Origin of the sequence: Streptomyces bluensis (assembly GCF_014650715.1) — a bacterium.
GTDB classification, from domain to species: Bacteria; Actinomycetota; Actinomycetes; order Streptomycetales; family Streptomycetaceae; genus Streptomyces; species Streptomyces bluensis.
The window spans coordinates 57672-114179 of record NZ_BMVM01000015.1; the positions used below are offsets into that span (position 1 = coordinate 57672).

General features: G+C 68.2%; 57 protein-coding genes, 1 tRNA gene, 1 other RNA gene and 6 pseudogenes (2 of these 65 running past the window's edge). 43 read left to right on the forward strand and 22 right to left on the reverse strand.

Annotated elements, in window-relative coordinates; all coding sequences use genetic code 11:
- The 14 genes from IE262_RS29660 to IE262_RS29725 form a co-directional block, all read left to right on the forward strand.
- A protein-coding gene (locus IE262_RS29660; protein ID WP_189877980.1) for a hypothetical protein crosses the window boundary here: on the forward strand, positions 1-24 show its final stretch. It extends 252 nt beyond the left edge of the window; only the last 24 of its 276 coding nucleotides appear in the window; its start codon lies beyond the left edge, outside the window; the stop codon is at positions 22-24.
- The gene (locus IE262_RS29665) at positions 21-215 is read left to right on the forward strand and encodes a hypothetical protein (protein ID WP_189877982.1); all 195 of its coding nucleotides are present in this window, start codon (positions 21-23) and stop codon (positions 213-215) included. Before IE262_RS29660 ends, IE262_RS29665 begins: the two co-directional genes overlap by 4 nt.
- Positions 216-229: 14 nt before the next feature.
- Positions 230-703: a hypothetical protein gene (locus tag IE262_RS29670; RefSeq protein WP_189877984.1), complete on the forward strand. Its 474-nt coding sequence runs from the start codon at positions 230-232 to the stop codon at positions 701-703.
- A gap of 16 nt (positions 704-719) precedes the next feature.
- Entirely contained in the window at positions 720-1010 is a 291-nt protein-coding gene (locus IE262_RS29675; protein ID WP_189877986.1) for a hypothetical protein, read from the forward strand.
- Between the two features lie 201 nt (positions 1011-1211).
- Complete coding sequence (locus IE262_RS29680) at positions 1212-1862, forward strand: DNA methylase (protein ID WP_189877988.1); 651 nt, start codon at positions 1212-1214, stop codon at positions 1860-1862.
- On the forward strand, positions 1859-2488 hold the full coding sequence (locus tag IE262_RS29685; RefSeq protein ID WP_189877990.1) for a DNA cytosine methyltransferase: 630 nt from the start codon (positions 1859-1861) through the stop codon (positions 2486-2488). Before IE262_RS29680 ends, IE262_RS29685 begins: the two co-directional genes overlap by 4 nt.
- Complete coding sequence (locus IE262_RS29690) at positions 2485-3363, forward strand: bifunctional DNA primase/polymerase (RefSeq protein WP_189877991.1); 879 nt, start codon at positions 2485-2487, stop codon at positions 3361-3363. The genes IE262_RS29685 and IE262_RS29690 overlap by 4 nt, the downstream gene beginning before the upstream one ends.
- On the forward strand, positions 3360-3683 hold the full coding sequence (locus IE262_RS29695; RefSeq protein WP_229877577.1) for a hypothetical protein: 324 nt from the start codon (positions 3360-3362) through the stop codon (positions 3681-3683). The genes IE262_RS29690 and IE262_RS29695 overlap by 4 nt, the downstream gene beginning before the upstream one ends.
- Positions 3680-5242, forward strand: a complete 1563-nt coding sequence (locus IE262_RS29700; protein WP_373305175.1) for a YfjI family protein — start codon at positions 3680-3682, stop codon at positions 5240-5242. Before IE262_RS29695 ends, IE262_RS29700 begins: the two co-directional genes overlap by 4 nt.
- Before the next feature lie 341 nt (positions 5243-5583).
- Positions 5584-5811, forward strand: coding sequence for a helix-turn-helix domain-containing protein (locus IE262_RS29705; protein ID WP_189877992.1), 228 nt, complete (start codon positions 5584-5586; stop codon positions 5809-5811).
- A gap of 85 nt (positions 5812-5896) precedes the next feature.
- Positions 5897-7183 (forward strand): tyrosine-type recombinase/integrase, encoded by a 1287-nt coding sequence (locus tag IE262_RS29710; RefSeq protein ID WP_189877993.1) that lies wholly within the window; start codon positions 5897-5899, stop codon positions 7181-7183.
- A gap of 414 nt (positions 7184-7597) precedes the next feature.
- On the forward strand, positions 7598-8308 hold the full coding sequence (locus tag IE262_RS39755; protein ID WP_229877578.1) for a hypothetical protein: 711 nt from the start codon (positions 7598-7600) through the stop codon (positions 8306-8308).
- Between the two features lie 310 nt (positions 8309-8618).
- Positions 8619-10484: an AAA family ATPase gene (locus tag IE262_RS29720; RefSeq protein WP_189877994.1), complete on the forward strand. Its 1866-nt coding sequence runs from the start codon at positions 8619-8621 to the stop codon at positions 10482-10484.
- A gap of 276 nt (positions 10485-10760) precedes the next feature.
- Complete coding sequence (locus IE262_RS29725) at positions 10761-11609, forward strand: hypothetical protein (protein ID WP_189877996.1); 849 nt, start codon at positions 10761-10763, stop codon at positions 11607-11609.
- 216 nt (positions 11610-11825) lie between these two features.
- Here IE262_RS29725 and IE262_RS29730 read toward each other — a convergent pair whose 3' ends face one another.
- Both IE262_RS29730 and IE262_RS29735 read right to left on the reverse strand, forming a co-directional pair.
- Entirely contained in the window at positions 11826-12014 is a 189-nt protein-coding gene (locus tag IE262_RS29730) for an AbrB/MazE/SpoVT family DNA-binding domain-containing protein (RefSeq protein WP_189877998.1), read from the reverse strand.
- 100 nt (positions 12015-12114) lie between these two features.
- Positions 12115-12954, reverse strand: coding sequence for an Eco29kI family restriction endonuclease (locus IE262_RS29735; protein ID WP_189878000.1), 840 nt, complete (start codon positions 12952-12954; stop codon positions 12115-12117).
- 116 nt (positions 12955-13070) lie between these two features.
- Between IE262_RS29735 and IE262_RS29740 the strand changes: the two genes are divergently transcribed.
- The 4 genes and pseudogenes from IE262_RS29740 to ligA all read left to right on the forward strand — a co-directional run.
- A complete protein-coding gene (locus IE262_RS29740) occupies positions 13071-14390 on the forward strand; it encodes a DNA cytosine methyltransferase (RefSeq protein ID WP_189878002.1) in 1320 nt (439 codons plus the stop codon).
- A 314-nt stretch (positions 14391-14704) separates the two neighbouring features.
- Complete coding sequence (locus tag IE262_RS29745; protein ID WP_189878149.1) at positions 14705-15205, forward strand: very short patch repair endonuclease; 501 nt, start codon at positions 14705-14707, stop codon at positions 15203-15205.
- Between the two features lie 34 nt (positions 15206-15239).
- A pseudogene (locus tag IE262_RS29750) lies at positions 15240-15423 on the forward strand (methionine synthase); the annotation flags it as partial.
- A gap of 15 nt (positions 15424-15438) precedes the next feature.
- Positions 15439-17079: pseudogene (ligA, locus tag IE262_RS29755) on the forward strand (NAD-dependent DNA ligase LigA); the annotation flags it as partial.
- 917 nt (positions 17080-17996) lie between these two features.
- Here the strand turns inward: ligA and IE262_RS29760 are convergent.
- The 4 genes and pseudogenes from IE262_RS29760 to IE262_RS29775 all read right to left on the reverse strand — a co-directional run.
- A pseudogene (locus IE262_RS29760) lies at positions 17997-19223 on the reverse strand (tyrosine-type recombinase/integrase); the annotation flags it as partial.
- An 11-nt stretch (positions 19224-19234) separates the two neighbouring features.
- Positions 19235-19534: a helix-turn-helix domain-containing protein gene (locus IE262_RS29765; protein ID WP_189878007.1), complete on the reverse strand. Its 300-nt coding sequence runs from the start codon at positions 19532-19534 to the stop codon at positions 19235-19237.
- A 217-nt stretch (positions 19535-19751) separates the two neighbouring features.
- A pseudogene (locus IE262_RS29770) lies at positions 19752-20024 on the reverse strand (helix-turn-helix domain-containing protein); the annotation flags it as partial.
- A gap of 125 nt (positions 20025-20149) precedes the next feature.
- The gene (locus IE262_RS29775) at positions 20150-20665 is read right to left on the reverse strand and encodes a helix-turn-helix domain-containing protein (RefSeq protein ID WP_189878009.1); all 516 of its coding nucleotides are present in this window, start codon (positions 20663-20665) and stop codon (positions 20150-20152) included.
- Between the two features lie 293 nt (positions 20666-20958).
- Here IE262_RS29775 and IE262_RS29780 point away from each other — a divergent pair.
- The 5 genes and pseudogenes from IE262_RS29780 to IE262_RS29800 all read left to right on the forward strand — a co-directional run bounded on the left by IE262_RS29780 (position 20959) and on the right by IE262_RS29800 (position 26698).
- A pseudogene (locus IE262_RS29780) lies at positions 20959-22480 on the forward strand (DnaB-like helicase N-terminal domain-containing protein).
- Between the two features lie 188 nt (positions 22481-22668).
- Positions 22669-23838 (forward strand): DUF2637 domain-containing protein, encoded by a 1170-nt coding sequence (locus IE262_RS29785; RefSeq protein WP_308432808.1) that lies wholly within the window; start codon positions 22669-22671, stop codon positions 23836-23838.
- A 323-nt stretch (positions 23839-24161) separates the two neighbouring features.
- The gene (locus tag IE262_RS29790) at positions 24162-24563 is read left to right on the forward strand and encodes a plasmid mobilization protein (protein ID WP_189878011.1); all 402 of its coding nucleotides are present in this window, start codon (positions 24162-24164) and stop codon (positions 24561-24563) included.
- A 4-nt stretch (positions 24564-24567) separates the two neighbouring features.
- Complete coding sequence (locus IE262_RS29795) at positions 24568-26244, forward strand: relaxase family protein (protein ID WP_189878013.1); 1677 nt, start codon at positions 24568-24570, stop codon at positions 26242-26244.
- 64 nt (positions 26245-26308) lie between these two features.
- Complete coding sequence (locus IE262_RS29800) at positions 26309-26698, forward strand: hypothetical protein (RefSeq protein ID WP_189878015.1); 390 nt, start codon at positions 26309-26311, stop codon at positions 26696-26698.
- 68 nt (positions 26699-26766) lie between these two features.
- Here the strand turns inward: IE262_RS29800 and IE262_RS29805 are convergent, their stop codons facing one another.
- The 3 genes from IE262_RS29805 to IE262_RS29815 form a co-directional block, all read right to left on the reverse strand.
- On the reverse strand, positions 26767-27468 hold the full coding sequence (locus IE262_RS29805; protein WP_189878017.1) for a hypothetical protein: 702 nt from the start codon (positions 27466-27468) through the stop codon (positions 26767-26769).
- A gap of 91 nt (positions 27469-27559) precedes the next feature.
- The gene (locus IE262_RS29810) at positions 27560-27859 is read right to left on the reverse strand and encodes a hypothetical protein (protein WP_189878019.1); all 300 of its coding nucleotides are present in this window, start codon (positions 27857-27859) and stop codon (positions 27560-27562) included.
- A gap of 249 nt (positions 27860-28108) precedes the next feature.
- Positions 28109-28900: an SPDY domain-containing protein gene (locus IE262_RS29815; RefSeq protein ID WP_373305176.1), complete on the reverse strand. Its 792-nt coding sequence runs from the start codon at positions 28898-28900 to the stop codon at positions 28109-28111.
- An 832-nt stretch (positions 28901-29732) separates the two neighbouring features.
- Here IE262_RS29815 and IE262_RS29820 point away from each other — a divergent pair.
- Positions 29733-30611, forward strand: coding sequence for a GNAT family N-acetyltransferase (locus IE262_RS29820; protein WP_189878021.1), 879 nt, complete (start codon positions 29733-29735; stop codon positions 30609-30611).
- A 73-nt stretch (positions 30612-30684) separates the two neighbouring features.
- On the forward strand, positions 30685-31863 hold the full coding sequence (locus IE262_RS29825) for a hypothetical protein (protein WP_189878023.1): 1179 nt from the start codon (positions 30685-30687) through the stop codon (positions 31861-31863).
- A gap of 164 nt (positions 31864-32027) precedes the next feature.
- On the opposite strand, the gene IE262_RS29830 is transcribed toward IE262_RS29825, so the two are convergent.
- From IE262_RS29830 to IE262_RS29845, 4 genes are all read right to left on the reverse strand, one after another.
- Positions 32028-32990, reverse strand: coding sequence for a hypothetical protein (locus tag IE262_RS29830; protein WP_189878025.1), 963 nt, complete (start codon positions 32988-32990; stop codon positions 32028-32030).
- Positions 32991-33007: 17 nt separating this feature from the next.
- A complete protein-coding gene (locus IE262_RS29835; RefSeq protein ID WP_189878027.1) occupies positions 33008-34009 on the reverse strand; it encodes a zinc-dependent alcohol dehydrogenase in 1002 nt (333 codons plus the stop codon).
- Positions 34006-34815, reverse strand: coding sequence for an HAD family hydrolase (locus IE262_RS29840; RefSeq protein WP_189878029.1), 810 nt, complete (start codon positions 34813-34815; stop codon positions 34006-34008). The genes IE262_RS29835 and IE262_RS29840 overlap by 4 nt, the downstream gene beginning before the upstream one ends.
- Positions 34816-34995: 180 nt before the next feature.
- On the reverse strand, positions 34996-35193 hold the full coding sequence (locus IE262_RS29845; RefSeq protein ID WP_189878030.1) for a hypothetical protein: 198 nt from the start codon (positions 35191-35193) through the stop codon (positions 34996-34998).
- 211 nt (positions 35194-35404) lie between these two features.
- On the opposite strand from IE262_RS29845, the pseudogene IE262_RS29850 reads away from it, so the two are divergent.
- A pseudogene (locus IE262_RS29850) lies at positions 35405-36446 on the forward strand (P-loop nucleotide/nucleoside kinase family protein).
- Positions 36443-36952: a guanylate kinase gene (locus IE262_RS29855; RefSeq protein WP_308432809.1), complete on the forward strand. Its 510-nt coding sequence runs from the start codon at positions 36443-36445 to the stop codon at positions 36950-36952. The pseudogene IE262_RS29850 and the gene IE262_RS29855 overlap by 4 nt, the downstream one beginning before the upstream one ends.
- An 88-nt stretch (positions 36953-37040) precedes the next feature.
- On the opposite strand, the gene IE262_RS29860 is transcribed toward IE262_RS29855, so the two are convergent.
- Positions 37041-37898 (reverse strand): NAD(P)-dependent oxidoreductase, encoded by an 858-nt coding sequence (locus IE262_RS29860; protein ID WP_189878032.1) that lies wholly within the window; start codon positions 37896-37898, stop codon positions 37041-37043.
- On the reverse strand, positions 37895-38569 hold the full coding sequence (locus IE262_RS29865) for an HAD family hydrolase (RefSeq protein WP_189878034.1): 675 nt from the start codon (positions 38567-38569) through the stop codon (positions 37895-37897). The genes IE262_RS29860 and IE262_RS29865 overlap by 4 nt, the downstream gene beginning before the upstream one ends.
- Positions 38570-39434: 865 nt before the next feature.
- Here IE262_RS29865 and IE262_RS29870 point away from each other — a divergent pair.
- Positions 39435-39821 carry a hypothetical protein gene (locus IE262_RS29870; RefSeq protein ID WP_189878036.1) on the forward strand — a complete coding sequence of 129 codons (387 nt, stop codon included), beginning with the start codon at positions 39435-39437 and terminating at the stop codon, positions 39819-39821.
- Between the two features lie 28 nt (positions 39822-39849).
- A complete protein-coding gene (locus IE262_RS29875) occupies positions 39850-40338 on the forward strand; it encodes a hypothetical protein (protein WP_189878038.1) in 489 nt (162 codons plus the stop codon).
- A gap of 91 nt (positions 40339-40429) precedes the next feature.
- Here the strand turns inward: IE262_RS29875 and IE262_RS29880 are convergent, their stop codons facing one another.
- Positions 40430-41131: a restriction endonuclease gene (locus tag IE262_RS29880; protein WP_229877579.1), complete on the reverse strand. Its 702-nt coding sequence runs from the start codon at positions 41129-41131 to the stop codon at positions 40430-40432.
- Between the two features lie 656 nt (positions 41132-41787).
- On the opposite strand from IE262_RS29880, the gene IE262_RS29885 reads away from it, so the two are divergent.
- Positions 41788-43050 (forward strand): competence protein CoiA family protein, encoded by a 1263-nt coding sequence (locus IE262_RS29885; RefSeq protein ID WP_229877580.1) that lies wholly within the window; start codon positions 41788-41790, stop codon positions 43048-43050.
- Positions 43051-43379: 329 nt separating this feature from the next.
- On the opposite strand, the gene IE262_RS29890 is transcribed toward IE262_RS29885, so the two are convergent.
- The 5 genes from IE262_RS29890 to IE262_RS29910 all read right to left on the reverse strand — a co-directional run bounded on the left by IE262_RS29890 (position 43380) and on the right by IE262_RS29910 (position 46838).
- Positions 43380-43883: a hypothetical protein gene (locus IE262_RS29890; protein ID WP_189878041.1), complete on the reverse strand. Its 504-nt coding sequence runs from the start codon at positions 43881-43883 to the stop codon at positions 43380-43382.
- A 286-nt stretch (positions 43884-44169) separates the two neighbouring features.
- The gene (locus tag IE262_RS29895) at positions 44170-44751 is read right to left on the reverse strand and encodes a pYEATS domain-containing protein (RefSeq protein ID WP_189878043.1); all 582 of its coding nucleotides are present in this window, start codon (positions 44749-44751) and stop codon (positions 44170-44172) included.
- A 480-nt stretch (positions 44752-45231) separates the two neighbouring features.
- On the reverse strand, positions 45232-45615 hold the full coding sequence (locus IE262_RS29900; RefSeq protein WP_189878045.1) for a hypothetical protein: 384 nt from the start codon (positions 45613-45615) through the stop codon (positions 45232-45234).
- Positions 45616-45952: 337 nt separating this feature from the next.
- Positions 45953-46384, reverse strand: coding sequence for an ATP-binding protein (locus IE262_RS29905; protein ID WP_189878047.1), 432 nt, complete (start codon positions 46382-46384; stop codon positions 45953-45955).
- 46 nt (positions 46385-46430) lie between these two features.
- A complete protein-coding gene (locus IE262_RS29910) occupies positions 46431-46838 on the reverse strand; it encodes an NUDIX hydrolase (protein ID WP_189878159.1) in 408 nt (135 codons plus the stop codon).
- 107 nt (positions 46839-46945) lie between these two features.
- Here IE262_RS29910 and IE262_RS29915 point away from each other — a divergent pair, with 107 nt between their 5' ends.
- The 11 genes from IE262_RS29915 to IE262_RS29965 all read left to right on the forward strand — a co-directional run bounded on the left by IE262_RS29915 (position 46946) and on the right by IE262_RS29965 (position 54175).
- Positions 46946-47734 carry a GntR family transcriptional regulator gene (locus IE262_RS29915; RefSeq protein WP_189878049.1) on the forward strand — a complete coding sequence of 263 codons (789 nt, stop codon included), beginning with the start codon at positions 46946-46948 and terminating at the stop codon, positions 47732-47734.
- Between the two features lie 164 nt (positions 47735-47898).
- The gene (locus tag IE262_RS29920; protein WP_189878161.1) at positions 47899-48255 is read left to right on the forward strand and encodes an SCO3933 family regulatory protein; all 357 of its coding nucleotides are present in this window, start codon (positions 47899-47901) and stop codon (positions 48253-48255) included.
- Positions 48255-49631: an FtsK/SpoIIIE domain-containing protein gene (locus tag IE262_RS29925; protein ID WP_189878051.1), complete on the forward strand. Its 1377-nt coding sequence runs from the start codon at positions 48255-48257 to the stop codon at positions 49629-49631. The genes IE262_RS29920 and IE262_RS29925 overlap by 1 nt, the downstream gene beginning before the upstream one ends.
- A gap of 88 nt (positions 49632-49719) precedes the next feature.
- Entirely contained in the window at positions 49720-50376 is a 657-nt protein-coding gene (locus IE262_RS29930) for a DUF2637 domain-containing protein (RefSeq protein ID WP_189878053.1), read from the forward strand.
- A gap of 3 nt (positions 50377-50379) precedes the next feature.
- On the forward strand, positions 50380-50565 hold the full coding sequence (locus IE262_RS29935; RefSeq protein ID WP_189878177.1) for a hypothetical protein: 186 nt from the start codon (positions 50380-50382) through the stop codon (positions 50563-50565).
- A 2-nt stretch (positions 50566-50567) separates the two neighbouring features.
- Positions 50568-50759, forward strand: a complete 192-nt coding sequence (locus IE262_RS29940; protein ID WP_189878055.1) for a mobile element transfer protein — start codon at positions 50568-50570, stop codon at positions 50757-50759.
- A 16-nt stretch (positions 50760-50775) separates the two neighbouring features.
- Positions 50776-50970, forward strand: a complete 195-nt coding sequence (locus tag IE262_RS29945) for a hypothetical protein (protein WP_147998878.1) — start codon at positions 50776-50778, stop codon at positions 50968-50970.
- 25 nt (positions 50971-50995) lie between these two features.
- Positions 50996-51238, forward strand: coding sequence for a SpdD protein (locus tag IE262_RS29950; protein WP_189878057.1), 243 nt, complete (start codon positions 50996-50998; stop codon positions 51236-51238).
- A 139-nt stretch (positions 51239-51377) separates the two neighbouring features.
- On the forward strand, positions 51378-52685 hold the full coding sequence (locus IE262_RS29955) for a replication initiator (protein WP_229877581.1): 1308 nt from the start codon (positions 51378-51380) through the stop codon (positions 52683-52685).
- Positions 52678-52911, forward strand: a complete 234-nt coding sequence (locus IE262_RS29960) for an excisionase family DNA-binding protein (RefSeq protein WP_189878059.1) — start codon at positions 52678-52680, stop codon at positions 52909-52911. Before IE262_RS29955 ends, IE262_RS29960 begins: the two co-directional genes overlap by 8 nt.
- A 13-nt stretch (positions 52912-52924) precedes the next feature.
- Positions 52925-54175, forward strand: coding sequence for a tyrosine-type recombinase/integrase (locus IE262_RS29965; RefSeq protein ID WP_189878061.1), 1251 nt, complete (start codon positions 52925-52927; stop codon positions 54173-54175).
- Positions 54176-54254: 79 nt separating this feature from the next.
- Here IE262_RS29965 and IE262_RS29970 read toward each other — a convergent pair.
- Positions 54255-54342 (reverse strand) — tRNA-Ser (locus IE262_RS29970).
- 95 nt (positions 54343-54437) lie between these two features.
- Here IE262_RS29970 and ffs point away from each other — a divergent pair.
- Positions 54438-54534, forward strand: an RNA gene (gene ffs / locus IE262_RS29975) — signal recognition particle sRNA small type.
- Positions 54535-54596: 62 nt separating this feature from the next.
- Positions 54597-56508: the 5' portion of a DNA polymerase III subunit gamma and tau gene (locus IE262_RS29980; RefSeq protein WP_189878063.1), read on the forward strand. It continues 590 nt past the right edge of the window; the window shows 1912 of its 2502 coding nt (coding positions 1-1912); the start codon lies at positions 54597-54599; its stop codon lies off the right edge, out of view.

Sequence of the window (56508 nt, forward strand, 5' to 3'; positions counted from 1 at the left end):
CCCCGCCCGGAAGGATTCCGATGATCTTCGACATCTCCGCCGTGCTGCTGTTCGGCGCCGCCTCCGCCCTCGCCGTCAAGACCAAGTCCGCCGGTGCCGGGGCCGCCATCGTGCTGTTCCTGTTCGGGTTCTTCGCCGCCGGAACCGGCGCGTACGAGCCCATCCGCGACCTGGTCAAGGCGTTCGCCGACGCGGCCAACTCCCTCGGCAACTGACAGGAGACCCCGTCATGAACGAACACGTCCCCGCCCTGCGGTCGCACGCGTCGGCCGTCTCCGGGTACGACCCGGCATCGCTGGAGTTGTACGCGCCCGACGCGGCGGCCGTCGAACTGGCCGCCGAACGCGGCCCGGTCGTCTGGGTGCCCGACGCCTACGGCCGCATGGTCCCCATGCCCAAGCACCTCGCCCCGCCTCCGATGCCCATGCCGGAGCCGCGCGACCTGACCCCGCTGCCGCTGCTTGACCCCATCGCACAGCGCTTCGTCGGCGCCGGGATCGGCGGCGGCGCCCTCGCGGCGGGCGTCGGTTGGGGCGTGGGCGAGGTCATCAACGCCGCCGCCGGGTTCACCTCCGGCGCCGCGATGTGGATCGCCCTCGCCGTCCTCGCCTGGCGTATGCCCGTGCGCGCCATCAGCGGCGGGCGCGGCAGCACGGTCAACATCCGCAAGGCCGTGATCAAGCGCAGCACCTTCAACGGCTGACAGGAGGCCAACCACCGTGTCCCGACTGCGCATTCAGGTCGCCCACTGGCCCCGCCGGTCCCTGATCCTGACCGACACACCCCGTCCCGACTGTCGCGACTGCGAGGGCGTTGGCGGCTTCGAGCACCCCTACGGCGACGAGAACGGCGAGTACGCCGGAGACGAGTGGGAGCCCTGCGGCTGCTGGAACGAGACCCGCCGCTGGTTCCTGCTGCCCCTGCCGCGTCGGCCCCGGTGGCTGCGTCGCCGCGACAGCGGCCGTGACCCGTGGGGGCCCGGCGGCTACAGCAACGAACCGCCCTTCTAGCTCTGCCCGTGGGCGGCGGCACTCCCGGACAAGGACAGCCCGCCGCCCACGGTCTCCAACCCCGACGTTGCAGAACAGGAGACCTACAGCATGACCCAACCGCGCGTATTCGGCGAGGGCCCCTTGGCCCCTGCCACCCGATCGGGGCGAGTGTCCCGGCCGCGTCTGCTGGATCTGTTCTCGTGTGCCGGTGGTGCCGGCATGGGCTACCACCGAGCCGGGTTCGCCGTGGACGGCTGCGACATCGCCGACCGCCCGAACTATCCCTTCCCGTACCACCGGGGCGACGCCCTCACCTACCTCGCCCTCCTGATCGCGTCGGGCGAGATCCACCGGTACGCGTTCGTCCACGCCTCTCCGCCGTGCCAGCACGGATGCGCGCTGACCGTGGGCACCAACGCCTCACAGGGATGGGGCCGTACCCACGTGGACCTGGTGGCGCCCGTCCGCGACCTCTTGGACGCGACCGGTCTGCCGTACGTCATCGAGCAACCCAACGGCCGCGCCGCGATCCGCAAGGACCTGACGCTGTGCGGTGAGATGTTCGGTCTCGGGGTCATCCGTCACCGCAACTTCGAGTTGGGCGGCTGGAACACCGCAGGGCCGGCGCACGTCCCGCACCGGGGCCGCGTCCGCGGCTACCGCCACGGCCGCTTCTACGACGGCCCCTACGTGGCCGTGTACGGCAACGGAGGCGGCAAGCCGTCCGTCCCGGAACTCCAGACAGCCATGGGCATGACGTGGACGGACGTGCGGGAGGAACTGACGGAGGCGATCCCGCCCGCCTACACCGAGTGGATCGGTCGCGCCTACCTCGCCGACCAGGTCCCCACGCTGGGGGTGGCTGCGTGAGCGCGCGCGTGCTGCCGCTGCGGCGACCGAACGGGCTGCGTGTGCTGGATCTCTGCTGCGGCGCCGGCGGCCTGTCCATGGGCTACTACCTCGCCGGGTTCGACGTCGTGGGCGTCGACAACCGCCCGCAGCCCAACTACCCCTTCACCTTCCACCAAGCCGACGCCCTCACCTTCCCGCTGGACGGGTTCGACCTGGTCCACGCGTCGTGGCCGTGCCAGCACTTCGCCAAGGTCACCGCATGGCGCGGAAGCCGGGCGGACCACCCCAACCTCCTCACGCCCGGCCGTGCACGCCTGGAAGCCTCCGGGCTGCCGTGGGTCATCGAGAACGTCCCCGAAGCGCCCCTGAGGCCGGACTACCTGCTGTGCGGCACCCAGTTCGGGCTCAGCGTCCGCCGTCACCGCGCGTTCGAGACGTCGTGGGGCGGCGGCGGTGACCTGGTCCCGCCCTGCTGGCACCACAAGGGACTGCTGGCGTTCGAGCACAAGAACGAGCGCGCCTACGCGGACGCCATGGGCTGCACCTGGATGTCCAACCTCGAAGCCCGGCAGGCCGTACCGCCCGCCTACACCGAGTGGATCGCCACCCAGTACCTCGTCCTGCAAGGGAGGGCCGCCGCATGACCACCACACCCACCCCCCTGGATGCCGCGCTCGCCCTCGCGGCGGCCGGCGTCCCGGTCCTGCCCCTGCGGGCGGGGAAGGTTCCGTTCGGTAACTGCCGTGCCTGCAAGGACGGTGCCTGCGGCGGCCGGCCCAACATGAAGAGCGCAGGCCCCTGCCGGTGCCTCGCGCCGTGCCACGCGTGGGCCGCCGCGAGCACCGACCCACACGTCCTCACCTCGCCCGTGTGGGCGCCGGTGTGGCGTGAGGCGGTGGCAGTCGCCTACCACCCCGGCGGGGCCGGACTGACGGTGGTCGACCTGGACAACGCGGCGGCCGTTGCATGGGCCCGCGAGACGCTGCCCCCGACGCGAACCGTGCCGACGACGCGGGGCGAGCACTGGATCTACCAGGGCGCCATGACGTCGTCGAACTCGGTTCGCCCTGGTGTCGACATCAAGTCGCTTACCCAGTACGCCCGTTGGCTCGGGCCCGGGACCGGCCGCATGGCTCTTCTTCCGGCGGCCGTCCGCGCCTTGGTGGTGAAGGAAGACACCACCCCCCGGCGGGGCGGGGTGGCCTCTTCTCTCCCCCCGCGCGCCACATGGGACCGGACGGTGGCCACCGGGTGCCGTCACACCGAGCGCTATGTCCGCACCGGCCTGGAACGCGGCCTCGCCCAGGTACGCGCCCGCACTGAATCCGGCGCCGGATCACAGGCGTTCGGCGTCGCCCGGTTCCTCGCCGCACAGCACACCGCGTGCCCGGGACCGTGCGGCCTCGCGTCGATCGGCGAGGAGATCGTGTCCGCCGCCGTCTCCGTGGGCGTCCCGGAGGCTTACGCGCGCCGCGCGGTCGCCAACGGCCTTGAGACGGCTGTGGAGCGCGCGGCATGAACAAATCATCCCGAACCCCCGCGAACGGCCCTCAGGGCGCCGTACAGCGCCCGCCGCGGCGGACCGTGGGCGAACCGAAGGTCGCCGCCCGCAAGGGCGTCCTTTCTGCCGTTGGTTCTGACCCGCAGACGGTCACGGTCACCGGCATCACCCCGGGCCTTCAGATCCAGTGTGAGGGCGTACCCGTCGCGGACTGGCTCTGTGCCTGCGGGCACCATGAACGCGCCCGGGGCCGCGCCGCCGTCATCAAGCTCACCGCCCGCGTTCGCGTCGGCGTCTGCCCCCACACCACCACCGCCGAAGGGAGGGCCGCCTCATGACTCCACAGCCTGTGGACAGCCCCGACCTGTGGGCCGGACTGCCCACCCTGGAACCACCGCCCGGCGAGGACGACACGGCACCGGACGTGTGGGAGGACCCCATTCCCCTCACCGGCCGCCGTGAGCGTCCACCGTTCCCTGCCCACGTTCTCCCCACCTGGTTGGGGGAGTTCGTGACGGCCGTCGCCGAGGAGACGCAGACCCCCGTGGACCTCGCCGGATCGATCGCCCTCGCCGTGCTCGCCACGGCGGCCGGCGGCCGGTCCGTGGTCCACGTACGCGGCAACTGGCGCGAGCCCACCAACCTCTATACCGTCGTGGCGCTCCCGCCCGCCAACCGCAAGTCCGCCGTGTTCGCGCTGCTGACCAACCCTCTGTATGAGGCGGAGAAACAGCTCAAGACCGCGATGAAGCCCGTGATCGTGGAAGCGGAACTGACGGCGCGGTTGGCCAAGGAAGCGGCCGACAAAGCCGCCGCCAAAGCCGCGTCCGCCGACGGCGACAAGCGCGATGAGATGGTGGCCACCGCCGTCGGCCTCGCGCAGACCGCCGACACGCTCACCGTCCCGGCCGAACCGGTGCTGTTGGCGGACGACTCGACACCCGAGACGGTCACCTCGCTCATGGCCGAACAGGGCGGCCGGCTGTCGGTGATGAGCGCGGAGGGCGGCATCTTCGACATCATCGCCGGCCGCTACTCCGGCGCCCCCAACATGGAAGTCTTCCTCAAGGGGCACGCCGGGGACCGGCTGAGGGTCAACCGGCAGACCCGCCGCGAGTACATCGACGCCCCCGCGCTGACCATCGGCCTCGCCGTACAGCCGGACGTGCTGAGGGACATCGGGAAGGTGAAGGGGTTCGAGGGACGCGGACTACTGGCCCGCTTCCTGTACTCCCTGCCGGTGTCCACGGTCGGTGAACGCGAGATCATCACCGCCCCGGTCCCCGAACAGACGGCCGCCACCTACACCGCCCGGGTCATCGACCTCGCCCTGTCCCTGGCTGAGTGGACTGACCCGGCCGTCATCCAGCTCACCCCGGAAGCGGACGCGGCGCTGATCGCCTATCAGAAGCGCATCGAACCGCAGCTCAAGGCACGCGGCGGCAAGCTGGGCCACATCTCCAACTGGGCGGGAAAGCTTGCCGGGGCGACGGCCCGCATGGCCGCGCTGTTGCACCTCGCCGAACACGGCGGCAATGGCTACGCCCACCCTGTCACCGTCGACACCATGCGCGCGGCGATTGAGCTGGGGGAGTACTACACCGCCCACGCCCTCGCCGTGTTCGACGTCATGGGCGCCGACCCGGTCCTGTCCCGCGCCCGCAGCGTGCTGGAAGCGCTGCGGGACAACGGATGGGAGGACGTCAGCCGGCGGGATGTCTTCAGCGTCCTGTCCCGCAGCGAGGTCCCCACGGTCGCCGACCTCGAACCCGCGCTCGCCCTGCTGGAAGACCACGGATACCTGCGGTCCTACCAGCCCGAGCGCACCGGCAAGCGCGGACGCCCACCGGCACCCCGCCTACAGGTCCACCCCACCCTGCGCCACGGCGGCCGGTGAGACCTGCCCGCGCACACAACCCCTCCCGCACAAACCGCAAAATCGCAGAAAACTCCGGACACCCCCGCTGACCTGCGACGGGACCACCGGTCCCACCCGGCCGGGGGGCCCGTCGCACAATCCCGCGATATTCCGCAAAAACCGAGCACCACCCCACCTGCCGGGACCGGCCGACGGCCGCCCGTGATTTTTGCGGAATATCGCGGGTTTCTGCGGAGCACCACCCGCCGACACCCGCACATCACAACACCGCAGGTCAGTGGCCCTCCCCGGGGTTTCTGCGGATATTGCGGTTTGTGCGGCGGCAACTGCCCATGAACTCAGCCCCACAGGAGTGAGCCGTGGACGAACCCACCACCTTCCCCCTCGCCCCCGCCGAAGACCCGACCCTGGTTCTCCTCACCGTCGAGGAAGCCGCCCGCCGACTCCGCGTCGGCCGCACCACGTGCTACGGGCTCATCCGCTCAGGAGAGCTGGAGTCCATCGACATCGGCCGTCTCCGCCGCGTCCCCGCCGACGCGCCGGCCGCGTACCTCGCCCGTCGACGCGCGGCCCGACGAGCCGCTTGACGCCGCCCGGGGCGGCGGCACTCCCGGACAGGACAGCCCGCCGCCCCGGTCTCCATCCCGACACCAAGAAACAGGAGCGCTGCCTGTGGCAGAGAAAAAGAAGGGCACCCGCCGCGCCAACGGCGAATCGGCCATCTACTTCGGGGCGGACGGTCGTTGGCACGCGCGCGTCCCGATGGGCTACAAGGACAACGGGGAGCCGTACCGCCGACACCTGACGCGTAAGACGCGCGACGACCTGGTTGAAGAAGTCAAAAAGCTGGAGAAGCAGCGCGACGCGGGTTCGGCACAACAGCCGGGCAAAGCATGGACGGTTGAGAAGTGGCTGTGGCACTGGGTTGAGAACATCGCCAAGCCGACCGTCAGCGAGAACACATACGACGGCTACGAGGTCGCCGTTCGCGTGCACCTCGTTCCTGGTGTCGGCAAGCACCGCCTTGACCGCTTGCAGCCCGAACACCTGGAAAGCCTGTACCGCCGCATGCAGGCGAACGGGGAGCGCAAGGCCGGTACGGCTCACCAGGCCCACCGCACCGCCCGAACCGCGCTGGGGGAGGCCGTACGGCGCGGCTACGCGGCGAAGAATGCCGCCGCATTGGCGAAGCCGCCACGGATGGAAGAGGACGAATCCGAGGTAGAGCCCTACTCCGTGAAAGAGGTTCAGTGCCTGTTGCTCGAAGCCAACAGGCGCCGGAACAGCGCGCGTTGGATGCTGGCGTTGGCGCTCGGACTGCGGCAGGGCGAGACGCTCGGACTGCGCTGGTCTGACGTCGACCTGGACAACGAGTACCTGAAACTGCGCCGGAACCGTCTGCGCCCCAGGTACAAGCACGGGTGCCCGGAAGCCGCACCGTGCGGCCGGGCGAAGGCGGGGTACTGCCCGGACAGGGTGCAGGTCCGGCGTGAGACCAAGAACACCAAGTCCCGCGCCGGCCGCCGCGCCGTGCCCCTGCCCGGTCCGCTGGTCGCCATGCTCCGGGCCCATGCCGAGACACAAGAGCGGGAGCGCAAGGCAGCCGGCGACCTGTGGGTCGAGTCGGATTATGTGTTCACCAAGCCGTTGGGTGGCCCCCTCAGTCCGAACACGGACTACCACGACTGGAAGCGGCTACTGGAAGACGCGGGGGTCCGGAACGCTCGGCTGCACGACGCCCGGCACACGGCCGCCACCGTGCTCATGCTGCTCGGAGTCCCAGACCGTGTCATCGATCAGATCATGGGGTGGGAGCCGGGGACCTCCGCGAGCATGCGGGCGAGGTACCTGCATGTGCCGGACGCCATGCTCAAGGAGGTGGCCCGGAAGATCGCGGATGCCATCTGGGGACCCCCGGAAACGTCGCCTGGGGACAAAAACCAGGACAACGACGGCTGAGTGGACAACGAAGCGGCCCCGCTGTGATCAGCGGGGCCGCTTCGTTTCGCCTGTTCAGGCGGCTGCGGAGGATACGAGATTCGAACTCGTGAGGGGTTGCCCCCAACACGCTTTCCAAATGTTCGTCTGGGGGTTCGGGGTGGGCCGGGGGCGTTCTGACCTGCGGCGGAGCGGTTCGCTGGATGGGCGGTGGACGGCGCTGGACGGGGGTGAATGCAACCAGAACTGCAACCATGCGTCGACGAGGACGGCGCGGGTTCGGGTGGTCGCCATCGACCAGGTCGGCATTGGCCAGCACCGCAGGCAGGGTCTCGCTCATTTACGTTGCGGGCAGTCATTCAGGCAAGCTGCAGGGCGTTCGCAGAGGTCGAAAATGCGGAGCGCGCCGGGTGGTCGGGCCATCACTATGGCTCCGTGGATGATGCGCTTGTGGACGACGTGGACGCCGCCGGGGATGACCCGTTTGATCTGACCCGTCTGCCTCCGCGCCGGTCGGAGTGGAACAGCATCGCTGTTCTCGGAGGTGCCCACGAGGACGATCTCGACCTGGCTCTCGGTTACCTGGAGGCGGGTGCCATCCTGGCGAGCCACTGGATCCGGACGGGCACGAACGACGCTCTGCCCGTGCCGATCTACTACCAGTACCGGCATGCCATCGAACTCGCCTTGAAGTGGAACATCCGGTCGGCCGCGACTTGTCTGCGCCGCGACGGAGTGTCGGTGCCGCCCGACGAGCTCGACAACTTCCTGACGAGGTCCCACGTGATCGCGCACCTGGCGGACCGATTGAACCAGTACCTCGGCCGGCTGATGCCGGCCCCGAACGACCGGATCGATCCGCCCACTCAAGACACCCTGGACTGGCTCCACCAGCTCGACGAGAACGGGCAGACCTTTCGGTACAGCACGGTGAAGGGCGGCAAGGGGCAGGGGTTGGTGCGGGCGCGGCCGAACCAGCAGAGGGTCGACTTCGACGCGGACGTCCGGCGTCTCCACGCTGCCGCCTGGATGCTGTTCGCAGGCTTGTCCGGTGTCCTTGACGCACACGCGGAGAACCAAGCCGAGTACTACGCCGAATGCGAGGCCGAGTACTACGCCGAGATGCGGCAGGACATGGAGTGCTGAGCGCCCCAGCTGTCTCTGCTCCGGTGGTCAGCTCCGGCAACACCATCCGCGCAGCCGGGTCCTCGGCGAGGCGATCACGTCCGTGCAAAGGATCCCGGAAAGTGCGGGCGATGCGGAAGGCGGTGGCTCTCTTCCTGAGAGAGGCCCCACCCACTGCCGACGACTGTCCCTGGGCGGGACCAAGACCTGTGGCGGATGTCTCGTGTACCCAATTATGAAAAGAAACTGACCTCACATCACCTCTGACGCTAGCGTCACAGTTGTCCCTGTGGGCCCCGCAGGCCCGTACCTTTGCATCCCCAGGACGCTCGTGAAGATCAAGCGCGTATGTATCGAGAACTTCTGTTGCCTGCGCTCGCTGGATGTCTCCTTCGACGCCATCACTTCCCTCATCGGCCCCACGGGCGTCGGTAAGTCCACCGTGCTGCGTGCCCTTGACTGGTTCTTCAACGGAGACAAGGGAGGAGTGCTCGGGGAAGAGGACGTTCACTCGGCGGCGGAAGGCAAGCGAATCCGTGTGGAAGTGGAGTTCGACGGACTGACGGCGTTCGACCGCGCCGCGTTGGGGTACTACGCGCCCGACGGAGTTGACTCCGTACGGATCTGGCGCACATGGGAGGACGGGGACGACCGGATCACCGGAAAGGCTTTGGCATACCCGCCGTTCGACGAGATCAGGCGGCTTGAGGGAAAACGCGAGAAGCACAACGCGTACAAGGCGCTGAGGGCAAGCGACCCTGGGCTGGATCTGCCTGCTGCTAAGGGATCGGACGATGCAGAGGCCGCCATGCGTGTCTGGGAGTCGCAGAACCGCGATCGGCTCGCCGAAACGGATGTCGAGGGCACTCAGTTCTTTGGGTTCGCTGGCCAAGGGCTGCTCGCCAAGCTGATCGACTTCGTGTTCATCTCCGCCGACCTGCGCGCGTATGAGGAGGCGGACGACGGCAAGGCCACGGCGGTGGGCAGGATTCTTGAGCACGCGGTCGACCGTTCTGAGGCCGATGCGCGGTTCACCGCGATCGAGGACGACGCGCAGACAGCTCGTGAGAAGGTGCACAAGGAGGTCTACGGGCCGGTGCTCAAGAAGCTGTCCGGCTCGCTATCCGACGAGGTCGCCAAATTCAGCACGGGGCGGCACATCGTCGTGAAACCTGTGGCGCAGGTCCCGAAGCCGGCCAAGACAACGTTCGCGGTCAGCATCAAGGACGGGGCAGCCATGACCTTGGTGCGTCGCCAGGGCCACGGCTTCCAGCGAGCGCTGATCATCGCTGCACTGAAGTACCTCGCGGAAACTCGGCGACCCGAGGACGGGACCCGGTCGCTGTGTCTGGCGATCGAGGAGCCGGAGCTCTTCCAGCACCCTGCGCAGACAAGGGTCTTCGCACAGGTTCTGCGCGGCCTTGTCGCCTCGGCGGCGGACCGAACTCAGGTGATGTATGCAACTCACAGCCCGGTGTTCATCGACCCTCGCAACTACGAGCAGATCCGTCGGCTGGCCAGGGTGGGCAGCGGGGAACATCCCGATGTCAGGGTGCGGCAGCTCTCCGAACTGGATCTCGTTCAGTCTCTCAACGGTCGAGTGTCGGAGAAGTCCATCCGGCGTCATGCGACAACGCGCTACGTGAAGGACCTGGCAGAGGGGCTGTTCGTCTCGGCCGCTGTGCTCGTTGAAGGAGAGGCAGACGAGGCGGTCATCCTCGGTTTCGCCGAGCAGCAGGGCCTGAGTCTCGGCGCGAACGGCATCAGCGTGATCAATGTGGAAGGCAAGGACAACCTCATCCTCGCCCACGCCATCCTGAGTGGATTCGGTGTGAGGTGCTACGTGGTCTTCGACGGCGACACGGGGCCCAAAGCGCTGGCCGGGAAGGCAGAGGCAGTCCGTGTGGCAGGCGAGAAGAACATCAATATCCTTGGCTACCTGGGTGCTTCGGCGAACGCTCGGCCAGCCACCGCGTGCGAAGCGACTCATACCGTCTTCGAGGATGACTTGGAGGCGTATCTCGCCGAGCACTGGCCGGCGTGGACTGAGCGTCGTAAGGAACTGGCCAAACAGGGCGATGGCTATGTCGCCGACTGTAAGCATGCTCCGACGTACGCCGAGGCCGCCCGTACCGCCAGGGGAGAGCCGAAACTCCTGTACGCGCTGCTGGAGAACGTGATGGCGCTGGCCAGATAGCCGACGACGCGGGCCATGTCGGCCAGCACCTCGTCACGAGGGGCGCCTAGATTGCCCACGCCCCCCTCCGGCGTGCGGGGGTCCCAGCCTGACAGGTGCAGAGCAAACGAGAAGAGCTTTTCCAACTATATGTGCCACCGTGGGCCTTACCGCCGAAGACTGGCTTTGTTCGGTTTCCCGGCGAAAGGAAGCATCGTGGTAATCAATTCGGATCGCGTGGTCTCAAACAGCGCCCAAGTCTGCGAGAAACAGCCCGATACCGGTGCGCCGCACCCTTTGCCCCAGGCGTCAGAGCGGGCCGCGTCCCTGCTGCGGGCGCATGACGCATGGGCTCTGCCGGTCGAGGTCCTGGGGGATGCCCTGGGTGCGACGTTCTCCGAGGAGGAACTGATCGACGACCACCAGGCATGGCTCATCGCCCTCCGCGGCCAGACCGTTGTCGTCACTCTCCCCGGACTGCCGGAGGAAGCGAAGAACCGCCACATCCGGCGGCTCTTCTCCGAGCACATCAGTCACGGATGGGCCGCCATCACAGTGAACTCGGCGGAAGGGGTGACCTTCGCCGAGACTTTGCTGGAGGAGGTCGACCCGGAGGACGGTCCGGCAGACGATCCACCCGACGTGCGCTCGAAGCAGAGCAAGGACGTGCGCGACCTCTACGAAGGATCCGCCTACGCGCCACTGCACGGCTGGCGCAGCGACGAGGAGGTGATCGCGGCACTGCGCACGCTGATCACCGATGCACTCGCCGGCACGGCCGAGGACATGCCGGAGGAGGCATACCCGCTTCCCGACGGAGTAGGTGCCACGGTCGCGATCGGCTACGACGACCAGGGAGCACTGCACCCCCTGGTCTGGGTCCGCACGGATATCCCCAGCGGGCTGCGAGCGGACCTATGGGGGTACTGCGCCGCGCTGTCCGCCAGCCTCGACCGCGTGGATGCCGAGCCCGACGAGAACGGCATCTTTTACGTGGGAATGGAACGCTCGCCGGTGACCAGCCCGGGTGTGGCGCTGCTCGCGGCGGTCACTGTTCAGCGGATGGGCCGACGCCCTGAGGACTGCTCCTTCCCCCTCCTCGCGCCCCCCGCTCAGACAGAGGAGGCACCGCCGCTGGCTGCGTGATGAGGAGGGAACGCCGCCCGACAGCCAGAGATACGGTCCGCCTGAGTCCAGGCCCGCTGGCCGCTATCCCTCCCGTCGTCTGCCAAAGCCTCCTGTACCCGGCCCCAGCACCGGGTACAGGGGGGCGACGCGGCGGGGCGGTTCGCTGGACAGACGGTGGATGGCGCCGGACGGGGTGTATCCAACCAAAACTGCGACCACGCGGGGGCAGGCAGGTCACAGCGTGCCGTTCTCCAAAAGGTCGCGGATCGCGTCGTCCTTCCGACGGACAACGATTCGCCCGTCCCCGTCGCTGTACACCACGACGGCGGCCCCTGGTGACAGCCCAGCCTCCGCGAGTACCCCCAAGGGGATTTGGACGGTGCCGGCTTCGGAGACGGTGGTCTCGGCTGGTTCCCTGATCATTCGTTCAGTGTGTCATCAGGTGTTCCGCGACGTGCGCTGCCTACAGGCGAGAATGATGGGCTCCCCTTTCCGAGAGGGGGCTGTGCTCTATCCCATCTGTTCAGGCGTCCAGCGTCGGTGGGTCGACTTCGATGTTCCCTGCTGGCTCTGACTCAGGCACGGTGCTAACGGGCTGGCCGTCGCGGTAATACCGCCACGCGCTTCGATATGTATTGGGGCTGTCGTCGTACATGATCACGTAGCCCATAAGGGCGGTGACCTGCCACTTGGCCGGTATCTCCGCAGAGACCAGCTGAAAGACCTCGTCGGCCGTCATTCCAGCCGCTGGCACGTGGACACGTCGGGTCTTGAACTCCGCCGCCTTCCCATATCGAAAGTTGTACGGAAGGCCGGCCTTGATCGTCTCCAGGAGTGCGTGCAGCGTCGTCTCGCCAGCCTGAAGACCCTCGATCGGACGGTCCAGATCGATGGGGTACACGACGTCGAAGTGATTCCGCTTCAGGACGGTACTGTCCCGCTGGCGGCCGGGGTCCTTATTGCCGAAGCCGTTGTTGTTCCAGGGGATGTTGCCCATGCCCTTGTGGTGGCTGATGAGCAGTTGTTCGGGGGCGAGCGCGGAAAAGTCCTCCGCCACGTACAGGCACGAGAAGGCCATCTCAGCCAGGGAGATGTTGCGACGCCCAGAGATCTTGCGGAGGTGGTTGCGAAGGCGGGCGGGCAGCGACTTGTCGGCCTTGCCGACGTAGACGAACTCGCCGTTCAGGTAGAGCTGGTAGACCCCGGGCTTCTCCTTGAGCCGTGCGATGTTCTCCTCGGCGAGTGGAGCCCTGTCCAGCCCCTCGAGTGCTGCGGCCAACTGGTCACCGAGCGCCTTGGTGATGCTCAGGGTGAAGTCCTTGTGGTACTGCGTCCCGTCGTCGGAGCCCACCACCGGCGTCATCCGTCCCCCTTCTTGGTCGACATGATCTCGGAAACCCTATCGGTGACCTGTACACGTGGACGAACTTTCAGCTCGGAACCGCTTGAAGATCCACAACTCCGCGGTATGCTTTCGGAATGGCTGAACTGCAAGAAGGACCAGAGAAGGACCGCACGGGTGTCGAGCTCTTCGCTGGCGCTGGTGGTCTGGCCATGGCCGTCCACCGCGCCGGGTTCCGTCCCCTGCTCTTCAACGAGTTCGCCAAGCGGGCCTGCGAGACCCTGGAGGCCAACGTGGCCCAGCGACTGCCCGACGGGCAGAAGCCGACCCGTGTCCCCGGGCCCGGTGAAAAGGTGCCGCTCGTCGCTGGCGATGTCCAAGAACTCGACATGGACTACCTGGCGGGCAAGGTCGACGTGCTCGCCGGCGGTCCACCCTGTCAGCCCTTCAGCCTCGGCGGTGTCGCCAAGGGCGACGAGGACAAGCGGAACATGTTTCCGCAGATGTTCAAGGCCGTCCGTCAGATCCAGCCGAAGGCCGTGATCTGCGAGAACGTGCGCGGTTTGCTCAGGCCCTCCTTCAAGCGCTACTTCGACTACATCCAGCGTGAGCTGGAGTTGCCCTTCGAGGAGAGAGCCGAAGGCACCGACTGGGAGCAGCACTACCAATACCTGCTGGAGCGGCGCGAGACAGAGCCGGACGACCCCAAGAAGCGGTACGACATCGTCATGATGCCGGTAAATGCCGCCGACTATGGGGTGCCTCAGATCCGTCACCGCGTGATCATCGTCGCGTTCCGGCGCGACCTGGATGTCGACCGCGAGCTGTTCAAGGAGCTCGTGAAACCGACGCACTCTGAGACAGCCCTCCTCCGTTCCATGGAGGAGGACGGGGACTACTGGAAGCGCCACCCCAACGTCCCAGACCATGTGAAGGAGCGCGTCATCGCCCGTCTCCCGAAGACCATGCCGATAGACGACGGGCTGCTCCCCTGGTACACCCTGCGCGACGCGATCGCCGGTATCGGCGACAACAAGCCCCTGCCGGACGTTCCAGACGAGTGGCTGGATCGCACAGAGCACTTCCTTGGCGGGTTCACAGAACACATCGGCTGGCCTGGGGCCCGCATTTACGACGGGCACACCCCTAATGAACTTGACCGCCCGGCGAAGACCGTCAAGGCCGGCGTGCACGGCGTGCCCGGCGGAGAGTCGGTCATGCTCCTCGACGAGTTGGTAGCCGATAAGGCCGCCCCGGGTGGCGTCCGGTACAAGCACAGGTACATGACGGTCCGCGAAACCGCCCGCGTCATGACCTTCCCTGACACGTGGGAACTCAAGGGCCCGCGAGGGGAGAAGATGCGCCAGCTCGGTAACGCCGTACCCGTCGCTCTTGGTGAGGTCTTCGCCAAGGCGGTCGCGACCGTCCTGGATGACGCGGAGGAGCGTCAGAGGTGACCCGGCAGTCTGGTAAGGCTCAGAGCGGATGGAAGCACGAATCGCCGCCGGATCGGGCATGGAAGGGGCGACCTGGCAGGACTCGGGACGCCATCGCGGCGGAACAGGACCGGGCCGCTGGCGGTCGTCACAAGCGTTCCGTGGATCTTGGCGGGGGGCGGTTCGCCCGAGCCTCGGTGGAGCTGAAGGTACTACCTGACACACGACGCATTCGCGCGTACCTACGCTGGTCCGACGGCGGTAAGTCTCCTGCCCGCTACCTCGGACAGGTCGAGCATCCAACCCGGGCCGCGAATCTCGCCGAGGGCTGGAAGATGGCTTGGGAGAAGGGCCTTCTCACTGAGGAGCCACCGACGGAGGGCTCGTGGGCTTCCTCGCCAGCAGTACGCGCCGCGATGCGAGCCAATCGCAGCAAGGACACCCGGCCCGAGCTGCGGCTCCGGTCCTTGCTGCACAAGCAGGGCCTTCGCTATCGCGTGGCGGCGCGGCCACTGCCCGAACTGCGACGAACCGCCGACGTACTCTTCCCCAAGCCGAAGGTCGCAGTCTTCGTCGATGGCTGCTACTGGCACGGGTGCCCCGAGCACCTTCGGGAGTCACGCAAGAACGCCGAGTTCTGGCGCAGTAAAATCGAGGGCAACCAGGCCAGGGACGCGGAGACGGATCGTCTCCTGCGAGAGGCTGGCTGGACAGTTGTGCGCGTCTGGGAGCACGAGGATCCTGACGCGGCAGCCGCGCGGGTGATAAGCACTGTGCGAGGCCAGTCAACAGATCAGCATGAATCGGAACACACCGTGCCCGGTGTGACTAGATAGAGCAGATCATCGGTTCTCGGATTAAGTTGTCAGACCCTGCCGTAGCGTCATGGGTGTCAGGACGCTGTGGCGCAGGCTGAGGCAACCGGGGCTCCTCGCGGAAGCCGTCACGGTCACCCCGGTGCGCGGCCTCGCAGGGCCTTCCCCGTGCGTACGCGCGACAGGCACTCGCGCACTGCGTCTGGGCGGCGAGGTCCCTCGGGGACAACCCAGAGTGACGGGAGGACAACACGGTGGCCGACGACAGGCAAGCGGAGACGATGGGGCCCACGGAGGCACGGGAGCAGCACGCGCAGCTCGCTGAGCAGATTGAGGAGCACCGCTTCCGGTACTACGTGAGGGACGCCCCCGTCATCAGCGACGCGGAGTTCGACCGGCTCCTGCGCTCCCTGGAGGCACTGGAGGAGCGGTGTCCGGAGCTGCGGACGCCCGACTCGCCGACCCAGAAGGTCGAGGGCGCGTACGCCACGGAGTTCACGGCGGTCCAGCACCGCGAGTGGATGCTCTCGCTGGACAACGCCTTCGACGAGCTGGAGCTGGCCGCCTGGGCGGAGCGCGTGCACAAGGACGTGGGCGCCTCCGCGTACCACTTCCTGTGCGAGCTGAAGGTCGACGGCCTCGCCGTCAACCTCACGTACGAAAACGGCCGGCTCACGCGCGCTGCGACCCGCGGCGACGGCCGTACGGGCGAGGACGTCACGCCTAACGTGCGCACCATCGCGGAGATCCCGGAGCGGCTGTCCGGCGACGGCGTGCCCACGCTCGTGGAGATCCGCGGCGAGGTCTACTTCCCGATGGAGAAGTTCGAGGAGCTCAACGCCCGCCTGGTCGCGGCCGGCGAGAAGCCCTTCGCCAACCCGCGCAACGCGGCAGCCGGTTCGCTGCGCCAGAAGGACCCGCGTGTCACGGCCACCCGCCCGCTGCACATGGTCGTCCACGGCATCGGTGCCCTGGAGGGCTTCACCGTCCTGACCCGCCTCTCCCAAGCGTACGACCTGCTCAAGTCCTGGGGGCTGCCCACCTCCCGGTACAACAAGGTGGTCGACGGCCTCGACGGCGTACGGGAGTTCATCGCGTACTACGGCGAGAACCGCCACGCGGTGGAGCACGAGATCGACGGGGTGGTGGTCAAGCTCGACGAGATCCCGCTCCAGGGCCGGCTCGGCTCCACGCTCCGCGCTCCTCGCTGGGCGATCGCCTGCAAGTACGCGCCGGAAGAGCTCAACACTAAGCTCGTCGACATGTCCAAATCCGACAGCACGTCGGGGGCCGGGGGTGGGGCGTCTGTGGCGGTGGGTAGGATCCCGCGCATGGCTCCCAGCCCCGATGGCGCGACATCTCCGCACTTCAACCCTTTGGGTATTGACTTGCTCAGCCGTAATCTCCGAGAGGAGATGAACGGGCGCCCACGCGTACCCCTGGATCAGGTTAAGCTATTCCCCGGTGCAGGGCTGTATGCGCTTTACTATAAGGGCGATCTTGAAATCTACAAGGGTCTAAAGGGTGCCGATGTTCCCATTTACGTGGGGAAGGCTTCGGCTGGCGATAGCAGCTACGGAGATTCGCCAAATCTAGCCGAACCCAAACTGTTCGGACGAATAGCCGACCACAGAAGAAGTATCAACGAAGCAGTCAATCTCGACGCCTCGCATTTCGATGTCAGATATCTGACGCTCGATGACATCTGGATTGTCCTGGGGGAGCGAGCCCTTCTGCGCACCTACAGCCCTGTTCTCTGGAACACCGTGATGACTGGTTTTGGAGGAAACCCGCCGGGTAAAGGGCGGAGGAACGCTCGCTCGGTCTGGGATTCGATCCATCCGGGGCGGAAACGAGCGGCAGGACTTCTCTGCAATCGCAGTTACAGCGGTGCTGAAATGGAGAAGCTCATCTCGGAAGGGATCGACATTTCACTGATGCCGACGAGCGAGCGGCGTGACAAGGAGTTGAAGGAATTTCGCAACCGCCCTGCGAAAACCATTTGGCAGGAAGCGAAAGGTCCTGGGAAGGGCGCTAAGTCCCTCCTTGTCTTCCGGGAGGATGTGTTCCTGGAGGAAAATAGTCGATTTGGGGTCGACCTAACTGCTGTTGAGTGGGAACTGGCCGACATGCCGGAGCAGACGACAGCAGAAATAGCCGCGCTCGACGCTCCCGAGGGATGAGCATAGAGGAATGGCGGAGTGCGCAGAGCCGGGCGACGGATACTTCTCGCCCGGCTCCGCAACGTCGCAGTTCGTTACTGCACGTGGGTGTCCCCGTACTTCTCGGGGTTCCTGGCCCTATCCACAGCCTGTGCACAAGCATCGGCGAACGCCGCGGTCACAGCCTCGCGGTCCGTGCCACGGACCTGAGCCTCGACCTCCTGGCCAGGCCGGCGGGTGGTGTGCCAGCGCACTGGTAGATCCGTGTAGAGATCGGTTTCGAACTCCCAGGCTGGCGTGGACCATTGCTCCTCACTGCCTATGTTGAGCCGTTCGCCGCCGGGCAGGAACATGGCGTGGGCGTGGTGGACAATCCGTCGGTCCGGCATGCGGTCGCGGATGGCTTGCACGCCGCCAGGGCCCTCGTGCTCCCACTGCGGCCGGTCCCACTTCTCTACATGCGCAGGCTTGTCAGGGTGATCGGCGCCCCACTGGGAGGCCACGGCCTGGGCATGCTCGTTGTGCAGGAACGGAACATACCGCTCGCCGAGACAGGCCACGTACACATCCGGCTCTGCTGGTACGGGGCCCTGACTCAAACCCGGCACGGGACCTCCAGGTGTCGACGGGAACTGGTGCGGTGTTGAGCCCCAGATCAGGGCGCCGACCTTTGCTGCCGTCTGCTGGAGCACCTGGCCGGTGAGGTGCTGGTAGCGGCGATGCATCCGGGCGGACTTGCCGGGCTCCCAGCCCATGATCCTGTCGACGACCGCTTCGGGGACGCCGAGGATGAGAAGCACCGTGGCGGCGGTGTGACGGGCGTCGTGGAGGCGCCCGTCGCGGACGTTCGCCGCCTTCAACAGGTCCTTCCACCTGTGGAAGTCCGTGTTGGGATTGAGCGGCTCGCCGATCGGCGAGGTGAACACGTACCCCTTCTCCTCCCACAGGTCACGGGCGAGCATCCGCTCGCGGTCCTGTTCCTCCTTGTGCCGACGCAGCAGCTTCAGCAGCTCCTCGGGCATGCCGATCGGACGCTTGCCGGCGCGGGTCTTGGTGTCCTTCGTTTCACGCCGGATATTGATCTTCTGCGGGCAGTAGCCGGGCTTGCTCCGTCCGCACTTGTCGCCGCAGCCGTGCTTGTAGCGGGGCCGCAGGCGCCCTCGGCGCACGAGGATTACTCCGTTCTCGAAGTCGACGTCCTCCCACTTCAGGCCAAGAACCTCGCCCTGGCGCAGGCCGAGCGCGAGTGCGATGACCCAGCGGGCGGTGTTGCGGTGCTTGCCTGCCTCGAGAAGGAGGCGCTGGACCTCCTCGACCGTGTACGGCTCGACCTCCTCCTCTTCGACCTTGGGGGCCTTGGCGATGGAGGCCGGGTTGATGGTGAGGTGGCGTCGGCGCACGGCCTCGTTGAGCGCGGTGCGGATCGTGCGGTGCGACTGGTGGGCGGTGCCGGCGGCGCTGCCGTTGGCCTGCATCTTCCGGTAGAAGCGCTCCAGGTGCTCGGGCTCCAGTTTCTCCAGGCGGTGGGCGCCCAGACCGGGGATGAGGTGGTGGTAGACCGCCACACGGTACCCGTCGATGGTGTTCTCGCTGACGCTGGGCGCGGCGATGTTCTCGACCCAGTGGGTCAGCCAAGTCGCAACCGTCCAGGTCTGACCGGCCTTGCGGACGCCAGTGGAGTCGCGCTGCTTCTCCAACTCGCGCACGAGTTTGGTGACCTCGGGACGAGTCTTGCGGCTGACGTGGCGGCGGTCAGGGGTGCCGTCGTCCTTGACGCCGACGGTGACATAGCCGTGCCAGCGGCCGTCCTTCCCGAGGAAGATCGAGGAGGCGCCGTTGGGCTGGCGGGATGTGCTGGGCTTCTTGGGCTTTGCCATGCGTGCCTGCCTCAGGCCGCAGCGTCGAAGTCCGTGGCCCGGTAGCGGCGGGCTAGGAAGTCGCCGAGTGCCTCAGCGGGTATGCGGCGCAGGCTGCCGATCTTGGCGGAACGTATCTCCCCGGAGGAGACGTACTCGTACATCTTCGTCCGGCCGATGCCGAGCCGGCGGGCGGCCTCCTCGACGGTGAGCCCGACGAGGGTGGGGTCGCCGGGTTCGTCACCTCTCTCGGCCATCAGGGCGCGCAGGGCGTCCTCGGGGACGCCGAGCAGCTGAGCGATCTGGGTGACGGGCAGGGGGAACTGAGGCAAGAGGGCTCCTCACACCGGTCGCGGACGGAGCGCCAACTCCGAGCGGATCGGTCGTGGTGGTGGGTGGTTGGGTGGCTGCGCAGACGCGCGTGAGGATGTGCCGCAGGGGAGGGCCTCGGTGTTCGCAGCACCGAGGCGCCAGCGGCAGGCGGCTATTCGTCAGCCGTGTTGGGGTCTTTGGCCGCCGGAAAGTAGTCGCCGAGCCAGCGGATCAGTCGGCCGCGGACGCGGCCATGCCGCTGGGGCGCTGCGGGTTCCGGGCCGGGCGCTCTTCGTGCATGCGGATGATCTCGGCGAGGTGATCGTCCGAGAAGCGGTAGGCGCGTCCGACGCGGGTGAACGGGATGAGCCGTCGGCGGGCGCGATCCTTCACCCACCAGGCGGAGCAACCGAGGACGGTGGCGACTTCCTCGGCGAGGTAGAGGCGCGGGAAGGCGGCCTCGGCGTGCGGAGTCGGTGCGGCGGCAGGGGGTATTGCGGGTTGGGGCAAGGGGTGAGTCCTCTTCTGGCAGGCGTGGGTGCGGCAACACCGGCCTGCCGGTCGATCGCTGGGGATGAGGGTGAGATGCCCGTACTGGGGGTTTGCGGGTCCAGGACGGGAATAAGAGCCGGCGCCTACACCTCGTCATCGGCATCGGCATCGCGATGCTCGCCGGGCGGCGGTCCGTACGTCTCCAGCAGATGCTTGGTGGACGCCTCGGCCATGGCATTGGAGACCATCACGTCTGCCTCCTCACGGATATCCGGGTGATCAGCGAGGTACGCGTCGAGGTGGTCGCGCGCCTTGGTGTAGGCGGCGTTGGCCCGCTGGGTCTCGCGGAACGAGTCCACGACTGCGTCGATGAGTTCCATGGCACGGGCCTGGGCGGCGAGCTGCGGGGGTCCTACCAGGTTGCGCAGGTCGATGCCGAAGACCTCGGCGAAGCCGATGGCCTCGTCGAGGTTGATGCGGCGTTTGCCGTTCTCGATGCGCCAGACCGCGGACGGGTTCATCTCGAAGCCGGCCTCGTTCAGGCGGTCGGACAGGGCGTTGGTGCTCCAGCCGCGTGCCTCGCGCTCCAGCTTGATGCGCACCGCGACGTTGCCCTCGCCGCTGAGCAGGACGCCCTTCTGCTGCCCTTCATCAGACATAACCACCTCCTTCCGTTCGTAGCAGTCTCCTGCCAATCGCAGTGACCCCATAACAGTAGCATGCGTTCTGCGAGATGCAGAGCACTTTTGCTATCTGCAATTCGTGTGGCATACTGGTGGTCCCACCCCGCCAACCCGAAGGAGTCCGCGCAACCGCACGTCACATGAAAGAAGCCCCCGGCGATGCCGGGGGCTCAAGCGCAAACCTCTCAACCGCCATCCCTAGCGATCGACCCGCGGAGTCCGGGATTGCCGTCCCATATGGCCCGCGAGCAGAGGAGCTGGTAGCCAGTATGACCGATCCCCAACCGAATACGCCATCCCGCTTCGCTGAAGGCCCCGAGCCGGGGCTGGGCGTCGCGGAGCCTCCGTACAACGTGGACGCCGAGCGTGCGGTGCTCGGCGCCTGCATGCACAACGGCGACATCATCGACGAGGTCCGGCCGATTCTGGGCGAGGGCGCCTTCTACCGGCCCGCGCACGAGACGATCTGGCGTGCGCTGCTTGCCCAGCACCGCGAGGACAAGCCGACCGACCCGATCGTCCTGACCGAGCTGCTCCAGCAGCAAGGGGACCTGCAGCGCGTCGGTGGCCGCCCCTACCTGCACCAGCTCGCCGACGTGCACTACGGCACCGGCAGCGCGGAGCATCACGCGGAGATCATCCGCGAGAAGGCCAACCTCCGCCGCCTGCTGGCCTCCGCGATACGCACCGTCCAGCGCGCCCAGGAGCCGGGCGCCGACCCCGAGGCATACGCAGCGAGGTCGAAGCGGAGATGCGGGCCGAGCGCGAGCGGGCCCTCGCCTCGGGCCAGGGGCGGCTGAACCGCTTCGCCACCGATGGGTGGTCCTTCGTCAAGGAGACCGGCGCGGACGCCGAGCCCTTGTGGGGCACCCGCGAGAAGGCCGTCTGGGCGCCGGGCGAGAGCCTGATGATCGTCGGCGCTCCGGGCGTCGGCAAGACCACCCTGGCCCACCAGGTGGTCTTCGCCCGCCTCGGCCTGTCGGAGACGGTCCTGGAGATGCCGGTCGCCCCCAGCAGGCGGGTGCTCTACCTGGCCATGGACCGGCCCCGGCAGATCGCCAGGGCCATGAACCGCCGCGTCTTCTCCACCGACGAGAAGATCCTGCGCGAGCGGCTCGTGGTCTGGGAGGGCCCGCTGCCCGCCACCCTCGACAAGGAGCCCGACCTCCTCGCCGACCTCGCCGCCGCCCACCGGGCCGACACCATCGTGATCGACAGCCTCAAGGACGCGGTCAGCACGATGGTCGACGACAGCCTCGCGGTCGCCTTCCACAACGCCCGCATGCGCGCCCTGCGAGGCGGCGTGGAGATCATGGAACTGCACCACCAGCGCAAGGCCACCGCCGACGCCCCACGCGGCCAACGCCCCGCCCTGGACCAGGTCTACGGCTCCACCTGGATCACCGCCGGCGCGGGCAGCGTCCTGTTCATCACCGGACGGGCAGGCGACCCCGCCGTCACCCTGCACCACCTAAGACCCCCACCGGGGAGATCGGCCCGCTCGACGTCACCCATGACCACGTGCGCGGCACCACCACCGTCGACCCCAGCAAGGACCCCGCCGTCCTGCTGCGCAACGCCCCCAGCGGGCTGACCGCCCGCGACCTGGCGGCCATCCTGATCCGCGGCGGCGACCCGGAACGCGCCGATGTGGAGAAGGCGCGGCGCCACCTCGCCCGCCTCGTCGACAGCGGCCTGGCCACCAAGGCCGACGGCATCGCCGGAGGAGCCGGAGGCGGACAGCAGACCCGCTACTACGCCTCCGCACGCCACCTCACCGCCGTCGGCTGACCCGCACCGGTACCCGCGGAAAGCGATCACGCGACCGTACACGCGGCCCTGGCGCGAACGCCTCGCCGTGAACCGCTCACAGCGTCCACGCTCACCGCAAAACCGCAGGTCAAGCGATCACGCGAGCGTCCACGCCGTACACGCGCCCAAGCGATCACGCGCGGGGCCCCCTTTAGAAGGGGGCCCGCGTGAACGCCCCCTCCGTGAACGCCTCCTCACCCCGGCACCGCAAGCCCCACCGCACCGCCCTGGAGCCCTCCGCCTTGCACTCCCCCACCCCCGATAACCCTGGCCGACGTACCCGGCAGCCGCGCCGGCATCGCCCTGCTCCCGCTCGCCCCGGCCGCCGAGCACTCGCACCTGCCGGGGGTCGTCGCCTGCGCCGCAACGGACGCATCACCCTCGTCATCGGCCTGGTGGCCGTCGTCCTCATGGCCTTCCGGGTCTCGTGGAACGCGCTGTCCGACATAGCCCGCGCCATCGGCGCCGACCCCACCGCCGCTCTGCTCTACCCAATCGTCGTCGACGGGCTGATGGCCCTCGCGCTGGTCGCCACGCTCACGCTGACAGGTAACGACCGGAAGTTCGCACTGCGGGTCTTGGCCACCTACACGATCGCCAGCCTCCTGCTGAACTACGTCCACGGCCTCATTCCGGCCCTGCACACCACGTCGCAGTGGGGCCGACTGGCCGACTGGGAACCTGCGAACTGGGCCCTCGTACTGCTGGCGACCTCGCTCCCGGTCGGGTCGATCTACTTCGGGTCGGACCTCGTAGCGAAGGTGCTGCACCACAACCCCGAGTCGGCTGACTCTGCCGACGTAGCCCCTGCCGAGTCGGCTACTCAGGTAGCTGACGAGCAGGCCGGACGGTCGAGGTATGACCAGGAGGAATCGGCCCCCCAACAGCCGACCGAGTCGACCCCTGTGAAGGCCGCCGAGGCACCCATAACGAGGCCGACCGAGGCCGACGAGTCGGCCCCCGCTACCCGACCGCCCCGCCCGGCCGCCGCAGTGGAGTCGACCGGATCCGCCCCGCGTCGGTCGACCGGTCGGGTGCGCGCCACCGCCAAGTCGACCGCCGGAAGTACCCGCACCGACGCCGAAATCCTCGACGAAGCCCGACTCCTGACCGCCGACTGGAGCGACGACCGGCTGACCGCCGAGCGTCTGCGCAGCGAACTACGGATCGGCCAGCAGCGCGCCCGCGCCCTGCGCGACCAGCTGCAGGCCGAGCGCACCGGCCAGGCCGAGCCCATGGCGTACGACGGCTTCGAGGCCGAGTCTCTCGAGGGACTCGACGAAGTCGCCTCCCAGCGGCAGACGAACCTCGACGCAGCCCCCGTCGGCTCCGCCTGACCCCCGCAAGCGCACCGATCGCCGCACCCCCTCCGGCTCACGCCGTGTCCCGGGCAGACAAACGCGGACATGGGTGCCGCCCACAGCGAAGCCCCCGGAACCAACACCCCACGGAGAACCGACCCATGCACGACCCGAACCACGAACCCTCCACCCCGCAGAAGGAGATAGCCACGGGCCTGAACAGCGCAGCAAGTTGTCCGGTAAGGACTCCTTACCCGGCCCCCGCCCCGGGGGAGGCGGAGGCAACCGGCGCAGGGGCGCCGGAGTCGGCCGGCCCAGGGGGGCCGACCGGGACAGGGGGTACCGAGTCGTCTCCGAACGTGCCGCTCCAGTCTGCGTCACGTCGCCGTCTGCGTGACAAGCGGCTGCGCGAGCACCGCGTCCATCCCCGCTACAACGACGACGAGTTCGACCTCGTCCAGAAAGCCGCTGCCCTGAGCCGCATGAAGCCCGGCGGCTACGTCGCCGAGTGCGCGCTCGCCGCCGCCCGCGCCGACGACCTCACCGCGGCCGTCGCCGACTACCGCGCCATGGTGAAGGCGCTGATGGCCGCCAACGGGCAGCTAGGCAAGATCGGCAGCAACCTCAACCAGCTCGCTCGCCACCTCAACCAGGACGGCGCCTGGCCCCACCCCGACACCGTCCAACGGCTCCTGGAGAGCGTCGAGGCGTCCATCGCCGGCCTGGACACCGCCGTAGCCCAGATCACAGAGGCGCGGTGAGCTCTTGATACCGAAGATCATCCTCGGCAAGGGGCCACAGGCCACGCGCCGCACGATCGGCTACCTCTTCGGCAAGGGCCGGGCCAACGAGCACATCGACCCGCACCTGGTGGCGTCCTGGAACGGCTTCGCCCCCGACCCGGGCCGCAGCCCGCACCGCGACCCGAAGGAAGTGGAGGCCCAGCTCGCCGCGCAGCTCGACCAGCCCGTGAAGATGCTGGGCGACAAGGCACCCAAGTACACCGTCTGGCACTGCCCCGTCCGTGCCGCACCCGAAGACCCGATCCTCACCGACGCCCAATGGGCCGACATCGCCCGCCGGATCGTGGCCGCCGCCGGCATCGCCCCCGAAGGCGCCGATGAAGCCTGCCGCTGGGTGGCCGTCCGCCACGCCGACGACCACATCCACATCGCCGCCACCCTCGTCCGCCAGGACGGCCGCCGCCCCCGACGCGACTACGACATCCGCGCCGTGCAGAGGGAAGCCCGCCAGATCGAAATCGACTACGGGCTCAGGCGGTTGAAGCCGGGCGACGGCACCGCCGCCAAACGCCCCACCAGCAAGGAGCACTTCAAGGCCAAGCGCCTGGGCCAGGACGCCACGTCCCGCGAGATCCTTCGCCTGCGCGTGCGCCGCGCGATGGCCGCCGCCTCCACCGAGGCAGAGTTCTTCGCCCTACTGGAGGCGACCGGCGTGACCGTGCGCCTGAAGTGCGGCCCGTCCGGCGACGCCCTCGGCTGCAACTTCGCCCTGCCCGGCGACACCAACGACAAGGGCGAGCCCGTCTTCTACGCAGGCTCCACCCTCGCCGCCGACCTCTCCCTGCCCAAGATCCGCCAACGCCTCGCCACCACCAGCCCCGAGCCCGTGGCCGTCCGGCCGGGCAACCCTTGGCACCAGGCCACCGCCGCCACCGAACGCATCCCCCACCACCTGGCCCGCAGCAACGACCAAGTGGCCCAGGGCCAGCTGGCTGCGCTCGGCGGAGCCCTCGACCTGCTCCCGCTCACCGCCCCGGCCGCAGCGAGGGCCGAACTCGAACACGCCGCCGTCGCCTTCGAGCGCGCCACCCGCTCCCGCATCGCCGCCGACCACGCCAGCGCCCGCGTCCTGCGCCGCAGCGTCAAGGCGATCTGGAAGGACCCCGCACGGCAAGGGGACGGTGCCGGGCTGGCGATGCTGCTGGACGTCGCGCTCACCGCGGTCGCCTACGCGATGCACTGGCACCGCACCCGCCAGCACGCCCAACAGCAGGCAGCAGCCGAGCAGACCCTCATCCACCTGCAGGCCGCGTACGTCCAGATCACCGGACCGGTCCTGGCCGGCCTCGCCAGCCGGACGCCCAGCCCGCAGACCCAGCGCCGCTACGCCCACCACCTCCAGCAGACGGTCCCCGAACACGCCGAACGCATCCTGGCCGACCCCGCCTGGGAGGCCCTCGCCGCCGTGCTCGCCGAGGCGGAAGCAGCCGGCCACAACGCGACCACGGTCCTCGACCGGGCCCTCAACCAGCGCACGCTCGACGACGCCCACAGCCCCGCCCGCGCACTGACCTGGCGCATCCGCCGCCTCGGCGAACGCCACGCACCCGGCCCACGAGCCCAGGCAGCCAACATCAGCCACGCCGCAGGACACCCCGCCGCTCCGCGCCCGCAGGAACCCCAGACGCGGCGGCGCTGAACACCCCTACGCCGGCGCCACCCTCACCGACGCCGATCACACGACACCACACAAGGAACCGCCCATGCCCCAGCTCTCCGTCCGCCCCAACGTTGTCGTCCTCCTCACCGAAGTGGACAGCACGCGCCCCGATGACCCATCGCTCCTGTATCGGCGCAATGGGACCGCGTTCACCACCGCCGAGCACGACCTGATCTGCACCGCTACCCCGGCAGAGATAACCGCCGCGAACGCGCAGCGACGGCTTGAGAACGAGTGGGCGCGGGAAACCCACGCGATGCAGAAGGCCCTCGTCGATCTATTCATGAAGTACGTCGACCAACTCCCCGACGGCTCCTGCAGCAACATCTACGCCACCATGACCGACGAGGACTACGGGGAATACGAGCGCCTAGTCAAGATCGTCGCCGCACGAACCGGCCTCGAATACCTCGCCGAGCACGAAGACAACTGACTGGACACACACCAACGGCGGCCCACCCAGTGGGCCGCCGTTGCGGCAGGACTGAAGCGGCTTCCTGTTCACCCCGCAGACCTGACCACCGTGGCCTTGGCGACCGCCTCGCGCACGTGGGCATCGACAAGGCCGGGGCTGCCGGAGACCACGACGACCACCGTCCCCGTGCGGACGGCCGTCTGCTTGACGATGCTGCTCCGCCCGCCAGCCTCGAAGGTCAGCAGTTGGCTCCACTGCTCGTCTCCCAGCCGGGCGACGAGCACTTTCTGAGTCGTGACCGTGACGGCCGTACTGCCGGTGAGGACCTGGTAGGTGGGGCAGGAGGTCATCGCCTCGAAGACCCGATCCACGCTCCGGGAGAGCTTGTCCTCGGTGTCGCTGCACAACTCCTCGCCCACCTCGGAGTCGCTGCCGTCGGCATAGGTGAAGGACGCCTTCGCCTTGTTCGGGAAGTCGAAGCTGCCGCCGATCGCGGTCTCGCTGCCGAGCTTCTCCAACGCCGGACAGCCGAGGACCGTGACGTCATCGTGCTGCGCGGGGCGCTGCGGCGTGCGGGTGTAGCCCTCGCCCAGATCACTCTCGTCCAGGAGCCGCTTGGCCAGCGCGGCGGAAGACAGCGGAGCGGACGCCGGACTCTTGCCGTCCGGGCGCACCGAGACGGTCGAGGGTGTCGGGTCGATGGAATCTGCACTGTCCGTCGAACAGCCCGTCAGGGCAAGGACGATGAGGACGCTGAGGCTGAGGACGGTCGTGGTGCGAAGGCGCATGCGAACCCCTTGGTGGTCTGCGAAGCGGACAGGTTGACCAGGCCGGTCCTCCGGGCGCCGGCAATGCGAAGGGATCGAGGGTTTCGGGGGTTCAGTGGCCGAGGTGGCGCAGGCCCTCTTCGAGGGTGGGGTGGAACCGGTCAACGGGACCGGAGTGGCGGTTGAACCAGGCCGCATCCAGGCCGGGCTCCTTCGTCTCGTGGCCAGCCCTGCAACGCAGCCATATCGAGTCGTCGCGCAGGCAGAAGATGATCCAGTCCCGGTACATGCCGCATCCGGGGCATGTACGGACCTCGCCACCGATGACGAGCGGCTGCTGCCAGCGCATCATCACCCCGGCCACCTCCTGCCGGGACGGCACCCGCAGGTCCGGCGGCAGGAAGTCGGGCACCACCGCTTCCCCTGCAGCCGGAGCCGATGCAGTCGACTCGGATGCAGCGGGCCACGGCTGCGTGGCCTGTAGTTGCCGTAGCAGCGCGAAGCCCGCACGCTGGGCCTCACGGAATGCGCGGTCCTCGCGAGCGCGTCGAAAGAACAAGATCTCTTCCTCTCTGTCATCTGGCGGGCACGGGAAACGTGCCTCTGCTCGGTGAGACTGGCGACGAGCCGCACACCAGCGGCTCCAACGGGGCAGGGGCCGTCAGCTGCGGCGGACGACGGTGAGCCGGCCCTCGGCGCTCTCGGGCACGGTGCGGCGGGGCACCGGGACCGGCGAGGCGAGAGAGGAGGCGAACGCGGCGACCAGGTCATGGGGGACGCTGGCGCTGAAGCTGGCGCACCACAGGTACGGGGCGCCGGGAACGGGATCCGCCCACGCCTGCCAGCCCACCAGGTCGGGGCGCGGGTCGGCATCCTCGATGAGCGGCGGCAGCATCTCCAGGGAGATGCAGGCGGAGAACCCGGGGTCCGTGGCGGTTGTGCGGGGGCAGTCCAGGTCGCGGATCCAGCCGCGGGCACAGAGCGCGTTGAGGACGGTCTCGGGCCCCGCGAAGCCGACGTCGGGCGTCTTACGGCTGTCGATCTCCACGAGGAGATCGGCGAGCGCCTCGTACGGAACGCCGGCGGTGAAGTACGCGTTCCACTCCGCCATCACGGACGCGGCATGCGCGCGGGCGCTCAACTGCCAGGCCACCGGCAGCCCACCCAGCTCGAACGGGTAGGCCGCGAGGACCCATTCAGCGCCGCACAACCCGTTGGGGCTCACGTACAGCAGGGTGTGGCGGGCGGTGGGCCACATGCGCCAGCCCAGATCCGCCAAGGTGTCGCCGATCCGCTCGGCGAGCGCGTGGTCGTCTCCGGCCAAGTGGCGCGGGGTGACCCAGTACACCGGGTCAGGCGAGTCAAGGCGGGAGGGTTCGCTGGGGTGGTGCGGATGCAGGGGCGCCTCCGTGGGCTCGGGGGTGGTGTCCAGCAGGGCGTTGTACGTTGACATGGCTTGCCGCCCGTGCACCATCCTTTCAGGGGGTCTTTCCTGTCTGCCCCCGGCGAACTTGTCTGTTGTCAGCGAAGCCAACCGCTTTGCCATCCAACCCAGTCGAATAGCGGTGATCTCTCGGTGTCGCCGCAACGGACACCGCGGCCATGCCGTTACCCGTGAGAGCTGCGCACTCGCGGATGGGACACTTGTACACATGAAAGAGGTGCGCTGCGAGCGATGCGACAACATCATCGGCATGGGGTGCGCCTGCCCTCCTGATGGCAGCGTCCCCAAGGCACACCCGGAGGAAAGGCGTGTTCGACAGGAGTGGCGGCGGTTCCCCGGCAGCGCCATCTTGATCAAACAGAATGGTAAGGCGCACGTTCCAGGCGCCTGCGATCACATGACAGAAGACGAGGTGCGGCCTCCGAAGTGGGGTTGGATCCTCGATCCGTCCCCCGGAGATTGGGACCGCATCAGCGAAAGCAGCCCAGCCATCGCCACTGGAGGAAACGCGCAGCTGCGGGCGACGAGCCGGTGCATGACGTGCATGGGGACTCTCGGCGGCTGATGAGCTGCAGGGCGCGCTGTGCTGTGGGATAGCTGACCAGAGGGCCGACAGCTTGCCGTCGGCCCTCGTTCGTTTCATGGTTCTAGCCACGCCGGATGCGGCACGACTCGGTTCGATGGCAAAACGACTGGGTTCGATGTCAAGGGACACTCGGGCGACGGCGGACTGCTCCCGACCTCCCCGTGCTGCGGGCGGTGTCTGATCTGCCAGGTCCTGCCGCCTCGTCCCAGCGGAAAACTGCGGGCGCACGCCGACAGGCACGAGGGATCATGAGGCATGCGCCCGTATGGCTGGCACCTCACCGAAGACCTCGACGGGTTTCTTGCTCGAGCGGGAGACTTCCTGCGCTCGCGCCCTGCCCTGCACACTGTCCCGCTGACGGTGGCCGAGGCACTGCGTACGCGCGGGGCGGACGCGTACGGCGCCGAAGCCCCCATCTTCGGCAGCCTTGAGCGGGCGGGCGAGATCCGCGCGGCCTTCTTCCACACCCCGCCTCGCCGCCCGTACCTCACCCCGCTCACCCCCGACGAGGCCGACACCCTCGCCGCCCACCTAGCTCGCCTCGGCCACCGCCTCCCCGGCGTCAACGCGGACCACGACACCGCCACCGCCTTCGCCGACGCCTGGGCGCGGCATACGGGCGCGACGCCGACGCTGCACGAGCGGGAGCGCCTGTACCGCCTCGGCACGCTCACACCACCGGAGCCACTCCCGGAGGGCCGAAGCCGAGTCGCGGGCGAGCAGGACCGCGAGCAACTCATGCTCTGGCACCGCGAGTTCATCACCGCCATCGGAGGAACCCCCGCTACGGACAACAGCTCATGGGCGGATACACGCATCGCCCAAGGACGCGTCACGCTCTGGGGGACGCCGGACGGCACTCCCGTCTCCATGGCGGGCGTGACCCCGATGGTCGCCGACCAGGTCCGGGTGGCCCCCGTCTACACCCCGGCCCACCTACGCGGCCGCGGTTACGCGGGCGCCGTGACCGTCGAGGTGAGCAGGGCCGCGCTGGCCGCAGGCGCGGAGGAGGTCCTCCTGTTCGCGGACCTGGCCAACCCCACCAGCAACGGCCTCTACCAGCGGATCGGCTACCGCCCGGTTACCGACTTCGCGGTGTACCACTTCTCGTGTGCCGGGCTGGTAATTCGTTGAAGAACTCATGTCGAAGGGGCCCCGCAGAGGCGGAGCGATCCGTGCTGTCGGATAGCGGCCGTAGGCTTCCCGCATGAGTTCGGTGCGCGCCCGGGTGTGGCGCTTCACGGTCGAGAAGGGAAAGGCTGGCGCTGAGGCCGTCCAGGCTGTCGAGATCGGCCAAGGCCCTCTGCCGGTGTCCTTGGCCGCAGTGGTCAACATCAACGCCCTTGCCTGCGACTTGCGCAAGACGGTCGACCAGCGTGTACGCGACCACGAAATCAGCCTCCTCCTCAGCTACATCGCCGGCAGCCCGGGCGCCGGTTCACTCGGGGTCGACTGCCCCGCCCTCGACTCCAGCTCCGGCCACATCCGACGCTTCGTCAGTGAGTGCACCGGGCTCGGGGTGATGACCGCCGCCAGCGAGGCCCTCTTCGACTGGAAGCCCGGGGCTAACGGGCTCAGCAGCTTCGACGTCATGCCCGGGAAACTTGTCGGGACCTACGCGAAGAAGGGTGTGCGGCCCGACCTGCTGTATGACCTGGCGACCGGTCCGCTTGCTGGGGAGGCGCGGGGTCGGCGTCGCGATCACAAGCAGATGTTCCCGGCTGGCAAAGGTACCCAGGCGCAGAAGGCGCGCTTGGAGAAGCTCGCGCAGTGGTCCGTCGACCACGGTGATCACGCCTACTTCATGAGCTGGGTCTGGCTCGGCACGGGCGGCATCTACGTCGACATCTTCCTGCCCGACGACGCCCCAGCCACGGCTGGACTCAAGACCGGGTGGATCGACATGCCGGGCAGCGGACAGCCCTGGCGATTCCGCGTTCCCCGGCCTGATCCCCGTCGGCGCGAGGACCTGGAGCCGGAGGGAACCCTCGGGGTTCGGGCTGATTCCGCGCCGTCCGATGTGGAGGGCTCAGCCGACGTAACCGGGGCCCACGTCAGGACAGCGATCAGCCTGGCCGAGCCGGTGGTCGAGGCGGCGATGAACCGGTCCTTCAGCCGCGAGGACACACTCGGCACGTTCTCCGGCGTGGAGGTCCGCGGCCGTTGGATCCGCGGCGATGCTGTCGGCCAAGCACGCCACGAGGTGCTGCTCGGCGTCCTGGAAGAGCGCGTGCCGGTGGACCACCGGGCTCAGCGCCGACGGCTAGCCTCTCGGACGGCCGACCGGCTCGATGTGTTCCTCGAAGGCCGCCTGCTCACCATCGTGCACCCGGTCGGCAGTCCGCGACCGAGCTGGGACCGGGTCCAATCAGAGCTGCTGGGGTAGGTAGGCGCCCGGTCAGCTGCTGACACAGCGAACTGACTTCACTGACAACGGTCAGTTGGCACTCTCGCGGCTTCCAACTACGCCACGTACTGATCCCTAGATCGCCGGAGAGGGCAAACGGAACGGGGCCGGCTCACCCAGGTGAGCCGGCCCCGTTCGTGATCTCAGACGTCGATACGAGCGAGCAGGGCTGCGTTGAGGGCGACCGCGTTCCGCGCCTGGCTGGTGTCCTGGCCGGCTAGCACGCGTACGGCGGCGGCGACGTTCTCCCGCGGGTCGTCGTGCTGGGTGACCGACAGCAGGTCCTGCGGCATCGAGGCCGCGCCCCTACGCAGCTCGTCGTTGAACACCAGGTCCTCGTCGCCGGCGTTGATGCGGCAGGCCCGCACCGTGCTTCCAGGGATCAGTTCGTCGACTTGGACCGCCTTGCCAAGGCTGGAGTTGATTACTGCCACGTCCGGCAGGCCGAGGCTGGACAGCAGCCGGGCGGAAGCACCGACCGCAGGGTGCGAGAGGCCGTACACGTAGGCAGGGCAGACGACCGGGCTGAGGAGGGCGGGGAACGCCAGGCTGAGGGCGTGTACGGCCTGGAACCTGCCTCCGTAGCGGCGGTCGAACTCGGGTACGCGGTTCTCGATGGAGAAGAACCCGAAGCCGATCTCCGCCGTGATGTCGACCATCTCCTGGTGCGGGACCGTGTCGCTCGCCGCTCCCACCTGGTCGATGAAGTCGCGGGATCCGGTCTTCGACGACGCGCTACGCGAGCCGAGTTTCGCGACGTGTGCTCCCCCGGTGGCCGCCACCAACGCGGCGGCAGTACTGAGGTTGATCGTCTTGAATGCCTTCTTTCCGCTGCCCGTGTAGCCGACGAACCGCAACCCCTCCGGGGGATGGTGGAAGTCCCAGCTGTCTCGGTCCAGAGCCGTCGCGGCCTGGATCGCGGCCTCGACTTCGGGCAGTCGTGGCCCTCGCAGGAGCAGTCCTGTCAGGACGCTTCCCAACATCACGTCGCGCGTGTGGCCTTCCGGTAAGGCCAGGATGCGCGTGATTCCGTCGTGGACGTCTTGGGGTGGGATGTCGGCCGGTGAGTTGATTCTCTGGGCCAGCATTGGCGCTGTTGCTGCCACGGGGTGGGCTCCTTTCTTCACGTGTTGGATGTGAGCAGGACCTTGAAGGGGCGATGGCGAGCACCGCTGTTCAGGGCCGCCAGCCCCTGTGGCAATTCGCTGAGGGGGAATCGGTCTCGGGTCATCAGGGCAGCCCACTCGCCGCCCTTGGCAATGAGGTCGATGGCGTCTCGGAAGTCGTCGTGGCCGTCCGCGCGGCAGTACGAGAAGGAGCCGCGCAGGGTGATCGAGCGACGGAAGACGTCTCGCAGCGGGACCGAGAGAGTGACGCGGGGCGCATAGGCGTTCTGGACGAGAACCGTTCCGCCGTCGCGAACGGCCTTCAGTGCTTGGCGTATGGGGACGTCGCTATCACCGGACGCGGCGTCCACGACGACGTCGCACGGCGGCAGCTCGGCAGAGTGGAGGGTGATATGCCGGTCGAGGACGTACCGCAGCTGGTGCGACCGCGAAGGTTCCCTGACCATCATGTGGACTTCCCACCCTGCGCCTGCTGCGCAGATGGCCGTGCACGCCCCGATGACGCCGCCCCCGATGATGCCGAGCCGCCCCAGGGGCGCCTGGAGCCCGCACCGGATTCCGTGCAAGGCCACCGCCATCGGATCAGCGAGGACTCCGTGCGCAGGATCGCGCAGGTGGGGAAGCGGAATGATGCTGTCGCGGGGGACCCTCACGGAGTCGGCGAGCCCTCCGGGAAGATCCCACCCGATGCGGCGGAGTCGTGGGCAGAGGTGCACATGCCCGCGGTCGCAGTAGTGGCACGAGCGGCAGGAGACCAACGGGTCGATTGCGACCCAGCTGCCCGTCTCCGTGTCAACGCCGACGATCTCGTGACCGGGGTACCACGGTTCCGGCAAGCGCCCTTGCCATGGGTGATTGAGCTTCGCGACATCGCTTCCGCACAATCCCGTGTAGCGCGTCTCGATGATCGTCGTATCGCTCGCCGGGGACGTGCCGACCGGCGCAGGGAGTCGGCGGAGGGCACCGTTCTCAACCGCCCACGCGTACGGGCCGCTCATCGCTTCCCCCATCTGTTCAGCAGGGAGGGAAGGGCCTCTACGTCGGGGATCGCGCTGCCCGACCAAGCGGTCTCGCCGAACACGAGGCCGCTCGGCCCGCCCCTGCGTTCTACGCGCACCGCGCGTATCCCGGCCTGTTCCGCGCCGGCCAACTCGTCACCGCCGCCATCGCCGCAGTAGAGGGCCTGACGTGGGGCAACCCCGAGTTCTCCGAGGACCGCCCGGAAGAGCAGACGGTTGGGCTTCACCGCACCCGCCCGGCAGCTGAACACAACAGCGTCGAAGTGCGGCGCAAGGTCGCTACGGCTCCACGCCTCGGCGATGTCGGGGGACGCGTCGCTGAGGACAGCCAGCCTGGCGCCACAGCGCCGAAGCCTCTCCAGAGCCTTCAGGAGAGTGGCGTCGGCCTGGAGACGGACGTGGGCAAGCTGCGCCAGGAGCATTTCCAGCTCACCCACGCAGGCCGGAGAGGTGTTGCAGCAGGTGACGAGGTGAGCTGCGACCTCGGTGGTGGACGTCAGTTGCCCGTCGTGCCTTGCCCGCCAACTGTCGGACAACGCGGACTCGGCGACCACCGGGGACACACGCAGGACCTCGGCGAACTGTGCAGCGGCAGCCTTCCGTTCGACCACGCTCGGCGCGGTGACGAGCGTGCCGAAAAGATCGAGTATCACGGCCATCGGGCGTGAAGCCGAAGCAGCAGAACTCCGCTGCGGTGGAGTGCCCAGCAGTACGTCGCCTACCGGGTGTGCGGCCGTCGCGGTCAGACTCGTCGAGAAGGGGGTGCCCGTCGGCGGATAGCGCATGGTGAGGCTCCATCAGTAGATCGGTGATCTCGTGCAGAACCGAACGTTCCGGCCGGCTGGGTATCTACGGCCCGGTGGCATCGCTGGCGGGTGTCCGAAAGACGAGGGAGAACGGCGCGGCTGCCTCCGAGCGCAGGGGGCCGTGCTGGGCTACCAGGCCCGGTGACGCTGCCGGCGCGCTCACAGCCTCAGCCCCGACAGCAGGTTCGCGACCGACGTCGTGACGTCCTTCGCGAACGGGCCGATGTTCTGGGTCCCGGCGAGGTAGAGGCCAAAGACCGCGCACACCACGGCGTGACCCGCTTTGAGCCCGCCTCCGCGGCACAGGAAGACGATCGTGATGCCGAGGATCAGCAGGACAGCAACATCGACAGCCACCGCGGAGCCCCCTCTGATCTCGTACGGATACTGGAGACCGAAGCGGGAAGGCGATCACCGCGTCGGTGCCACCATGACAGCGGCTCGGAGGTGTGCGGAGTATCACAAGCTGTTGCCGAAGCTGCTCATCAGCAGCTCATGGCCGGTAGGTCTGACTTTTCAACATCCGCTTACACACGGGTTCATGAGAGGCAGACTTAGGCTCCGGATCATGACCAGGGATGGGCAGGCGGTAGGCGCAGTGGGCAAGAGTCGCCCGGGGTGGCGCCCGGACAAGTTGAGACAACAGCGAGAAGCCCACGGCCTCACGCTGGAGGGCGCCGGCGAGCAGCTGCGCGAGGTGGCCCGGGCTGCAGGATTCGCGGTGCCGGCCGCCAACTTCCAGACCCTGTGGCAGCACGAGCAGGGTGAGGTCTACCCCGGACCGCACTACCGTCGCGCGTATTGCCTGCTGTACCGCGCCACCGAGCCTGAGCTCGGCTTTCGCAACGCTCTGCCCGACGAGGCCAGGAAGCTGGAGTTCACTTCGTCGAGCGAACCACACAACGGAGCCCACGTGCTGGCCGTGGAGCGCGCCCTGCTCCAGCTCGCGCCGGGTACGGAAGACACGGACGGGCAGGGCGTACAGCAGCGCATCCTCGACGCCTGGAAGCGCCGCCACACCGGTGGCGACCCGAACAAGCCGACGCTGATGATGGTCGGCGGCTACGCGGGCAGCGGGAAATCGGAGTTCGCCCGCTTCATATCCCAGCTCACCGGCTGGCCCGTCCTCGACAAGGACCCCATCACGCGCCCCCTCGTCGAGCGCCTCCTTGTGGAGATGGGCAGCGAGCCGAACGAACCGGCACACCGACCTCTACCGGGAGAAGGTTCGCCCGCTGGAGTACCAGTGCCTGCTGGAGACCGCGTACGCGAACGTCGACTGCGCGATCAGCACCGTCCTCTCCGCCCCGTTCATCGCCGAGGCCACCGATCCTCGGTGGATGCGACGCCTGATCAACCGCTGCGAAGCGCGTGGCGTCACCGTCGTTGTCGTCTGGATCCAGTGCGACCTCGACACGATGCACGAGTACATCAGCTTCCGGTCCGCGGCCCGGGACAGCTGGAAACTCCAGAACTGGGATACGTACGCCGCCGGGATCGATCTGGAACTACGACCCGTCGTACCGCACCTGGTTGTCGACAACCGGCTGGGCGCCGCGATTTCGCTCACCGACCAGGTGCGCCAGGTTTTCGGGACGGTGTTCCAGTGAGGCAGGGCATCCTGCTGTACGGGCCGCCGGCGGCAGGCAAGGACACTGTCACGGCGGCACTCACGGAACTCAACGCGCGGTACGTGCCGTTCACCCGTCTGAAGATCGGGAGCGGTAAGACCAGGGGCTACCGGATGGGCACGCCGGAGCAGCTGGCCGACCTTGAGGCACGGGGCGACGTCATCTACCGCAACGACCGGTACGGCAACATCTACGTCGTCGACCGGCCCGGCCTCGACCAGGCCATGCAGGGCGGCAGGATGCCCGTAGTCCACCTCGGTCAGATGGCGGGGATGGAGCAGGTGAGCACCCTCTTCCCCGCACACTGGGATAAGGGTTCTGCTGTGGTGCTCCAAGGAGACCACCGCCCTCCGCTCGCCACAGCGGGGCGACACCGACACGGCGGTTCGGCTGACCGCGTGGGACGCCACCCAGGCCGATCTTGCGGCGTATCCGCAGGCTCAGTGGGAGCTGCGCGTGGACACGGATACGACGGCACCCCGTGAAGCAGCGAAGAGGATCGACGGCATCGTCCGCACCACGTCTCCCTTCTCCTGACAGCCAGGACGTCAGCGACCTACCGGTGCGATCTCCTCAACTCTGGTCGTCCAGGTCCCGCTCACCACGCAGGGTTTCCAATGCCTGGGCGATGTCCAGCGGCTCGTCCCTGTTGCCGTCCCACCGGGCCAGCGTCGCGGCAGCGGCGTGCATCAGGGAATCCGGCAGGCCGACGTCGGCGAGCAGAGCCGCCGCATCCTCAAGCTCAGGTCCCCAACGCCAAGCGCGGGCAGCGGTCTTGGGGATGTAGTCGGTCTCCACGAGGTAGCTGCGGCTGCGCTTGGCCGCGATCACCAGCAGCTCGTCCGCGACTCCGTACGATTCGGCTGCCCCGTACGCCACGGCGGCGAGGACGCGGGAGACCTTCTGGTAGCTGGAGTACGAGAGCTTTAGGGCGGAGGCTTGGCCAATGCTGGCGCCCAGGACGTGGGTCCGCACACCGGTTCCGGCGAAGAGTTCGACGATTCGGTCAGCCTGCTTGCTTGGGCCGGACAGGTAGAGCGTCGGGGTCTTGCCGCCCACCGAGGGCGAGCCGACCACTGCGGCATCGATGACCGGCATTGGGGCCAGGCTGTCGGCGATGCGGTGGACGCGCGGCGGCGCGGCGGCGTTCGCTTCGACATAGATCCTGCTCGCGTCGAGCATGCCGAGATCGGCCACCTGGGCGGCAACCTTCTCCGCAGCAGTCGGCGGGCATAGGGAGAGCACCACGTCGCAGCGGGAGATGAGCTCCGGCAGTACTGCAGGTTCGAGGCCGGCGTGCTCGGCCCGACGGCGAGTTGTGTCGCTGCGTCCATCGGGGCACCACAGCACGGTGTGGCCACGGGCGCGTAGCTGGATGCCGAAGGCGGATCCCATGCTGCCGGGGTGCAGCAGCCCGACGGTGTACGTCATGCCGTGGTCCTCGCGTGGTCTGCGGCGTGTAGAAGCAGGTGGTCGATGGCGGCGCGTGCGTGCGGCACGGTGTGGTCGGGCCCAGGGTCGGGCGGTGGCCAGGAGCGGCCGTTGCTGACCCAGATGGTGTGGAGCCCCGCGGAGCGTCCGCCGCCGATGTCGTTGACCGGATTGTCACCGACCATCCAGCCGCCGTCGCCCAGCACAGCGCCGCAGCGGGCCGCAGCCAGGGCGAAGTGCTGGCGCTGCGGTTTGCGGGCGTCGGCCTCCTTAGAGACGAGGACGCCGTCTACACGTTCGGAGATACCAGTTGCCCGCAGCTTGGCGCGCTGGATGTCCGACGCACCGTTGGTCGCAACCCCGACCCGCCAGCCGGCCGCACGCAGTTCGTCCAAGCCCTCGAGAGTCTCTGCCGGACACGACACCAAGGCCGCGATGTCGGCGCAGTACACCTGCCACAACTCCGCAGCCGACATGGGTAGCCGATACCGGGTACGGATTGCGTCAAAGGTGGACGGATACGCCCGTTCGGCCACCATGCTCAGGACGTACGCCCTCTCCTCGTCGCCCAGGTCGTGCCGGGCGGTGAACTCAGCGGCCCAGTCGGCGAGCGTGCCCCGCCGGTCCACGAGTGTGTTGTCGAGGTCGAAGAGAACCAGGAGGCGGTGCACATCCCGCACCCTAATGCGCAAGGCCACGTGAGCTGCAGTGCTCGGTCCGGTGATCTCGCCCCCGGAGTCTGCACTGGTTGCCCGGCAGGGCCCCGACTGGCTGAGCAGCGCGTGCCACGGCAAATGACGTCCGGCTAAGCGCCAGCACCGTCCCTCTGAACCGCTGTCACTCCTCGAACGGGCCAACGGGCTCGAACGCCACGATCACCGAGGGATCCTTCCCGCACTCTTGGCAGCGAGCCTCGCTTGACGGACGGGTCTCGCTCAGGAGACACGCGACCTCCTGGATATGACCGCAGTAAAGGCGTACGCGCCAGCGCATGTAGTCCGACGGAGACCGACGCGGAAAGGGACCCAGGAGCTCCCGGATCTTGCTGGCGGCCTCAGCGGACAATGGTGGCGCACTGTCCACACGCGGCGAACGTACTCCGTGATCCGTTCTGTCTCCTCCTGGTGTCGGTGATCAGCTCGTGTGAGCCGATACTCAGCCAGTGGCGTGCCGTGGCTTTCGTACTCGTTAGTCATATTGCTGACGCTAAGGGTGCGGCCTTGTACTCCACGGCGATAGAAGCCCGAGACCGCCCGATCAAGTGAGAGGTCGAAGCCCAGACCAAGTCCATCCGCTCCTGCCCACAGCCGAGTGCACCCAGCGCGGCGCTGGACCTGGACGCGCCGGTGGCCAAGTACTGGCCGGAGTTTGCCGCGAGCGGCAAGTGAAGATCTGGGTACTCATCCAGTTGACGCTGCGTCACCTTTAGCAGCATTAGTCGCACAGTCGGATGGGCTTCCATCTACGCTCGCATCCCTCCAGCCGAGGCCCAGTTACTTCGCGTGAACAGTCCTTGATCGAAAGGCAGAGTACGCAGTGACGTTCCAGTCCAAGCTGTCACCGGAGAAGCGTGCTGAACTGGCGGATCTCGTGATCGCCGGGACCAAGACCGTGCTGGAGCTGAGCATCGAATACGAGGTCTCACGCAAGACCGTGAACGGTTGGGTGCAGAAGCGTAAGCGGGATCTTGGTATTCCCGGATCTCCTCATGGGGGAGACCGCACCCTCCCACCGGCAGCTCTTCGTCGCGTTGCCAAGGAGAAGGAGGGGCGGGTTGCGGCCGAAAGGCTTGTGGAGTCCCTTCGAGGCGAGCTGGCGGACACCAGAACACAACTTGAGCGGATGGTGGAGACACTCCACGGGATGCAGGTCACCTTGGAGTACTACATGGGACAAAGGCCACTCGCCGGAGCCGCTGCGTAGCGATTCCCGACAAGCCTCCTCCCGTCTCATGGGCACCCACCGTCACGACGGCAACCACATCGCGACCGAACTGGAAACTCTCTGCAAAGGCATGGGGCTCCCCGTCGCAGAAACCGACGACCGCACCCAAGCCGTCGGCGTGCTGATCTCGCCATCCGGCACGAGAGCCGCATCACTGGAATGGTTCGTCTCCACCACCGCACCCGCGGCACGCGAACAGACCGAAGGACTGGCCGACGGACGCGCCGGCCTCCTGCATCGCAGCACACGTGCCTACGTGCACCACGCACTCACCGGCATCCTCCAGGAACTGGGCTACTCGGTAGCCCACACCACTTCCGGTCTGCGTATCGAGGGCCTACCCGGTGCCTCGGCTGGTGCGGAGACCGCCAGCACCCTCGCGGATTTCCTGCGAGGAAGCCTGGACAGCCTCGACGGAGCACGCGATCGCAAGAAACGCGACGAAGACGGCGATGACGGTGACGACGGCCTGGCCGGCGTACCCGCCCGCGTGTAACCGCGCCGCCGGCGACAAGCGATGTCAGCACAACCTGACACCACGCGGCGAGCATCCTGCAAGATCCGGCCTCGCGCACCCGCGAGGCCGGTCATCTCCCGTACGCCCGCTTCCAGCGAGCCCGGTGCCGGGAGTCTCCCTGGCCGCGACCGTTCACCTCGGTCAGAGACAACAGGGAGGCCCCGTTGTTCCACAAGCCGAGATGATCGCGATGCACCGCGAGGATGCCGTGCTGCACCGCAAACCTCTCGGAGGGTCGGCTGAAGCGTGTGGTCGTCACGAACACCGCCAGGTCAGCCGCGAAGTGCACCTTGGCACCCAGCAGATCGCGTAACTCGCGACTCGCGATCGTGCTGCTCGGCGCATAGCGCTTGCACTGGATCACCATGGTTCGGCCGTCCGGGAGACGGCCGACGACGTCGGCGCCGTTGTCGTTGGCACCGCCCACCCGCCGGACGTCGGTGCACCCGTCCCGTCGGCACAGGCTTGCGACCAGGTCCTCGAACTCGGTGCCGGTCATCGCGTCCACCTCGGCGAGTGTCCGGTGCCCGGCCTTCACCGCCTCCTCCTGACGCCACAGATGGTCCCGCCCACGCACACCCCGGTCCGTACGCCACAACCACCAGCCCACCGAGCCGACGCCGCCAAGGACCAACGCGCCCGTGACGTACGGCCACACGGCCGACCAGAACACCACCAGCAGGACCAACACCAGGCCACCACCCGCCGCCCCCGCCTTCAGCCGCGCCGCCCGCCGCCTGCGAGCAGCCGCACCCCGTCTACGCCCAGCCACGATCGAAGCCCTCCCCCACAGGTCCGTGTACGGCAGTCTGAGCAGCCCGCAGCAGCACGAGAAGGGCGCAAGTTGGCCATGTCCGGATCCCGATTACCTGACAGGGCCGCATGGGCCCCGTACCGGTGAACGACACGACCACCTCGGACGTCAACGACAGCGACGTCCGCCGCTCTTTCCGGTGGTCACCGGGCTGATCGACCCCGTAGAGGCCGATTGCGCCGTGACACTCGCCGGGTGGCCGACTCGACATCGCACGCACCAGGCGGACCCGACCCCACCCCGGAGAATGGACCCACGCCGGCGCGGAGGAGCGCGGTCCGCACCGGCCGCGTACGGTGGTTCTCACTCGTGCGCTGGGTGCTTGCACCTCGGACGACGTGGCAGGCCCGCCGCCTGGCCGCCGAGTTCGGGCCGGGAATGGACGCTCGCACTGCCTGGGTGATGGCCCGGCTGGCACGGCACCCCGAGGAACAGGTTTACGCGATGCGGCTCCTTAACGATGAGGAGAACGCCGACTGATCTCCATGCGAGGGCCCGTTACCGATGCGGCCCTCACACCGCGCTGCAGGACCGTACAAAAGGGCTGCCGCCCGCACCATGTTGCCCTGGTGCGCACCCTGTTGAGTGTCAGTGGCCGTTCCTATCGTGGAGGAATGGCGAATGGGGTGTGGCACACCGGATATGGCATAGAGATCAATCTGTCGTTACCCGATCTCGGGCATCCGGGCCGTCCGGAGCTCCTCGGCGAGATCACCGCGCGCGTCACCGACCGAGACCCGCAACTGCTTGAGTGCCTGGCACACCACAAGGGGCGGGAGTGCCAGTCGGAGACAGGCGGGAAGTCTCCGTGGATGTTCATCCGTCGAGGCAGGGTGGGTGGCCGAAGGCCCCTGGTTGCCTCTCACCTGCCGGTCACACACAAACCGACCCCGGCGGAGAGTGCACAGCACAAGGCCACGAAGGAACGGGTTGTCGAGACCGCCGCGAAGTACGGGCTGGACTCCGAGGCCGAGGTTCCCGTGGCCAACCGGCGGAGCGTCACCGACGCGGTCGTCACCGGGCCCAGCGGCCTACGGATCGGCTGGGAGATCCAGTACCACCACCTCAGCCCCAGCAGCGTGCACCGCCGCTCGGCCAACGCTGTGGAGCACGGCATCACACCCCTCTGGGTGGCGAAGGACCGGACGGCCTCACTGATCGACCGAGCCCCGTGGGCACGCGTGGACGACATGCCGTGGAAGGACATCGCCGGCGGCAAGGAGATGGTGATCCGCGGCGGGTACCGCCACCTGGAGGTCTGGAAGTGCGTACCGAGCAGCGACCGCCATTGCCTCGTCAGCGAGGGTGCCGGTCACTGTGGCGCGATTCACGCCGACTGGTTCGTGCCCGCGCTGTGCGTGCCCGAGAAGAAGCCGGTCTACATCGAAGATTTGGTCTTGCAGAGCGCATCGGGGGAGAGCGTTCCGGTCTACGTGCCCAGCCGCGGCAACGGGCGGGCCGGTCGGCATATGTGGGTGTCGGTGTACGACCGCACGCTGTGGGAGGAGATCGTCGGTGAACGGACGCCTCTTCCCCCAGACTCGGCCGAAGAGGACGACGACGTGATCACCTTCGCCGAGCAGGAGATCGACCGCACTTGCCGGGCAGGAGAAGAAGGCTGGTTCGTCAGCGACGCCCGGCCCATCCGCGACCTCGGCCAGCCGACTGGCGGCATCACCCTTCCCCGCATGCCCGTACAGGGCTCTCGTGATCCGATGCGGATCACTCCAGTCGAGCGGGCCGCCGCCTCCGCCGCGCTGGGATGCCCGACGTGGGAGCTGGGGCCGTGCGCCGGGTGCGGCCAGCTGATGCGCAGGTACGGGCGGTACGCGGCGATGTACTGCCGCGTGTGCCGGGCCGTCCTCAACGGGCGGTAACCGGGAACTGCAACCAAAACTGCAACCACGGCACGACGAAGGCTCCGACCGAGATCCGGTCGGAGCCTTCGTTTCCGCTGGTCAGCGGCTGCGGAGGATACGAGATTCGAACTCGTGAGGGGTTGCCCCCAACACGCTTTCCAACTGTGGTGGTGGGGCGCTGGGGTGTGGACAGGGGCGTTCACCTGGGTTCATGGGCGGCTGGCTGACGGCGTGGTGATGGCTAGCGGTCTCGTCTGAACGGCTGTGAACGGGGCTGAATGAGACGGAAACTGAGACGGGCGGTCATCACAGGTTCCCTGGTCACGGACCTGGGAGTGGCTTCACGCTCACCGCGCTCGCCGCGGTTCCACATGATGGCATCTTCCTCGCTGGGTGTAGCCGCCGGGCACGTCGACACTGACGGAATTCCAGAAGGGCTCGGCCTCGCGGAAATGGCCGCCGCCCGTGTGCCACTGGACTCCTGGGTAGACATGGCGCAGGGACCGGAGAGCGGCTGAGGCGAGGCCGCAGCGCTTATAGCCCTCGTAGGAGTGAGGCGCTTCCACCCAGCCGATCTTGCACGGATTGCAGACCACGTACTCGACCTCGAAAGCCAGGTCGGATCTGACGTAGGCCGCACGGATGCGCCAGCCTGTGCGCTCGTAGTAGCCGGCGGGCCGGTCGACCCAGGGTTCCGGTGGGGTGGCGGTCCGGTCGAAGTGGTACGACGCGGGGTCCATCCATCGGCGAAGCCATTGCCGCCAGGTCGGCTTGTCGGGCCACTCCCGTACCCAGTACACGTGGTCAGCGCGGCGCGCCACAGCGCGGATTGCCGCCTCCCTGTCCGCCATGCGCTCTCCTCCCCGGGCTCTGGAGTTGCCCTCGGCCATGGTCGGGTGCATGGGAGGCTGCTGTACAGCACACCGTGTCCCTGCACTGCGGTGCCCTCAGCTTGGGAAGTTTGGGTCATATGGGGGCGGTTGCCGGGCTGACCTGCGTCGAAGTGGTGTAGGCGTCTGGTTGTCCAGCGACTTGGTCCCCCGGTGTTCCCCGTGCGATCTGGCACGGTCCTATACGCGCCGAACTGCCGACCGGGTGGTCATTGAGGACTGGTGGGCAGTCAGCTTGCCACGCAGGTCAGAAGTTGAGGTACCGCCCAAGCCTCAAAGGTTCCTGCCGATCCTCCAAGTGGACGTCGGCTGTGAGGTTGAACATTCCCCATGCCGATGTTTCCAGTTCAAAATTTTTGGCCCGGCCTGTGACGGTGCGTTCCGGTTCATAGAATGTCGGGTGAAGGTGATAAACGACTTTGGTGACGCGATCGAGGTCTCTATTGTCCCCTTCAAGGAAAACGCGAATGCGGTGGTATCTGTAGTTTCCCTTGTCCAGCGACCTGTCACGACGCGACGTGTGGGCCACGTAGATCTGGGGAGCGGCTGCGGCTCTGGTGGAATTCGGCTGGGACTCGGCTGGCACAAGCTCTGTGTCGACCAAGGGTTGCGCGCCGGGTTGTGGTTCGGGGCCCGATGGGCTCTGCGGTGACCACTCGGGGAGCCTGACCGCAAGCCCTGCGATTTCTCCTTCGACTGGACCTCCGTCTTCAACGCGCTTGTTGACGGTTTTGAGGAACCGGCCGAGTGGGGTGCGGAATATGCACGCCATCAATGCTATGAATGCTGGCCAGACAAGGCTTTGTAGTAGCGGTATCCAGTCTTTCATCAAAGTCCCCCGAGGCCCTCTTGGCTGCTTTCCGTTCGCTCGTGCTACAGCTGTCAGCCAAGCACGCTACAGCAAACTTGGTCGCACGGTGCGCTGTTCAGCTCTCTGCGCGGGCGCACAGCCCTAACAGCGACGATAGGTCGGCGGAGCGATTTTGGCCTGGAGCTGCTTTGGCGCGAGTGATCATGGCCCCGTAAGCTTCCGGCGCGTCGGGCAGTCTGTGGACCTGCCCGGTAAAGCACGACGTTGGGGCCATGATCTTCGAGGCTCGCGCCAAAGTGGCTGGCTAAAATCGCGGAGCCGACCGCCCCAACCACGGCGTACCCATTCTCTGACGTCAGGCGGCTGATTGCTGTGCGCGCGGCACGGGCGCCGGCCGGGCTGGAGCGGGGCGGAGACAGGAGCGCAGGCCCGGCCGGGGGCCGGGCCGCGCGCGGTGAGCGGAGCGAGCCGCCTTGAACCCGTAAAGAAAGTTGTAACTCAGTCGGTGGTGTGGGGCTTGAAGTCGTGTGCGCAGGCTGGGAGTTCGGCTGCCTCACGGTGTGCGAGAGGCAAGAAGAGAGCTGGGCGGATGGTCCATGTGATGCGGGTGCTGCCGTGGCTGATCGTCACGGTGCATGGTTCGGAGCGTAGGAGGGCTCGTCGTGTATCGGCGCGGCCTTCGTAGAGCCAGTCCCATGCCTCGTCGCAGGCGTCGGGGTCCAGTGCCGGTGTGATGGTCCTGAGCGCGACGGCCACCCATCTGTCGGCCTGTGGTGCCGAGTACGCGTCGAACGACCCGTGAAGCGTCGGCGGCTGCTCCGTCGCATCGGTGAGGTCTTCGGTCCAGCACTCGCACCAGTAGCCGCGGGACAGTCCGGTCACGTGTGCGCTCCAGGTGGGTAGGCCACGAGCACATAGCGGGTGCTCTCGTCGTGCAGGGTGAGTTGGTAGCCCGTGCCGGTTGTCAGGTAGGCGAGGACGCGTTCGTGCTCGGGTTCGTCTGTCAGCCAGTGGCGGGCTGGCTGGGCATACGCCGTGTCGAGTTGGTCAACGACGTGGCCCGTTCGTTCGCGGAGCCAGCGAAGTGCCAGGCGCGGGCTTGTCGTTTGGTGTGAGCCCAGGTTGACGGAGCTGGTCTCGTACAAGGGGTATGCGGCTGCCCGGCAGGTGTAGGTCGTGGTGCGTCCGCTTGTGGGCAAGGACTCGGTGCCAGCGGGTTTCACCATGGGGCGCCGCCGGGACGAGTACCTGTGAAGAGCTCCGCCGTGACCGTGAAGCCTCCTGTCTGGCTGTTGTGGATCACGACGCGGTGAGCGAGCGCGCTGACCATGTCCAGTCCCCGGCCGTGTTCGGCGTCCTGGTCCTGGTGCTCGACCTTCGGGGCCGTGCCGGTGCCTCCGTCGTCCGTGACGGACAGCGCGATTACCTGCGGGGAGACCGCCAGGGCTAGGTGGAAGCCGCCCGACTCCATGCCGCTTGCTGTGTGGAGGATCGCGTTTGTGCTCAGCTCGCTCACGATCAGTTCGGCGTTCTCCGCCAGGGGCGATCCGCGCAGGATGTCTCTCGTCCAGCGGCGGGCCCGGCTGACCTCTTCGGGGAATCCCGGGCAAGACATTCCCCAGACCCGGGCGGTGCTCGTATACTCGTGCATACAAGTTCCTTCGTGCTGGTAGGCCGCCATGTGCAGCGGGTTCGGGCTAGACGAGTTTCACGCCGTCGTGGGCGCGGATGGCCGGCGGGGATGCCGCGTCCAATGCGTCCAGAACGCGGATCGCGTATGCCTCGTCGGCGAGTTCGATGACCTCTTCACGGGTGGCCCAGCGCAGTGCGCGGGTCTCGTCCCCGGTGGTGGGGGTGCCGTCGGCGGCCTGGCAACGGAAGACCAGGGAGACAATCAAGCCCTTCATGTTCTTGTAGACGCCGGTCAGGGTCGCGGGAAGCGTGATCTTGATTCCGGTCTCTTCGAGAACTTCGCGCTGGAGGGCCTCGGGGATGGTTTCCTCGCGTTCGAGGACTCCGCCCGGGGGTTCCCAGTGGCCGTTGTCACGGCGTTTGATCAAGAGGGCGCGGTCCTGGTCGTCGACGATGACTCCGGCGACGCTCACGGAGTGCGGACGGTCCATGCTCACGTTCCTCGGCCCTCTCGGCTGGCTAGGCTCTCCACCGTAGCAACAACAAACGCCCACTCGTCTAGATATCTAAAGGAGTACACGTGCCCTCTCTTCCTTCCGGCCTCCTCGGCGATCTCGACCCCACGAGTGATCGTGCCGTCTTCAGGCAGATCGCTGATCAACTGCGTGAGGCGATCGACCGTGGGCGGTTCAAGGAGGGCGAAAAGCTGCCCTCGGAAGCTGAGCTTGTCGATCATTACGGGGTTTCCCGTATGACGGTCCGGAACTCCTTCTCCGTCCTCCAGGGGGAAGGGCTCGTGCACGCCGAGCACGGCAAGGGCGTGTTCGTGCGGCCTCGGCCGCCTGTGCGGCGGCTCGCCTCCGACCGGTTCGCCCGGCGGCACCGGGAGCAGGGCAAGTCCGCCTTCACTGTCGAGGCCGAGGCGGCTGGCAGTCACCCGCAGGTCGACGGCCTGGAGGTCAAGGAGGAGAAGGCCAGTCAGGATGTCTCCGCGCGGCTCGGGTCCGTGCGGCGGGTGCTGGCTCGTCGGCGCCGGTATCTGCTGGATGGGCGGCCGGTGGAGTTCGCCACCTCGTATCTGCCGCTCGACATCGCGCGCGGCACGCAGATCGCCGAGCCCAACCCCGGCCCTGGTGGCATCTACGCCCGGCTTGAAGAGCTGGGTCACCGCCTGGACCACTTCGAAGAGGAGATTCGGGCGCGGATGCCCTCGCCCGATGAGGTCAGGACGCTGCGGCTGGCTTCCGGTGTGCCCGTGATCCATCTGATCCGGACGGCGTACGACACGGAGGGGCGGGCGGTGGAGGTCTGCGACACGGTGATGGCGGCGGACGCGTACGTGTTGTCGTACCAGCTCCCGGCGACGTGATGGCGTGATCGGCGGTGGTGCGCGGGGACGCTTCTCCGAACTCGTACACCCCAACAGGCATACTCGTATAGACGAGTGGGCAAGTTGTGTGGCAAGGTGGTGGTCGTTCCCGGAGATCGGGTTCGAACGCCGCATCTTGTATAGACGAGTAGATGGGAAGAATCTTGCGCACCATCCGTGTGGAGACCTCCGCCGCAACGATCCTGCTGACCGAGGCACCTGAGCCGAAGGTCCGCGACCGGCAGACCGGCGAGATCGCCAAGGACGCCGTCAGCGGCGAGGCGCTGATGACGATCGGCGTCGTCTACATCGAGGACGGCGAGTCCTCGCTGATCAAGGTCACCGTCCCGGAGAGCGGTGTCTCCGAGGGGCTGACCCTCGGGGCCCCGGTCTCGCTGCCGGGTCTGGTTGCCCGGCCGTGGGAGAGCGTGTTCAACGGGCAGCAGCGCCACGGCATCGCCTACCGCGCCGCCGCCGTGACCCCGACTGCCTTCCCGGCCGCTACCGGGGCTGCTGCCTGATGACCGACCTGACGACACTCCTGGAGGTGGGTGGCCCCCTCGCCGCGCTCGGCGGCGGGGCCGCCTACGCCCGGGCCAAACACCCCGGCGTGTACTGGTCCACGGTCGGCCTGCCGATATCCACGGCCCGGCTGCTCAGCTCCTACGGCTCGGTCATGGAAGCCTGCGGCCTGACCGTGGCTCCATCCCGGCTGCGGGTCCTGGCGGTCAAGGCCACCACTCGCAGGGAGGTCCGGCCCGTTCCCCCTCGTCGGGGCATCATCCGGCCCACCTCGACCGGGCTCCGGCTCCGACTGCGGCTCGCTCCGGGGCAGGAACCCGCCGATGTCGCCGCCTCGGCGGAACGGCTGCGGCACGCGTGGGGCGTTCACGCCGTGTACGTCTCGACCGTCAAGCCCGGTGTGGTTGAGCTGCGATTGGTCGGTTTCGACGTACTGCGGCAGGTACGCATGCCACGCAAGATCGACGCAGGGTTCCTCAAAGTGCCGGTGGCGCTGAGGGAGGACGCCACGCCCTTCGTGCGCGACTACCGCACCATCCCGCACCAACTCACCCTCGGCGCAACGCTGTCCGGCAAGTCCATGTACCTGCGCCACCTGATCGCCGGACTCGCCCGTCAGCCCGTCGCCCTGGTCGGTATCGACTGCAAGCGGGGTGTGGAGCTGGCGCCGTTCGCGTCCCGGTTGTCGGCGCTGGCGACCGATCCGGAGCAGGCGGCCGAGCTGCTGCCCGCGCTCGTGAAGGAAATGGAGGACCGATACGACCTGATCAAGGCCCGACAGGGCATCGCCCCGGACACCCCAGACGAGGAGATCACCTCGGACATCTGGGGACTGCCCGAGACCGAACGGCCCACCCCTGTTGTGCTGTTCGTGGACGAGGCGGCCGAACTCTTCCTTGTCGCCACGAGGAAGGAGGAGGAGCGGCGGGACGAGATGGTCACCCAGCTCATCCGGCTCGCCCAACTCGGCCGCGCGGCCGGGATCTACCTGGAGGTCTGCGGGCAGCGGTTCGGCGCCGAGCTCGGCAAGGGCGCCACCATGCTCCGGGCTCAGCTCACCGGACGGGTCTGCCACCGCGTCAACGACGAAGCCTCCGCCAAGATGGCACTCGGCGATATCGCTTCCGAAGCGGTCCTGGCTGCCTGCTCCGTCGCCCCCGAACGGCCCGGTCTCGCCGTCGCGGGTGACACCTCCGGTGGCTGGTCGCGCATCCGGACGCCGTACCTCTCCCTCGGCGACGCCGCAGAGCTCTGCCACGAGTCCGCACACCTGACGCCTGACCTGCCCGCGCTCAAGCCGTTCCGGCCCGACGCGCCCGTACGGCCGGTCGAGACTCCGGCCCCGGTCGTCGAGCCGCGCCCAGTCGCCGACTGATCCTCGCTCGCGCCCAACTCCGGTCGGCGTGACCGCCTCGCGCCAACTCCCTACCCCTGCCATGCCTGAACCCGGAAGGAGCCGCATCATGCGCGCCCAACTGGCCCGCGTGGACGCGGTGCTCATCCAAGCGGTCATCGCCGCCGCGCTGTCCTTCGCCCACCTCCACGACATCGCCTTGGCGGCCGGACAGGACGGGTGGAAAGCCTGGGCCTACCCCGTCTCGGTCGACCTGCTGCTGGTCGCCGCCTGGCGTCGACTCCGGTCCGGGGAGGCGAAAGCGGCCGGGTGGTGCTGGTTCGTCATCGCCCTCGCCGCCTCCCTCGGGGCGAACGTCGCCACCGCCGGCCTGCTCGACCTGGGCGACGTACCGGCCTGGCTGCGCATCCTCGTCGCCGGATGGCCCGCGGTTGCCTTCCTCGGCGGAACACTCCTCGCCCACTCCACGCCAACGACGGCCCACAACGCCGCTGAGCGCGGTGAGGACATCGAGGACCAGGAGGACGAGCCCGAACCCTCACCTCCCGAGGAGTCACCCACGCGACCGGCCGCCCTTGAGCCACCGCCCGAGCCACCCGCCATGCCCGTTCCGGCCGCCCTGGTCGAGCACGCCCGCAAGGTCGCCGCCGAGCACCACACCCGCACCGGAACACCCATCGACACCCCCACCTTGCGCGCCCGCCTCGGCGTTCCCGCCCCCATGGCCGAAGCCATCGCCGCCCACCTCACCCCAACAGGGAGCTGAACCGTGCCCCTCTTCTGCTTCAACACAGCCGCTGACTACCTCGAAGCGGCCCGACAGATGGCCATCACCGGCCGTACGGCACTCGCCCGGCTCCTCGCCGAAGAGGCCGCCGACCGAACCCCGGACCCCTCGGAAGCCGCTCGCATCCTGAGCGACTTCCCCGGCCCGAGCCTGCGACGGGAGGACTGACCGTGACCGCCAACCGCCGCTTCCGCTCCGTCGTCCGCATCGGCCCGGTCCAGGTCGGCACGTCGTACGACGGCCGGGGCCGTGAGAAGCACACCGCCGCCTGCACGGCTCCGCGCTGTGGCTTCTCCGCCGACTACGACAGCCGGGCCGCCGCCGAGCTGGCCGCCCGTACGCACCGCTGCCCCGTCCGCTGAAAGGGACCCTCACACCGTGACCGTCAGCCTGCCGCTCGTCGTCGTCCTCGGCTTCTTCGCCTGGGGAGCGGTCAAGTTCCTCGGCGTCCGTACCTGGATCGTCGTCCTGATCGCCCTGTTCGGCTTCTGGCTCTCGCACACCTTCATGGCCCCGGCCATCGAGTCCGGCACGCGTTCCGGCGTGGATGTCATAAACGGCTCACATGACTAGACGAGTAGATAAGGAGGATGCTGCCGTGTTCCTGCCCAAGTACCCCGACAACCCCACCCCGCCGCACGCGCACACCCACACCCCGGCCGATCCGACGCCCGTGCGCAGCTCGCTGCCCCAGGTCTCCGTCAGCAGCGGAGCGGTCGCGGCCGTCGTCGTAGGCGGTGTCGTCCTCACCGCGCTCCTGGCCGCCGTCGCCGTCTCGGCCATCTCCGTGGCCATCGCTGCCGTAGTCCTGCGCTCCCTCATGCGCGACCAGCGGCGCTGAACGGCGCCTGACTCCCGGGGCGGCCCGATACCGCCAAGCATCCGCCGCCCCGGGGCCCATTCCTCCCGACCAAGCACGCCAGAAGGAGACAGCCATCTTCACCGGCACCACCCCGCCCCCGCTCCCGGAACTCGCCAAGTTGGCCCAGCACGGCACCCTGCCGGGTATCCTCCGCCAGCTCTCCGGGCTCGGCGGCTGCACCAACCCGATCCGGCTCGACGGCCACCGCACCGAGTACGACGTCGACACCCGTACCGGCGAGATCGGCCGCGTCCTCCAGCACCTCGACTCCACCGACCTCCCGGCCGGACAGCTCCTCGTCCGCTGCAACAACCGCCGTACAACGCGCTGTGCGGCCTGCGCCGAGGTCTACCGCCGCGACACCTTCCACCTGATCACCTCTGGCCTGCGCGGAGGCAAGGGCGTCCCGGAAGAGGTCGGCTCACATCCGCGCGTGTTCGCCACTTTCACCGCGCCGAGCTTCGGTCCGGTCCACAACCGCCCTTCCAGCGGACGCCCCTGCCGCTGCGGCATCCGCCACGACCAGGACGACCCTGCACTCGGGACCCCGCTCGACCCCGACACGTACGACTACGAAGCGGCCGTGCTCTGGAACGCGCACGCCGGTCCGCTCTGGCGGCGTTTCTCGACCTACCTGCGCCGCGAGGTCGCCAAGCGCGCGGGCCTGTCACAACGACGGTTCCGTGAGCACGCCCGCGTGTCCTTCGCCAAGGTCGCCGAGTACCAGAAGCGCGGAGCCGTCCACTTCCACGCCGTCATCCGCCTCGACGGCCCCAACGGCGGCGACACCCAACCCCCGGCCTGGGCAACCGCCGAGCTGCTCACCGATGCCATCGGCACCGCCGCTGCCAAGGTCCGTGTGGACGGACCGGTCATCGACGGACGCGCCCACACCTTCACCTTCGGCCGACAACTCGACGTCCGCACCATCCGCTCGGCCGACTTCAACGACGGCCAGGAACTGACCGAACGCGCCGTCGCCGCCTACATCGCCAAGTACGCCACCAAGGGCGCCGAGACCGCCACGGGAGCTCTCGACCGACCGCTCAAGTTCGCCGCCGAGCTCGCCCAGCTCGACATCAGCGAACACGCCCGCCGCCTGATCCGTACCGCCTGGACCCTCGGCGCACGCAAGGACCTCGAACACCTCCGCCTGCGGGCCTGGGCTCACATGCTCGGCTTCCGAGGCCACTTCTCCACCAAATCCCGCCGCTACTCCACCACCCTCGGCGCACTCCGAGACGCCCGAGCCGAATGGCGCCGCGCCCAAGCGGCTGCCGCAGCTAGCAGCGAGCGCGAGACCGATACGACGTACGTCCTCGCCCACTGGGTCTTCGCCGGAACCGGCCTGTCCGACGCCGAAGCCTGGCTTGCCGCATCCCTCGAACCCGCCCCCGGAACGGAAGGAGAGTCCACCCATGCCTGAGCCGCACGCCACGGTCACCGTCCTGGAGCCTGCCGACTCCTCGGCGGTCCTGCTGACCGTCGAAGAAGCCGCCCGACGGCTCCGCATCGGCCGTACGACGTGCTTCAAGCTCGTGCTGGCGGGCGAGATCGAGTCGGTGATGGTCGGCCGACTCCGCCGGGTCCCGCCCGAGGCGCTGCGCGCGTACGTCACGAGGCTCCGCCGCCGTCCCGCCGAAGCAGCCTGAGGGAGGGGCGGACATGGCAGAGAAGAAGCCAGAAGGGAAGCGCACCCGTCAGCCCAACGGGGCCTCCTCCATCTACCTCGGCAAGGACGGGAAATGGCACGGCCGAGTCACCGTTGGCGTCCGCGACGACGGCAAGCCCGACCGTCGTCACATCGAGCGGAAGACCCGGGCCGAGGTCACCAAGGCCGTCCGCGAGATGGAGCGGGCCCGGGACACCAAGAAGCTCAGGAAGCCGGGCAAGAGCTGGACCGTACAGAGCTGGCTTGAACACTGGGTCGAGAACATCGCCAAGCCGTACGTCTCCGAGAACACGTACGACGGCTACGAGGTGGACGTGCGTGTTCACCTCGTGCCGGGCCTGGGCGCCCACCGGCTTGAGCGGCTGGAGCCCGAGCACCTGGAGCGCTTCTACCGGAAGATGCAGAGCTCCGGCAGTTCGGCCGGCACCGCTCACCATGCCCACCGCACCATCCGGGTCGCCCTCGGCGAGGCAGTACGGCGCGGGCACGTCCCGACGAACGCGGCCGAGATCGCCAAGGCTCCGCGACTCGAAGAAGAGGACATCGAGCCGTACACGATCGAGGAGGTTCAGAGTCTGCTCGTCGAGGCATCCAAGCTGCGCAACAGCGCGCGCTGGGTCGTCGCCCTGGCGCTCGGGCTCCGCCAAGGGGAGGCGCTCGGCCTGCACTGGGAGGACGTCGACCTGGACGCGGGGTACGTCCGCATCCGTAAGAACCGGCTCCGCCCCAAGTACGCGCACGGTTGCGGTGCCGACCCGTGCGGCCGGAAGGCGGGCTACTGCCCAAAGCGGGAGCAGATCCGCCGCGAGCACAAGTCCACCAAGTCCCGAGCTGGACGGCGCACCATCGGCCTGCCCGATCCTCTGATCAAGATTCTCCGCCAGCACCAGGAAGCCCAGGAGCGGGAGCGGATCGCGGCCGGTGCCGACTGGGAGGGCAAGGGGTATGTCTTCGCCTCGCCGGTCGGCGGACCGCTGAGCCCGAACACCGACTTCCACGTCTGGAAGCGGCTTCTCCGGGACGCGGGCGTACGAGACGGTCGTCTCCATGACGCTCGACACACCGCTGCGACCGTGCTTCTGATCCTCGGGGTCCCGGATGTCGTGATCGACTCGATCATGGGCTGGGAGCCCGGGGGAGCGGCCCGGATGCGCGCCCGCTACATGCATGTGACGGGGACCATGCTCCGCAAAGTCGCGCAGCAAGTCGGCGACGCGCTGTGGGAGCTCCCGAAAACGAACTGAGACGGAAACTGAGACGGACAACGTCGAAGGGCCCCACCGCGAACGGTGGGGCCCTTCGACATCGTGCCCGGTGAGGCACTGGCGGAGGATACGAGATTCGAACTCGTGAGGGGTTGCCCCCAACACGCTTTCCAAGCGTGCGCCCTAGGCCTCTAGGCGAATCCTCCGCCGGAAACATTACATGACGGCGGGGAGTGCTTGCGAACTCGTTCGAGGCCCCGGGAGGGGGGACGGTGGGGGTCGGTGGATCGGGTAGGCTGGGGGCAGCCCCTCACGCGGCGCTATCTGACTGAACTCCCCCAGGGCCGGAAGGCAGCAAGGGTAGGTTGGCTCTGGCGGGTGCGTGGGGGGTCTTCTGTGTTGCCCGCTCCCTGGCCCCGGTCGGGCTGGGATGTCAGTGGGCGGCTATAACCTCGTAAGCGTGTCGTCTCTCGCGCTGTACCGCCGCTATCGCCCGGAGTCGTTCGCCGAGGTCATCGGGCAGGAGCATGTTACTGACCCGCTGCAGCAGGCCCTGCGGAACAACCGGGTCAATCACGCGTACCTGTTCAGCGGTCCGCGTGGGTGCGGGAAGACCACCAGCGCGCGGATTCTCGCCCGCTGTCTGAACTGCGAACACGGGCCGACGCCGACGCCCTGCGGTGAGTGCCAGTCGTGTCAGGACCTCGCGCGGAACGGGCCGGGGTCGATCGACGTGATCGAGATCGACGCCGCCTCGCACGGAGGTGTGGACGACGCTCGTGAGCTGCGGGAGAAGGCGTTCTTCGGACCGGCCGGCAGTCGGTACAAGATCTACATCATTGACGAGGCCCACATGGTCACGTCGGCGGGGTTCAACGCGCTGCTGAAGGTGGTCGAGGAGCCGCCGGAGCACCTCAAGTTCATCTTTGCGACGACCGAGCCCGAGAAGGTCATCGGGACCATTCGGTCGCGTACGCATCACTATCCGTTCCGGCTCGTGCCGCCGGGGACCCTGCGGGACTACCTCGCCGATGTGTGCGGCAGGGAGAAGATCCCCGTTGAGGACGGGGTGCTGCCCCTTGTTGTGAGGGCGGGGGCCGGGTCCGTGCGTGACTCCATGTCCGTCATGGACCAGTTGCTGGCGGGGGCGACGGAGGACGGCGTCACGTATGCCATGGCCACCTCGCTGCTGGGGTATACGGACGGGTCCTTGCTCGACTCCGTCGTCGAGGCGTTCGCGGCGGGGGACGGGGCCGCCGCTTTCGAGGTCGTGGACCGGGTCATCGAGGGCGGGAACGACCCGCGGCGGTTCGTCGCGGATTTGCTGGAGCGGTTGCGGGACCTGGTGATCCTTGCAGCTGTCCCGGACGCGGCCGAGAAGGGGCTGATCGACGCGCCTGCCGACGTACTGGAGCGGATGCAGGCCCAGGCCGGGGTCTTCGGTGCCGCCGAGCTGAGCCGGGCCGCCGATCTCGTCAATGAGGGGTTGACGGAGATGCGGGGAGCCAATTCGCCCCGCTTGCAGCTGGAGTTGATCTGCGCGCGTGTGATGCTGCCGGCGGCGTACGGCGACGAGCGTTCCGTCATGGCCCGGCTGGACCGGCTCGAACGCGGTGTGAACTTCTCCGGGGGCGGTGCCGGGCCCGCCATGGGGTACGTGCCAGGGCCTGAGGCTCATGGGTACGCGGGGGCGGCTGCCGGAGTCCAGCCCGTGGTTCCGCCCGGTGGCGGGCCCGCGGCGGCTCGGGCCGCGGTGCGGTCGGCAGGCGGGCCCGGGGGTGCCGGGGCCGGTCCCGGGGCGGGGCAGGGGCAGGGGCAGGGGCAGCAGCAGGGTGGGCCTGCTTCAACCGGGGCTGCGCCCGCTGTCGTGGAGCCTGTTGCGCCTGTTGCCCCTGGTGCGTCTACTGCGCCTGCTGGGGTCGATGCCGGTACGGGGGCGGGCGCGGGGGCGCCTGCTGCGGCGTCGGGACCCGCACCGGTCGCCGAGCAACCGTCCGCTCCTGCCGCTCCCGCCGCTTCCTCCGGCCCCGGTGCCTGGCCCACCGCGGCCACCGCGGGCGGTGGCCGGCGGCCCGGCGGCTGGCCGACAGCGGCCCCTGCGGGTGGGGGACAGGGAGGACAGGGAGGACAAGGGCAAGGGGGGCAAGCGGGACAAGGAGTGCCTGGCGGTCCGGGGGGACGGCCACCGGCCGCTTCCGGGGCCCCTTCCGGGGCCGCGTCCGCGCCCGCTCCGGCCGTGTCCGCGCCCCCCGGTGCCGCTCCCGGTGCCGGAGGGCTCGACCCGCGCATGCTCTGGCCGAACATCCTGGAGGCGGTGAAGAACCGTCGCCGGTTCACCTGGATCCTGCTCAGTCAGAACGCTCATGTGGCCG

What these genes read in the sequence shown, in the direction of transcription:
- IE262_RS29665 (WP_189877982.1), top strand. Translation starts at nt 21, where the DNA reads ATGATCTTCGACATCTCCGCCGTGCTGCTGTTCGGCGCCGCCTCCGCC.
- IE262_RS29670 (WP_189877984.1), top strand. Translation starts at nt 230, where the DNA reads ATGAACGAACACGTCCCCGCCCTGCGGTCGCACGCGTCGGCCGTCTCC.
- IE262_RS29680 (WP_189877988.1), top strand. Translation starts at nt 1,212, where the DNA reads ATGGGCTACCACCGAGCCGGGTTCGCCGTGGACGGCTGCGACATCGCC.
- IE262_RS29690 (WP_189877991.1), top strand. Translation starts at nt 2,485, where the DNA reads ATGACCACCACACCCACCCCCCTGGATGCCGCGCTCGCCCTCGCGGCG.
- IE262_RS29695 (WP_229877577.1), top strand. Translation starts at nt 3,360, where the DNA reads ATGAACAAATCATCCCGAACCCCCGCGAACGGCCCTCAGGGCGCCGTA.
- IE262_RS29700 (WP_373305175.1), top strand. Translation starts at nt 3,680, where the DNA reads ATGACTCCACAGCCTGTGGACAGCCCCGACCTGTGGGCCGGACTGCCC.
- IE262_RS29730 (WP_189877998.1), bottom strand. Translation starts at nt 12,014, where the DNA reads ATGATCAGGGAACCAGCCGAGACCACCGTCTCCGAAGCCGGCACCGTC.
- IE262_RS29735 (WP_189878000.1), bottom strand. Translation starts at nt 12,954, where the DNA reads ATGACGCCGGTGGTGGGCTCCGACGACGGGACGCAGTACCACAAGGAC.
- IE262_RS29740 (WP_189878002.1), top strand. Translation starts at nt 13,071, where the DNA reads ATGGCTGAACTGCAAGAAGGACCAGAGAAGGACCGCACGGGTGTCGAG.
- IE262_RS29745 (WP_189878149.1), top strand. Translation starts at nt 14,705, where the DNA reads ATGGCTTGGGAGAAGGGCCTTCTCACTGAGGAGCCACCGACGGAGGGC.
- IE262_RS29775 (WP_189878009.1), bottom strand. Translation starts at nt 20,665, where the DNA reads ATGTCTGATGAAGGGCAGCAGAAGGGCGTCCTGCTCAGCGGCGAGGGC.
- IE262_RS29800 (WP_189878015.1), top strand. Translation starts at nt 26,309, where the DNA reads ATGCCCCAGCTCTCCGTCCGCCCCAACGTTGTCGTCCTCCTCACCGAA.
- IE262_RS29805 (WP_189878017.1), bottom strand. Translation starts at nt 27,468, where the DNA reads ATGCGCCTTCGCACCACGACCGTCCTCAGCCTCAGCGTCCTCATCGTC.
- IE262_RS29815 (WP_373305176.1), bottom strand. Translation starts at nt 28,900, where the DNA reads ATGTCAACGTACAACGCCCTGCTGGACACCACCCCCGAGCCCACGGAG.
- IE262_RS29820 (WP_189878021.1), top strand. Translation starts at nt 29,733, where the DNA reads ATGCGCCCGTATGGCTGGCACCTCACCGAAGACCTCGACGGGTTTCTT.
- IE262_RS29825 (WP_189878023.1), top strand. Translation starts at nt 30,685, where the DNA reads ATGAGTTCGGTGCGCGCCCGGGTGTGGCGCTTCACGGTCGAGAAGGGA.
- IE262_RS29835 (WP_189878027.1), bottom strand. Translation starts at nt 34,009, where the DNA reads ATGAGCGGCCCGTACGCGTGGGCGGTTGAGAACGGTGCCCTCCGCCGA.
- IE262_RS29840 (WP_189878029.1), bottom strand. Translation starts at nt 34,815, where the DNA reads ATGCGCTATCCGCCGACGGGCACCCCCTTCTCGACGAGTCTGACCGCG.
- IE262_RS29860 (WP_189878032.1), bottom strand. Translation starts at nt 37,898, where the DNA reads ATGACGTACACCGTCGGGCTGCTGCACCCCGGCAGCATGGGATCCGCC.
- IE262_RS29875 (WP_189878038.1), top strand. Translation starts at nt 39,850, where the DNA reads ATGGGCACCCACCGTCACGACGGCAACCACATCGCGACCGAACTGGAA.
- IE262_RS29885 (WP_229877580.1), top strand. Translation starts at nt 41,788, where the DNA reads ATGGCGAATGGGGTGTGGCACACCGGATATGGCATAGAGATCAATCTG.
- IE262_RS29890 (WP_189878041.1), bottom strand. Translation starts at nt 43,883, where the DNA reads ATGGCGGACAGGGAGGCGGCAATCCGCGCTGTGGCGCGCCGCGCTGAC.
- IE262_RS29895 (WP_189878043.1), bottom strand. Translation starts at nt 44,751, where the DNA reads ATGAAAGACTGGATACCGCTACTACAAAGCCTTGTCTGGCCAGCATTC.
- IE262_RS29905 (WP_189878047.1), bottom strand. Translation starts at nt 46,384, where the DNA reads ATGCACGAGTATACGAGCACCGCCCGGGTCTGGGGAATGTCTTGCCCG.
- IE262_RS29925 (WP_189878051.1), top strand. Translation starts at nt 48,255, where the DNA reads ATGACCGACCTGACGACACTCCTGGAGGTGGGTGGCCCCCTCGCCGCG.
- IE262_RS29930 (WP_189878053.1), top strand. Translation starts at nt 49,720, where the DNA reads ATGCGCGCCCAACTGGCCCGCGTGGACGCGGTGCTCATCCAAGCGGTC.
- IE262_RS29960 (WP_189878059.1), top strand. Translation starts at nt 52,678, where the DNA reads ATGCCTGAGCCGCACGCCACGGTCACCGTCCTGGAGCCTGCCGACTCC.
- IE262_RS29965 (WP_189878061.1), top strand. Translation starts at nt 52,925, where the DNA reads ATGGCAGAGAAGAAGCCAGAAGGGAAGCGCACCCGTCAGCCCAACGGG.